The 57,671-nt window shown below is 52.7% G+C and carries 52 protein-coding genes (2 of these 52 running past the window's edge); 23 read left to right on the top strand and 29 right to left on the bottom strand.

Translation table 11 applies throughout. The features are described from left to right. Nucleotides 1-1,050, top strand: the 3' portion of a protein-coding gene (locus AC0YNV_RS19890; protein WP_210039290.1) for a nitrate/nitrite transporter. It extends 192 nt beyond the left edge of the window; 1,050 of the gene's 1,242 nt are visible here — the last part of the coding sequence; its start codon lies beyond the left edge, outside the window; it ends in the stop codon at nucleotides 1,048-1,050. A gap of 55 nt (nucleotides 1,051-1,105) precedes the next feature. On the opposite strand, the gene AC0YNV_RS19885 is transcribed toward AC0YNV_RS19890, so the two are convergent. The 4 genes from AC0YNV_RS19885 to AC0YNV_RS19870 form a co-directional block, all read right to left on the bottom strand. Continuing rightward, nucleotides 1,106-1,792 (bottom strand): class I SAM-dependent methyltransferase, encoded by a 687-nt coding sequence (locus AC0YNV_RS19885; RefSeq protein WP_475769700.1) that lies wholly within the window; start codon nucleotides 1,790-1,792, stop codon nucleotides 1,106-1,108. A 188-nt stretch (nucleotides 1,793-1,980) separates the two neighbouring features. Further along, entirely contained in the window at nucleotides 1,981-2,760 is a 780-nt protein-coding gene (mobA, locus tag AC0YNV_RS19880) for a molybdenum cofactor guanylyltransferase (RefSeq protein WP_475769583.1), read from the bottom strand. Nucleotides 2,761-2,857: 97 nt separating this feature from the next. After that, entirely contained in the window at nucleotides 2,858-3,484 is a 627-nt protein-coding gene (locus AC0YNV_RS19875; protein WP_475769582.1) for an FMN-dependent NADH-azoreductase, read from the bottom strand. 173 nt (nucleotides 3,485-3,657) lie between these two features. Further along, nucleotides 3,658-5,646 carry a glycoside hydrolase family 127 protein gene (locus AC0YNV_RS19870; protein WP_475769581.1) on the bottom strand — a complete coding sequence of 663 codons (1,989 nt, stop codon included), beginning with the start codon at nucleotides 5,644-5,646 and terminating at the stop codon, nucleotides 3,658-3,660. A 143-nt stretch (nucleotides 5,647-5,789) separates the two neighbouring features. Here AC0YNV_RS19870 and AC0YNV_RS19865 point away from each other — a divergent pair, with 143 nt between their 5' ends. The 7 genes from AC0YNV_RS19865 to AC0YNV_RS19835 all read left to right on the top strand — a co-directional run bounded on the left by AC0YNV_RS19865 (nucleotide 5,790) and on the right by AC0YNV_RS19835 (nucleotide 14,091). Further along, nucleotides 5,790-6,650 carry a helix-turn-helix domain-containing protein gene (locus tag AC0YNV_RS19865; RefSeq protein WP_475769580.1) on the top strand — a complete coding sequence of 287 codons (861 nt, stop codon included), beginning with the start codon at nucleotides 5,790-5,792 and terminating at the stop codon, nucleotides 6,648-6,650. Nucleotides 6,651-7,078: 428 nt separating this feature from the next. Beyond that, nucleotides 7,079-7,669, top strand: a complete 591-nt coding sequence (locus AC0YNV_RS19860; RefSeq protein WP_475769579.1) for a TetR/AcrR family transcriptional regulator — start codon at nucleotides 7,079-7,081, stop codon at nucleotides 7,667-7,669. 272 nt (nucleotides 7,670-7,941) lie between these two features. Then, nucleotides 7,942-8,442, top strand: coding sequence for a MarR family winged helix-turn-helix transcriptional regulator (locus AC0YNV_RS19855; RefSeq protein WP_475769578.1), 501 nt, complete (start codon nucleotides 7,942-7,944; stop codon nucleotides 8,440-8,442). Nucleotides 8,443-8,445: 3 nt separating this feature from the next. Then, nucleotides 8,446-10,170 carry an ABC transporter ATP-binding protein gene (locus tag AC0YNV_RS19850; protein ID WP_475769577.1) on the top strand — a complete coding sequence of 575 codons (1,725 nt, stop codon included), beginning with the start codon at nucleotides 8,446-8,448 and terminating at the stop codon, nucleotides 10,168-10,170. Further along, nucleotides 10,167-12,164 carry an ABC transporter ATP-binding protein gene (locus AC0YNV_RS19845; RefSeq protein ID WP_475769576.1) on the top strand — a complete coding sequence of 666 codons (1,998 nt, stop codon included), beginning with the start codon at nucleotides 10,167-10,169 and terminating at the stop codon, nucleotides 12,162-12,164. The genes AC0YNV_RS19850 and AC0YNV_RS19845 overlap by 4 nt, the downstream gene beginning before the upstream one ends. A 264-nt stretch (nucleotides 12,165-12,428) precedes the next feature. Then, nucleotides 12,429-13,337, top strand: coding sequence for a helix-turn-helix transcriptional regulator (locus AC0YNV_RS19840; RefSeq protein WP_475769575.1), 909 nt, complete (start codon nucleotides 12,429-12,431; stop codon nucleotides 13,335-13,337). 100 nt (nucleotides 13,338-13,437) lie between these two features. Then, nucleotides 13,438-14,091 carry a DedA family protein gene (locus tag AC0YNV_RS19835; RefSeq protein ID WP_475769574.1) on the top strand — a complete coding sequence of 218 codons (654 nt, stop codon included), beginning with the start codon at nucleotides 13,438-13,440 and terminating at the stop codon, nucleotides 14,089-14,091. A 683-nt stretch (nucleotides 14,092-14,774) separates the two neighbouring features. On the opposite strand, the gene aroC is transcribed toward AC0YNV_RS19835, so the two are convergent. Continuing rightward, on the bottom strand, nucleotides 14,775-15,830 hold the full coding sequence (gene aroC / locus AC0YNV_RS19830) for a chorismate synthase (RefSeq protein WP_475769573.1): 1,056 nt from the start codon (nucleotides 15,828-15,830) through the stop codon (nucleotides 14,775-14,777). Between the two features lie 102 nt (nucleotides 15,831-15,932). Here aroC and AC0YNV_RS19825 point away from each other — a divergent pair, with 102 nt between their 5' ends. Then, complete coding sequence (locus tag AC0YNV_RS19825; protein ID WP_475769572.1) at nucleotides 15,933-16,853, top strand: LysR family transcriptional regulator; 921 nt, start codon at nucleotides 15,933-15,935, stop codon at nucleotides 16,851-16,853. 18 nt (nucleotides 16,854-16,871) lie between these two features. Here the strand turns inward: AC0YNV_RS19825 and AC0YNV_RS19820 are convergent, their stop codons facing one another. The 8 genes from AC0YNV_RS19820 to AC0YNV_RS19785 all read right to left on the bottom strand — a co-directional run bounded on the left by AC0YNV_RS19820 (nucleotide 16,872) and on the right by AC0YNV_RS19785 (nucleotide 25,562). Then, a complete protein-coding gene (locus AC0YNV_RS19820; protein WP_475769571.1) occupies nucleotides 16,872-18,317 on the bottom strand; it encodes an MDR family MFS transporter in 1,446 nt (481 codons plus the stop codon). A gap of 52 nt (nucleotides 18,318-18,369) precedes the next feature. Continuing rightward, nucleotides 18,370-18,798: a MerR family transcriptional regulator gene (locus tag AC0YNV_RS19815; RefSeq protein WP_475769570.1), complete on the bottom strand. Its 429-nt coding sequence runs from the start codon at nucleotides 18,796-18,798 to the stop codon at nucleotides 18,370-18,372. A 213-nt stretch (nucleotides 18,799-19,011) separates the two neighbouring features. Beyond that, complete coding sequence (locus AC0YNV_RS19810) at nucleotides 19,012-20,025, bottom strand: alcohol dehydrogenase catalytic domain-containing protein (RefSeq protein WP_475769569.1); 1,014 nt, start codon at nucleotides 20,023-20,025, stop codon at nucleotides 19,012-19,014. A gap of 449 nt (nucleotides 20,026-20,474) precedes the next feature. Further along, a complete protein-coding gene (locus tag AC0YNV_RS19805) occupies nucleotides 20,475-21,332 on the bottom strand; it encodes a carbohydrate ABC transporter permease (RefSeq protein ID WP_475769568.1) in 858 nt (285 codons plus the stop codon). Between the two features lie 51 nt (nucleotides 21,333-21,383). Continuing rightward, a complete protein-coding gene (locus AC0YNV_RS19800; RefSeq protein WP_475769567.1) occupies nucleotides 21,384-22,304 on the bottom strand; it encodes a carbohydrate ABC transporter permease in 921 nt (306 codons plus the stop codon). A 21-nt stretch (nucleotides 22,305-22,325) separates the two neighbouring features. Continuing rightward, nucleotides 22,326-23,564: a sugar ABC transporter substrate-binding protein gene (locus AC0YNV_RS19795; protein ID WP_475769566.1), complete on the bottom strand. Its 1,239-nt coding sequence runs from the start codon at nucleotides 23,562-23,564 to the stop codon at nucleotides 22,326-22,328. 345 nt (nucleotides 23,565-23,909) lie between these two features. Further along, on the bottom strand, nucleotides 23,910-24,971 hold the full coding sequence (gene add, locus AC0YNV_RS19790; protein ID WP_475769565.1) for an adenosine deaminase: 1,062 nt from the start codon (nucleotides 24,969-24,971) through the stop codon (nucleotides 23,910-23,912). Nucleotides 24,972-25,013: 42 nt separating this feature from the next. Then, a complete protein-coding gene (locus AC0YNV_RS19785) occupies nucleotides 25,014-25,562 on the bottom strand; it encodes a glutathione peroxidase (RefSeq protein WP_475769564.1) in 549 nt (182 codons plus the stop codon). Nucleotides 25,563-25,750: 188 nt separating this feature from the next. Here AC0YNV_RS19785 and AC0YNV_RS19780 point away from each other — a divergent pair, with 188 nt between their 5' ends. The 3 genes from AC0YNV_RS19780 (at nucleotide 25,751) to AC0YNV_RS19770 (ending at nucleotide 27,619) form a co-directional block, all read left to right on the top strand. Continuing rightward, nucleotides 25,751-26,626 (top strand): DUF6597 domain-containing transcriptional factor, encoded by an 876-nt coding sequence (locus AC0YNV_RS19780; RefSeq protein ID WP_475769563.1) that lies wholly within the window; start codon nucleotides 25,751-25,753, stop codon nucleotides 26,624-26,626. Between the two features lie 41 nt (nucleotides 26,627-26,667). Continuing rightward, on the top strand, nucleotides 26,668-27,156 hold the full coding sequence (locus AC0YNV_RS19775) for a DinB family protein (protein WP_475769562.1): 489 nt from the start codon (nucleotides 26,668-26,670) through the stop codon (nucleotides 27,154-27,156). Nucleotides 27,157-27,217: 61 nt separating this feature from the next. Continuing rightward, complete coding sequence (locus AC0YNV_RS19770) at nucleotides 27,218-27,619, top strand: SRPBCC family protein (RefSeq protein WP_475769561.1); 402 nt, start codon at nucleotides 27,218-27,220, stop codon at nucleotides 27,617-27,619. Nucleotides 27,620-27,702: 83 nt separating this feature from the next. Here the strand turns inward: AC0YNV_RS19770 and AC0YNV_RS19765 are convergent, their stop codons facing one another. Further along, nucleotides 27,703-28,215 carry a CcdC family protein gene (locus AC0YNV_RS19765; protein WP_210039108.1) on the bottom strand — a complete coding sequence of 171 codons (513 nt, stop codon included), beginning with the start codon at nucleotides 28,213-28,215 and terminating at the stop codon, nucleotides 27,703-27,705. Nucleotides 28,216-28,312: 97 nt separating this feature from the next. After that, on the bottom strand, nucleotides 28,313-28,792 hold the full coding sequence (locus AC0YNV_RS19760) for a NanQ anomerase/TabA/YiaL family protein (protein WP_475769560.1): 480 nt from the start codon (nucleotides 28,790-28,792) through the stop codon (nucleotides 28,313-28,315). 189 nt (nucleotides 28,793-28,981) lie between these two features. On the opposite strand from AC0YNV_RS19760, the gene AC0YNV_RS19755 reads away from it, so the two are divergent. After that, nucleotides 28,982-29,563, top strand: coding sequence for a thioredoxin family protein (locus tag AC0YNV_RS19755; RefSeq protein ID WP_475769559.1), 582 nt, complete (start codon nucleotides 28,982-28,984; stop codon nucleotides 29,561-29,563). 60 nt (nucleotides 29,564-29,623) lie between these two features. On the opposite strand, the gene AC0YNV_RS19750 is transcribed toward AC0YNV_RS19755, so the two are convergent. Beyond that, entirely contained in the window at nucleotides 29,624-29,833 is a 210-nt protein-coding gene (locus tag AC0YNV_RS19750) for a YwbE family protein (RefSeq protein ID WP_475769558.1), read from the bottom strand. 184 nt (nucleotides 29,834-30,017) lie between these two features. Here AC0YNV_RS19750 and AC0YNV_RS19745 point away from each other — a divergent pair, with 184 nt between their 5' ends. The 3 genes from AC0YNV_RS19745 (at nucleotide 30,018) to AC0YNV_RS19735 (ending at nucleotide 32,128) form a co-directional block, all read left to right on the top strand. Continuing rightward, nucleotides 30,018-31,187 carry a WD40/YVTN/BNR-like repeat-containing protein gene (locus AC0YNV_RS19745; protein WP_475769557.1) on the top strand — a complete coding sequence of 390 codons (1,170 nt, stop codon included), beginning with the start codon at nucleotides 30,018-30,020 and terminating at the stop codon, nucleotides 31,185-31,187. Nucleotides 31,188-31,330: 143 nt separating this feature from the next. Continuing rightward, a complete protein-coding gene (locus tag AC0YNV_RS19740) occupies nucleotides 31,331-31,555 on the top strand; it encodes a DUF1450 domain-containing protein (protein WP_210039113.1) in 225 nt (74 codons plus the stop codon). Between the two features lie 69 nt (nucleotides 31,556-31,624). After that, on the top strand, nucleotides 31,625-32,128 hold the full coding sequence (locus AC0YNV_RS19735) for a ferritin (RefSeq protein ID WP_475769699.1): 504 nt from the start codon (nucleotides 31,625-31,627) through the stop codon (nucleotides 32,126-32,128). 72 nt (nucleotides 32,129-32,200) lie between these two features. Here the strand turns inward: AC0YNV_RS19735 and AC0YNV_RS19730 are convergent, their stop codons facing one another. Both AC0YNV_RS19730 and AC0YNV_RS19725 read right to left on the bottom strand, forming a co-directional pair. Then, nucleotides 32,201-33,466, bottom strand: a complete 1,266-nt coding sequence (locus AC0YNV_RS19730) for a glucose-1-phosphate adenylyltransferase (RefSeq protein WP_475769556.1) — start codon at nucleotides 33,464-33,466, stop codon at nucleotides 32,201-32,203. Between the two features lie 283 nt (nucleotides 33,467-33,749). After that, on the bottom strand, nucleotides 33,750-35,516 hold the full coding sequence (locus AC0YNV_RS19725) for an alpha-glycosidase (protein WP_475769555.1): 1,767 nt from the start codon (nucleotides 35,514-35,516) through the stop codon (nucleotides 33,750-33,752). 184 nt (nucleotides 35,517-35,700) lie between these two features. On the opposite strand from AC0YNV_RS19725, the gene AC0YNV_RS19720 reads away from it, so the two are divergent. The 4 genes from AC0YNV_RS19720 (at nucleotide 35,701) to AC0YNV_RS19705 (ending at nucleotide 42,469) form a co-directional block, all read left to right on the top strand. Then, nucleotides 35,701-36,036 carry a YflT domain-containing protein gene (locus tag AC0YNV_RS19720; protein ID WP_475769554.1) on the top strand — a complete coding sequence of 112 codons (336 nt, stop codon included), beginning with the start codon at nucleotides 35,701-35,703 and terminating at the stop codon, nucleotides 36,034-36,036. A gap of 134 nt (nucleotides 36,037-36,170) precedes the next feature. Further along, nucleotides 36,171-39,896 (top strand): response regulator, encoded by a 3,726-nt coding sequence (locus AC0YNV_RS19715; RefSeq protein ID WP_475769553.1) that lies wholly within the window; start codon nucleotides 36,171-36,173, stop codon nucleotides 39,894-39,896. Then, nucleotides 39,889-40,734, top strand: coding sequence for a CheR family methyltransferase (locus AC0YNV_RS19710; RefSeq protein ID WP_379114485.1), 846 nt, complete (start codon nucleotides 39,889-39,891; stop codon nucleotides 40,732-40,734). The genes AC0YNV_RS19715 and AC0YNV_RS19710 overlap by 8 nt, the downstream gene beginning before the upstream one ends. A gap of 73 nt (nucleotides 40,735-40,807) precedes the next feature. Next, nucleotides 40,808-42,469: a response regulator gene (locus AC0YNV_RS19705; RefSeq protein WP_475769552.1), complete on the top strand. Its 1,662-nt coding sequence runs from the start codon at nucleotides 40,808-40,810 to the stop codon at nucleotides 42,467-42,469. Nucleotides 42,470-42,493: 24 nt separating this feature from the next. Here AC0YNV_RS19705 and AC0YNV_RS19700 read toward each other — a convergent pair whose 3' ends face one another. Then, nucleotides 42,494-43,630, bottom strand: coding sequence for a GIY-YIG nuclease family protein (locus tag AC0YNV_RS19700; RefSeq protein ID WP_475769551.1), 1,137 nt, complete (start codon nucleotides 43,628-43,630; stop codon nucleotides 42,494-42,496). A 178-nt stretch (nucleotides 43,631-43,808) separates the two neighbouring features. On the opposite strand from AC0YNV_RS19700, the gene AC0YNV_RS19695 reads away from it, so the two are divergent. Beyond that, the gene (locus tag AC0YNV_RS19695) at nucleotides 43,809-44,783 is read left to right on the top strand and encodes a helix-turn-helix transcriptional regulator (RefSeq protein ID WP_475769550.1); all 975 of its coding nucleotides are present in this window, start codon (nucleotides 43,809-43,811) and stop codon (nucleotides 44,781-44,783) included. Between the two features lie 101 nt (nucleotides 44,784-44,884). Beyond that, nucleotides 44,885-45,400 (top strand): nucleotidyltransferase family protein, encoded by a 516-nt coding sequence (locus AC0YNV_RS19690; protein ID WP_475769549.1) that lies wholly within the window; start codon nucleotides 44,885-44,887, stop codon nucleotides 45,398-45,400. Nucleotides 45,401-45,430: 30 nt separating this feature from the next. Here AC0YNV_RS19690 and AC0YNV_RS19685 read toward each other — a convergent pair whose 3' ends face one another. From AC0YNV_RS19685 to AC0YNV_RS19645, 9 genes are all read right to left on the bottom strand, one after another. Next, complete coding sequence (locus AC0YNV_RS19685) at nucleotides 45,431-46,918, bottom strand: copper amine oxidase N-terminal domain-containing protein (protein WP_475769548.1); 1,488 nt, start codon at nucleotides 46,916-46,918, stop codon at nucleotides 45,431-45,433. A gap of 54 nt (nucleotides 46,919-46,972) precedes the next feature. Then, nucleotides 46,973-48,370 (bottom strand): MBOAT family O-acyltransferase, encoded by a 1,398-nt coding sequence (locus tag AC0YNV_RS19680; protein ID WP_475769547.1) that lies wholly within the window; start codon nucleotides 48,368-48,370, stop codon nucleotides 46,973-46,975. A 320-nt stretch (nucleotides 48,371-48,690) separates the two neighbouring features. Continuing rightward, nucleotides 48,691-48,867 carry an S-layer homology domain-containing protein gene (locus AC0YNV_RS19675; RefSeq protein ID WP_475769546.1) on the bottom strand — a complete coding sequence of 59 codons (177 nt, stop codon included), beginning with the start codon at nucleotides 48,865-48,867 and terminating at the stop codon, nucleotides 48,691-48,693. Between the two features lie 29 nt (nucleotides 48,868-48,896). Next, nucleotides 48,897-51,233, bottom strand: coding sequence for a helix-turn-helix domain-containing protein (locus tag AC0YNV_RS19670; protein ID WP_475769545.1), 2,337 nt, complete (start codon nucleotides 51,231-51,233; stop codon nucleotides 48,897-48,899). Nucleotides 51,234-51,386: 153 nt separating this feature from the next. Beyond that, entirely contained in the window at nucleotides 51,387-52,268 is an 882-nt protein-coding gene (locus AC0YNV_RS19665) for a carbohydrate ABC transporter permease (protein ID WP_475769544.1), read from the bottom strand. 19 nt (nucleotides 52,269-52,287) lie between these two features. Further along, complete coding sequence (locus AC0YNV_RS19660) at nucleotides 52,288-53,238, bottom strand: ABC transporter permease (protein WP_475769543.1); 951 nt, start codon at nucleotides 53,236-53,238, stop codon at nucleotides 52,288-52,290. Between the two features lie 93 nt (nucleotides 53,239-53,331). Beyond that, nucleotides 53,332-54,867 carry an extracellular solute-binding protein gene (locus tag AC0YNV_RS19655; protein WP_475769542.1) on the bottom strand — a complete coding sequence of 512 codons (1,536 nt, stop codon included), beginning with the start codon at nucleotides 54,865-54,867 and terminating at the stop codon, nucleotides 53,332-53,334. A gap of 16 nt (nucleotides 54,868-54,883) precedes the next feature. Further along, entirely contained in the window at nucleotides 54,884-55,297 is a 414-nt protein-coding gene (locus tag AC0YNV_RS19650; protein ID WP_475769541.1) for a Rieske (2Fe-2S) protein, read from the bottom strand. An 18-nt stretch (nucleotides 55,298-55,315) separates the two neighbouring features. Continuing rightward, a complete protein-coding gene (locus AC0YNV_RS19645; RefSeq protein WP_475769540.1) occupies nucleotides 55,316-56,359 on the bottom strand; it encodes an amidohydrolase family protein in 1,044 nt (347 codons plus the stop codon). A 625-nt stretch (nucleotides 56,360-56,984) separates the two neighbouring features. On the opposite strand from AC0YNV_RS19645, the gene AC0YNV_RS19640 reads away from it, so the two are divergent. After that, a complete protein-coding gene (locus tag AC0YNV_RS19640) occupies nucleotides 56,985-57,230 on the top strand; it encodes an ATP-binding protein (RefSeq protein WP_475769698.1) in 246 nt (81 codons plus the stop codon). A gap of 145 nt (nucleotides 57,231-57,375) precedes the next feature. Here the strand turns inward: AC0YNV_RS19640 and AC0YNV_RS19635 are convergent, their stop codons facing one another. Continuing rightward, nucleotides 57,376-57,671 carry the 3' end of a DEAD/DEAH box helicase gene (locus AC0YNV_RS19635; RefSeq protein WP_475769539.1) on the bottom strand. Its footprint extends 1,762 nt past the window's final position, so the window shows 296 of its 2,058 coding nt (coding positions 1,763-2,058); the start codon falls outside the window, past its right edge; the stop codon is at nucleotides 57,376-57,378.

The following is a 57,671-nucleotide window of genomic DNA, read 5'->3' as shown; positions in this document are numbered from 1 at the left end:
CGTCTCGTGCTCGGATACTTAACCGATGTTATCGGTCCCAAACGCACCGGACAAATCGGCATGCTGCTGACCATGGTTCCGCTCGTATGGGGCTGGAAGTTCGTAGATTCCCTGAATGAGCTTTATATGGTCGCTATTCTTCTGGGAATTGCCGGTGCTTCGTTCGCCGCTGCGCTGCCGCTTGCCAGCCGCTGGTATCCGCCGCAGTATCAGGGATTAGCGATGGGAATTGCCGGGGCCGGCAACAGCGGCACTGTTTTTGCGACGCTGTTCGCCAACCGGATCGCCAACTATTTTGGAGACTGGCATGTGGTATTCGGACTGGCCATCATACCTGTCTCCATCGTCTTCATTATCTTCAGTATATTTGCCAAAGACAGCCCCTCGCAGCCGGCGCCGCGAACATTATCCGAGTACGGCTCCGTTCTCAAGCAGCGCGATACCTGGATGTTCTGCATCCTGTACAGCGTCACGTTCGGCGGATTCGTCGGCATGTCCAATTACCTGACCATCTTCTTCAACACCCAATACGGGCTTAGTCCCGTCCGTGCGGCGGACTTTACTACAGTCTGCGTCATTGCCGGCAGCTTCTTCCGTCCGATCGGAGGATGGCTGGCCGACCGGATTGGCGGCATCCGCATGCTGATGGTATTGTACGGCATTGTGGCCATCATGATGGCCAGTATATCCTCGCTCCCTCCGCTCTCGCTCATTACCGTACTTCTATTCATCGGCATGATGAGCCTCGGGATGGGCAACGGCTCTGTCTTCCAGCTGGTACCGCAGCGGTTTCAGAAGGAGCTCGGCATTATAACGGGCATTGTTGGCGCGGCAGGAGGACTTGGCGGTTATTTTCTGCCCAAAATTCTCGGCAACCTAAAGCAGTCCACCGGCTCCTATACACCGGGCTTTCTTATTCTGAGCGGGGTTGCGCTCGCCTGCGTCGTGCTCATTTTCATCATTCAGGGCTCCTGGAAGAAAACCTGGATTGGCAGCGGCGGCAAAGCCCGCGAGAGCCAAAACGCAATTCAGAACACGATCGCGTCGTAAGCGGGGTTTTACGGACAAAAATCCGCACAGGCATGCTCGCACATGATTTGAGCTTTTATGCCCTTCGCCCGGTCAGCACAGCAAAATTATAATGCTTGAACAAGCAATCCACATCTGTGAAGCCAGCTCGGGCGAGCCAGCCCAGCTGTGATTCCACCGTTGCATATTTATCAAGCTTCATCCGCTCCAGAGCCAGATCAAAATTGTCCTGGGAGAGCCCGCTGCCGAGCACCGCCGCACGCCATGTCTCTTCGTAATACCGGTGAATGGCCGGCGTGCTTCCCAGTACCTGATCGGCATTAATGAACAACCCGTCATCCTCAAGAAGTGAATAAGCTTTGGCATAAATGGCCTGCTTGGCCGCATCCTCCAGATGATGAATGGAGAGCGAAGAAATGATAATATCGAATTTCCCGCTGTATTCGTAGGCCGAATAATCGGCGACGATATATTCAACCCGGGACAGATGGCTGAATCTGACCTTGGCGATATCCATCATATTGGAGGAGAGATCGATAAGGGTCAGTTCGGCATCGGGATATTTCTCCACAAAAAAGGAAGAAAATAATCCGGTTCCCGCTCCCAGATCCAGGATCCGGGGGGCTTTCCGGCTCTGCCGGGAAAATGCGACCGGGATACCATAGAAATCATCAAAGCTTGGGATCAGCATCCTTCTTTGCTGGTCGTACTTGTCTGCAATTTCATCGAATTTCACTTTTACCTGATGACTGTCCTTGTTCATACTCACGGCCAATCCCTCCTATGCATGGATCCGAATAAAGTTATCTTCTGATCCCACTGTATAGGATGTACCTGTTATTCCACAAATATATAATTACTATTGTTCTAATAGCTTCTTCCTATAGAATGATAAACAACAGAGGCAGAGAGCAAATCGCCAGCGTAGCCGCATTCCCTATCTTCAGCAGCTCACTCCGTACTATCTGAAGAAGGATTCCTTTGACCCATTATGTAATGATCATAGGACGCCGGCGTATTCAAATTGACAAAAGCCTCTTCTTCTTCCTCCGTAGTTCCGATCCGGACAGACTGGAGCCGCTCCAGCAAATGCATGACACGGAGGTCTCCCCGCTCAAGCTGCTGCTGGATGACGGATGCCGTTCGCGTGTGGTATAACGCATGAAAAGGCTGCCCGGAAGTACGGATGATATCCGGTCCCGGTTCTCCTGTATGGACCGCCAATTCAGCCAAGCGCCGGAAGAGCGGGACAGACAGGACGGGCATGTCGCAGGCCATAACAAAGACATAGCCCTCCTCCGGTACGCCGGATAATGACGCATGCAGCCCTGCAAGCGGTCCACAGTCTGGATAGCTGTCCTGCACGAAGGAAATGCAAGCTTCCGGATTGCCCGTTCCGGAGCCGGAAGGAAGCTGGCCGCTGCTATTTCGCAATCCGCCGCCGGATGTCTGAAATCCGGGTCCGCCGCCGCCCCTTGGTATGATCCGGGCAGGCCATTCATCGCCCGACTCCCCGAGAACAGCAAGGTAACGCTCCTCCTGCCCGCTGTCGCGAACCGCAAGGGCAATGCTCCTGATGCCGGCATCCAGCATCTGCCCGATAATCCGCAGAAGCAGCGGCTTGCCGCCGATGTCGAGCATGGCCTTGTCCGTTCCCATCCGCAGGCTTCGCCCTCCGGCCAGAATAATGCCCTGCCGGATCCCGGCTTTCTGTTCATTCCTGTCCCCCATGCATTCACAACCTTCATAAGCTTTATTATGCCAAGATTGTACCCGCATTACCGGACAAGAACAAGTCTGCTCCCCGCAAATGGCTTCGGATCGCAAGCTAGAATCCGGAAGCCAGCTCGATCGTTCTTGCCAGACCGGATTCAATGATAGCCTGCGCGCGGTCCTGATACTGATTATGGCCTTCGATGACAATGGATTCCGGGCTTTGGATGCCCCACAGACCTATTGCGCACTTCACGTAGTTTAGAGCCATTTCCAACGATTGCATATGCGCCACTGAATAATCCCCTCCCCGGGCACTGAGCAGCACGACCTTCTTGTCACCCGCCAAACCAACCGCACCCTCCGAAGTGAACCGGAAGGTTTTTCCGGGCTGTGTCAAATAGGCGATGTACGTAATCAGCGGAGCCGGTACCGTCAGGTTCCACAGCGGAAAAGCAAAAATTATTTTATCCGCAGCAAGAAATTGATCCAGATAACGGTTGGCCACAGCCGCTGCCACTGCTTCTTCCGGGGATGCTTCCATGCCCTGATCTATTTTATTAAGACCCGTAATCATTTTGTTCCCGTAATAGGGAAGCTCCGCTTGATACAGATCCAGCTCGGTGATGCGATCCAGGAGGTGGGTTTCCCGGTAAGTGTTCAGGAAGCTCTCATACATTCGCACACTGACGGATTGATCCGCCGGGCGATCATTTGCTTTTACGAATAACACATTTGCCATGTCAAATATCTTCCTCCTGCAGTAAATTTGGATAAGGGCCCTCTTCTCTTTCAATAATAAAGCAAATCCCCTGACAGCCTATTGTCAGGGGATTTCTTGGGATAACGGAGAAATAATCCACTCCGGGCAGCCTGTTCTATTTTATATCAGGACCGTAAAAAGGCCATTATTCATTATTCTTTCTTCCCTGCCGCTGTTCGAATCCATACCGTCATCTCGCCCTGGCCGCGGTTGCCCCACAGGTAGTAAGGCACGGCCGTTAAATGGACGCTCCTTGTCTGCCGTGTTGATGAGAGCGGCAGATAAGGAGCATCATCAGCCTCCCAGGCCGCTTCATCTTCGATCTGCCCTTCCCATTCCACGATGACCGCACCGCCCAGCAGCCCGGCCTCGTAACGCGCGCCCAGCTCGGCTTCGCGCACAATGGAAACAGCCGCAAGCGGACTGCCATTGTCTGTCTGTTCCAGACAGTACACAAGCGGACCCCGCTGGATGGCGGCTTTGCCCGCATTCACCCGGATCTCCGGTCTTGCCGCAATCAGCTGCGCCTGAAGCTCCAGCTCCCATTCCACCACGTCGCCCTCCGACCACTGCCGCTTGATCAGCGCATACCCCTGCTCAATATCGTAAGGGGCAGGCGAACCATTGACGGTCATTCCGGCCTTCCCGGCGCACCAATCGGGGATTCGCAGAGCCAGCGTGAACTCGCTGCCTGAAGCCGGAGGAGTCACCTCGAAGCGGACCTTGCCTTCCCAAGGCAGCCCAGATACCTGCTTCATCTTCACGCTGCCGACCGCAAGCTCGAAACTCGATTTGCTGCCGATGAACAAATGCGCATATACAGTATTGGTTTCAGGTGATGCCGTATAAATATAATCGTTCAAGGAGCACAAGAGCCGCGCCACATTCGGCGGGCAGCAGGAGCAGCCGAACCATTTCTGGCGGACCGCCTTCACATGACGCCTTCCCGGGTTCTTCTCCGAAGCCTCCGGCCACACCTCCAGCGGATTGACATAGAAGTAATGCTTGCCGTCCAGCGACATGCTTCCAATTACATTATTATAGAGCGCCCGCTCCAGTACGTCGGCGTATTCGCTCTTAGGCTCCAGCTGCAGCATCCGGCTGGCGAAGAACATAAGCCCGATTGAAGCGCATGTCTCGGCATATACCGTATCGTTGGGCAAATCGTAATCGAAGGAGAAGGCTTCCCCGTGATGAGTGGAGCCGATTCCGCCTGTAATGTACATCTGTCTGGCGGTGGTATTGCGCCACAGTTTCCGGCATGCTTCCAGCAGGGACTCGTCGCCGGTCAGTCTGGCCAGGTCTGCCATCGCAGCATACATATAAACCGCCCGGACCGCGTGGCCCACCGCCACTGTCTGCTCCAGCACCGGCTCATGCGCCTGGAAGTATGCCAGATCCGGCGATGCAGTCTCTTTTTGCGTCCAGTGGCTGAATCTTCCTCGTCTTTCCCATTCCTCCACGAAGAAGCTGGGCTTCTCTCCCCTTGCATCGATAAAGAACCGGCTCAAGCGGAGATACCGCTCCTCACCCGTGACGCGGTACAGCTTGACCAGCGCCAGCTCGATTTCCTGATGCCCGTCGTAACCGTGGAGCTTGCCCGGCTCCGGTCCAAAAACGGAATCGATATAGTCGGCAAATTTGCACATAACCTCCAGCAGCCTGCGCTTGCCTGTCCCTTCATAATAGGCGACCGCCGCTTCCATCATATGTCCGGCGCAGTACAGCTCGTGCGCCTCCTGCAGGTTCGTCCACTCCTTGCCCGGCTCCTTGAGCGTAAAGTAGGTGTTCAGATAACCGTCACTGCGCTGCGCCGCTGCAATGAGCTCAATCACGCCATCGGCTGTCTTCTCAAGCTCGGGATCGGGATGCCCGGCAAGGGAATAGCCAACGGCCTCCAGCCATTTGGCGACATCGCTGTCCTGAAAGACCATTCCTCCGAACTCGCCCTCCGCAAGCCCTGCCGCAATCCGGAAATTCTGAATCGCATAGCTGGGAGCGGCATCTGCAATCCGGTCATTCAGCGCATCCCACTGATACGGAATGACCGTATCCCTCACCAGCTCCATATAGCCGTCCCAAAAATCATCCCGTATGCGTACTTTAGGCTTCTCATTATCCCGTTGCGTTGAAAGATTCATGATTATCCTCCTTCAGTGTGGTCGGTCAAGAAACATCAATATTTGATTCTCATGCAAGTTCAGTTTATTCTTTAAACTAGAAATCAACTATAAATAAACTGAACCAGTTTTTATAAAATATCACACTGATGAAGGGTGAGGGCATGAATGGACACAGCAGCCTGATTCGAATGGAAACCCCGCCGATGCCTTATTTCATCACGATCGGCTTGAGCCGTTTTGCGCCGGGCGAACAGCATCCGAGCCGCCGGAACCTGGGGGTTTTTGACCTGTTATGGGTGGTAAAGGGTGTGCTGCATATCGGGGAGGAGGACCGCCAATGGGAGCTGGCCGAGGGACAGACGCTGCTGCTGCTGCCGGACCGGTATCATTATGCGGTCAAGCCCTGCGAGGAGGAAACCGTCTTCTACTGGATTCATTTCAACTTTGCCGGTGAATGGACGAACGGGGAAGAAGCCGCGGCGCCGGTTCATCCCCCGAGGCAGCCTTGGATGAGCGCGTATACGATGCAGCTTCCGCAGTCCCAGATGCTGCCGAATTTCACTCTGGCGCTGCGGCAGCTGGCGAAGCTGATGGAGCTCTCCACAGAGAACCGCTCCAGCGCTTTCTTGAAGGAGCAGCAGTCGTTCCTGGAGCTGCTGCGTCTCTTGGAGGAAGGCGGCGAAAGCAGAAGCGCCTCACCGGCAATGAAGCTTGCCGAGAGCACGGAGGCTTATATCAAACAGTATTACCAGGCGGATTTGAAGAATGAGACGCTGGCCGAAGCGCTGCATTTTCATCCCAATTATATTGTCAGATGCATGAAAGAAATCTATGACTGCACGCCGATGGCATATTTGCAGGAATACCGGCTGGAGCAGGCGAAGCTGCTGCTGATCAAGACCGAATGGTCCATCGCCCAGATTGCCGAAGAGGTCGGCTTCCGCCACACGCCCTACTTCTCCAGCTGCTTTAAACAGTACTGCGGGATGCCCCCGCTGCAGTTCCGCAGGCAATTCCTGTGAAGGGCAGGCTGCTGCAGGGCGCTTACCCGAAGGATGAGCCGCCCTTACACTTTTCTCCAGACTGCCGCATATTTCTTCCTATACTGCAATACCCTTCACAACCATTTCCCGCTGCTAACGTTCCCGCAAGTCCAACTCTCCAGATCGCCTGCAGGCTGTGCAGCAGCCCCATTCTCCCGCCTCCATAACAGCCTGTTGAGCCTGAATAATAATTCATTATTCACCATCAACTCCCCCCTTCTTCTGTTTGATCTCGGCTTCAGCATAATCCCGTTCTCAAAGGCACAGCTTGTCTGAAACGCTATGTATTTTGCCCCCTGTGGTACCAAGAAAAAATATATAAGTTGACATAGTGAGTATTCACTACATATAATATCAACATGAAAACAAATGAGAATAATTCAACGTCACCCAAGCGAGCTCCCGGCATGAATATTGAAGAAAGGAGAGCAATGATCGTAAGAGCCGCATTGCCTCTATTGGTGGAAATCGGCCCAAGCGTCACGACGCTGCAAATTGCACGGGCAGCCGGAATCAGCGAACCGACTATATTCCGCGCATTTGCCGACAAGGATGAAGTGCTGTTGGCGTGCCTGGATGAAGCAACAAAACCGGAGAATGTCCTGATTGAATTGGAGGCAATCGACAAAGAGGCCGGTTTGGAAGAACGGTTGACAAACCTGATCGATGTGATTCGGATTCAAGGAGAGAGAACCGGTGCCATCATGAATGCCGTACGATTGGCCGCTCCATCCAAACGTAGAGAACGCAGTTCATTATCTGATGAAGAAATCCGCCGGTTGAGTGAAAGTCGGACAGCCTCGCATCAAAGAATCCATTCCGCCGTTTGCAGCGTGCTTGAGCCTGATGAGGCACGATTGCGCCAACCGGTAACCGATATTGCGACAATCGTGATAGGCATTGTGATGTCGCTTGGCCGGGCAAGAAGGATGGCTGGTGATATGGGCATCACAACAAAGCAGCTCGAGGATCTCATTATGAACGGAATCGTGAAGTGATCTCAAAATTTCCTGCCATGCAATAGGCGAAAAAGGCGTATTGGCTGCTGCCAATATGCCTCATCAATCTTCCCCCTCGCTAATGTCCGGCTCACGAATCTATCATGGGCTGTTGTCACACTTGGTCTGGCATTCCTTCGCTTCAAAAATTGCGTCAAATGAATTGACAAGGATTCTTTACCTGAATACAATTAGTTTAGCTAAGTAAATTATATTCATGCTGCTGCCCCGGAACATACTATACATGCAAAAAAAGGAGAGGATACACCCAAATGCCCGATGAACTCAGCACTCCCAGCGAGTTATTCCGTGTTTTTCGTCAAATGCGGCATATCAGCTGGAGAAGCCAGCGGCCCATTGAGGGCTGTACTCAAAGCGAGGCTGTCATGTTGTTCGTTATCCGCAGGCGGGAGAAGCTTCATCCTGCAGGAATGAAGGCCTCAGAGCTCAGCCAGCTGCTCAACGTCACGTCGCCTACGGTGACCCAGTCGGTCAATGTACTGGAAGCCAGAGGTCTGCTTGAACGAAGCTCCGACCCTGAGGACCGGCGTGTTGTGCGCATCAAGCTGACCGAGGAAGGCCTGCGTCAAACGCAATTATCTGAGACGGCCATGTTCGAACGCATTCAGGGACTGATTGACCGGATGGGCGAAGAGCGCAGCAATCAGCTTATTGAGCTGCTCGATGAGGTATTTGACTATTACAATGGCGGCACTCACCTGGCTCAATGCCCCGAACGCAAACTAAATTTACCGAATGAAGGTGAAGCGTAAACGATGATGAAGCTATTGCGATTTTTGAGGCCCTACCGCATTCCTGTTGCTTTTGTGCTGAGCCTTGTCCTGCTCCAGTCGCTCTCGGATCTGTATCTGCCGACTCTTATGTCGGATATTGTAGATAAAGGCGTTGTTGCCGGCGACACGCCCTATATCTGGAAGATTGGCGGCTTCATGATGCTGATGGCCCTGCTCGGCGCGGCCTGCTCGGTTGGCGCAAGCTTCCTCTCCGCCAAGGCGGCGGGAGGCTTCGGCAAGGATCTCCGCAGCCGGGTCTTCTCCCATGTGTCGCGATTTTCACTGAATGAATTCGACAAGATCGGCACCGCTTCGCTGATCACCCGCACCACCAATGATATTACGCAGGTGCAGCAGGTGCTGACGATGATGATGCGGGTCATGGTCATGGCTCCGATGATGTGCTTCGGCGGCATCATCATGGCCATGTATAAGGATGTCACGTTGTCGCTTGTCATTATAGCCATCGTGCCAATCCTGGCCCTCTTGATTTATGCCATCGTCGGCAGAGGCATACCGTTGTTCCGGGCCATGCAGACCAAGCTCGACAAGCTCAATCTTGTCCTGCGCGAGAACCTGACCGGTATCCGCGTTATCCGCTCCTTCAACCGGATCCGCCGTGAACAGGACCGCTTCAATGAAGCCAACCGCGATCTGACCGATACGGCTGTGAGGGTCAACCGGATTATGGCCTCGCTCATGCCGATCATGATGCTGATGATGAACGTCGCCAGCGTCGCCCTTGTTTGGTTTGGGGGTTTGCGGATCAACAGCGGTCATATGGAAGTAGGCGACCTGATTGCTTTTATCCAGTATGCCTTTCAAATCATGTTTGCGCTCATGTTCGCTTCCATGATGTTTGTCATGATTCCCCGCGCCTCCGCTTCTGCTGTACGGATCAATGAAGTGCTGGGCATGCTGCCGGACATTAACGATCCGGCTTCTCCGAAGAAATCGGCAGACGCGGGCGTCGTTGAATTCGATAATGTGACCTTCCATTACCCGGGAGCGGAAATACCCGCCGTCTCCAACATCAGCTTCACCGCAAGTCCGGGGGAGATAACCGCCATTATCGGGGGCACTGGCTCCGGGAAATCAACGCTGATCAACCTCATTCCGAGATTTTATGATCTCACAGACGGAAGCATCCGCATCGGCGGCGTCGATGTACGCGAGCTTTCGCAGGAGCAGCTGCGCAACCGGATTGGACTTGTCCCGCAGAAGTCCGTGCTTTTCACCGGCACCATTGCGGAAAATATCCGTTATGGCAAAGAGGACGCCACGGATGAGGAAATCCGCCGCGCGGCCGAAATCGCGCAGGCCAGCGACTTCGTATCGGAGATGCCGGAAGGCTTCGACTCGCGGATAGCCCAGGGCGGCTCCAATGTGTCCGGCGGGCAGAAGCAGCGGCTGTCCATTGCGCGCGCCCTCGTCCGCAAGCCGTCGATCTACCTGTTCGATGACAGCTTCTCGGCCCTGGACTTCAAGACCGATGCCAGGCTGCGCGAGGCGCTGCGCCCGGCTACGACAGAGGCGACGGTCATCATTGTCGCCCAGCGGGTCAGCACGGTCATGGATGCGGACCGCATCATCGTGCTGGAGGACGGCAAAGTGGCCGGAATCGGCACGCACCGCGAGCTGCTGCAGAGCAATGCGATTTACCGCGAAATCGTCACGTCGCAGCTGTCAGAGGAGGAGATTGCATGAGTAACTCACGAGGACCGCAAGGTTCAGGACAGGCTGGCGGCGCTGCAGGTCAAAGACCTGGTGGCCAGGGGGCCGGCTTTGGCTTCGGACCCGGCCGCGGCGGCCCTGGAGCGATGGGCATGCCTGTCCAAAAAGCCAAGGACTTCAAAGGCACGCTGCGCCGGCTCGCCGGCTATTTGAAGCCCCACCGCTTCGCTCTGCTGATCGTGCTGCTGACAGCAGTACTCAGCACGGTCTTCTCCATCCTTGGCCCGAAGATTATGGGGAAGGCGACCACCGAGCTTTTTACAGGCATGGTTGGCAAGCTGAAGGGCGTTGAGGGGGCGAAAATCGATTTCACCTATATCTGGCACATCCTGCTTGTGCTGATTTGCTTATATGTTATCAGCTCGCTGTTCAGCTATATCCAGCAGTACGTCATGGCAGGCATTGCCCAGAAGACGGTTTATGATCTGCGCAAGGACGTCAACGAGAAGCTGGCCAGACTGCCGCTCAAGTTTTTCGACTCGCGGACGCACGGGGAAATTCTCAGCCGCGCCGTCAATGACGTCGATAATATCAGCAGCACGCTGCAGCAAAGCCTGACGCAGCTCATCACCTCCATCGTCACATTGATTGGCGTTATCGTGATGATGCTGACCATCAGTCCGGTTATGACTCTCATCACCATCATTACCCTGCCGCTCAGCTTCCTGGCGATCCGCATGATCGCTAAACGCTCGCAGCTCTATTTCAAAGGCCAGCAGAAATCGCTGGGAGAGCTTAACGGCCATGTTGAGGAAATGTACACCGGCCACCCGATTGTCAAGGCATTCGGCCACGAGGAGAAATCGATGCAGCATTTCACGAAAGTGAATAACGAGCTGTACGCCTCGGGCTGGCGGGCGCAGTTCATCTCCGGCATGATCATGCCGATCATGAGCTTCATCGGCAATATCGGGTACGTGCTGGTCAGCGTCGCCGGCGGTATCTTCGTCCTGCGCAATGCCATTACAATCGGGGATGTCCAGGCTTTTATCTCGTACTCCCGGCAATTCACAATGCCGATCACCCAGACAGCGCAAATCGCCAATATCATTCAATCGACGATTGCCTCGGCCGAGCGGGTGTTCGAGCTGCTTGACGAGCAGGAGGAAGTGCCAGAAGTGAAAGATGCCGTAATGGTCGCCTCCAAACAGCAGCAGAATAAGATGCGCCTTGACAAAGGAACGGTTGATCAAGGCAGGCTGGTCGCCCTCCCCAAAGGAGATGTCCGTTTCAATCATGTCAAGTTCGGCTACAAAGAGGATACTCCGCTGATCGAAGATATGAGCATAGATGTCCATTCCGGCCAAACCATCGCGATTGTCGGCCCCACCGGCGCAGGCAAGACGACGCTGATCAATCTGCTGATGCGCTTCTATGAGCTCAGCGGCGGAAGCATCACCATCGACGGTGTGGATATTACCCGATTCAAACGGGGGGATCTGCGCAGCCTGTTCGGCATGGTGCTGCAGGATACATGGCTGTTCAACGGTACCATCCGCGACAATATTGCCTACGGCCGCGAAGATGCCAGCGAGGAAGATGTCGTTCAAGCCGCCCGGGCGGCTTATGCGGATCACTTTATCCGAACGCTCCCGGAAGGTTACGAAACCGTGCTGAACGAGGAAGCTTCGAATATCTCGCAGGGTCAGAAGCAGCTGCTTACCATCGCAAGAGCCATTCTTGCCGATCCTGCTATCCTGATTCTCGACGAGGCGACAAGCAGCGTCGATACGCGGACAGAAATCCAGATCCAGCGTGCCATGAATGAGTTGATGCAGGGACGCACCAGCTTCGTCATCGCGCACCGGTTGTCGACCATTCGGGATGCCGACCTGATTCTCGTTATGAATCACGGCACTGTGATTGAGCAGGGTACGCATGAGGAGCTGCTGGAAGCCGGAGGCTTCTACGCCGACCTGTATGAAAGCCAGTTCAGCGGCCGCAAGCCGCAGCGCGAAGTGATTTAAGCTTGCAGGGTCAGCTTCCGTCTCATTGATGATCCATTCATTTGCATTCACCATTTTTTCTCAGCCAAGAGAATAAAAACAGCCCGCACAGCACCAAGTATCGGTGAGCCGTGCGGGCTGTTTTGTTCCGGCTGCCGTCGTCTCTCTGTTACAGGCTGCAGATTATAGCGTCACCTATTGCAGGGCAGAAGTTGGCACGGCTTATCTTAATATGACTTTTTTAATGTCATGTTTAAGGTGTATACTTTTATTGAGGTGATCGATATGTCGGTAAGCCGGCATTTTGAATTAGTTTATATGCTTCTGAATGAGAAGACTTTGACCGCTGCTGAACTGGCAGAGCATTTTGAGGTTTCCACACGAACCATATATAGAGATATCGATATTTTGAGCGCAGCGGGAATCCCGATTTACAGCAGCAGGGGAAAAGGCGGCGGAATATCGCTAATGGACGGCTACGTCTTCAACACCTCTTTGCTGTCCGGGCAGGAACAGGACGATATTTTAATGGCCCTTCAGAGCCTGACTGCTGCAAAATTCCCTGAAATTGAGGACGTCCTCGGCAAGCTGAGCAGATTGTTCAAGAAGGACAGGAGCAGCTGGATTGAGGTGGATTTCTCCCCGTGGGGAAGCGAAGAAAGCCAGAGAGAGCTTTTTCCGCTCTTGCGCAAAGCGATTACGGCGAACCGCATTATTACGTTTCGATATTTTAATACAGCCGGTGAACAGAGCGATCGAAGCGTTGAGCCTGCCAGCCTGCTGTTTAAAAATAAGTCCTGGTATCTGACGGGTCATTGTTTGACCAGCAATGGTCCCCGTATATTCAAGATCAGCCGGATGAAAGACATCGCTGTAACGGATGACAACTATGAGCCCAGACCGGCGGTACCGTTAACAGAGGCAGAGGACAACATTATGCGCAGCACAATTGAGGTGACTCTAAAAATTTCTGCAGAAGGTGCTTATCGGGTCTACGATGAATTTGCCGAAAAGATGATTACCCACAATGAAGACGGTTCATACGACGTTACAGCCGAATTTCCTGAGGGCAACTGGCTGGACAGTTACCTGCTTTCATTTGGGACCCTTCTTGAAGACGTTCGTCCCGAGCCTTTGCGCAAAAGAATATTATCCAATATGGATGCGATCAGAAGAAAGTTAAACCCGACTTAGGTCCAGCAAGAAACCAATCCCCAGCCCTTATCGGGTTTAAGCCGACTCCGCTATACTTTTAAGAAATACACGGAGTGAAGCTAAGGGGATAACGAACGCCATGCAGTGGATCAATCAGCTATTTGAACAATATGGTTATCTGGTTTTATTTTTCGGACTGTTCACGGAGTCCATCGCCCTGCCATTTCCCGGGGAGCTGGCCATGGCTATTTCCGGACATATCTCGGTAGTGGGCCATTTTCATTTGGGATGGATTATGCTTTGCGCCTTTCTGGGAGCGACAATTGGCACAACGGTCACGTATTTTGTCGGCAGGAAGCTCGGAATCCCTTTTTTCGAAAAGTATGGAAAATATTTTTTCCTCACCCCGCCGCGACTAACCAAAATTACAATATGGTTCGATAAATATGGGAATAAACTGCTGCTGGTCAGTTATTTCATTCCCGGTCTTCGCCATTTTACCGGTTATGTTTCCGGTGTGCTGCGCATTCCTCTGCGGACTTTTTTCCTTTTCAACCACTTCGGGGCCTTGATATGGGTCATAACCTATGTCATGATCGGCAAAATATTCGGCAATGAGCTTGAACACATCCTCCATTTGATTACCCGCTACTCGATTCGCGCCGTATTGGTCATTGCCGCTTTCCTGCCCTTGGTCATGGTTCTCAAGCGGCATAAACACATTATTGTCCCGTGGCTCTTGGCCCGGTTCAGGCTCGTTTACAAAATGCTGTTTGCCCGTTCCGGGTCATAATGTTGGCGGCTTATAGACGGATCAATATAAAAGAACCGGCTCCCGCCGTCCTCTGGCGGTGCGGCACTCCCTCCGAAATATAAGCAAAATCAGCGATCTGCAACGGAAAGCTGACCTTTCCCGCATGTTGAAAAATCCCGCTCAAGAGTGTTTAGAGCGGGATTTTATTTGTTTTTTATAGTTCTTCGCATCAATCTCAAGCACTTCCCCTCCATTTTCCAAAACAACTCCTCCGACAAAATATGACCTTGATTAGACCTAATTTCTCTCTACCTGCACATAAAGCCCTACTTTTTCTGGTCCAAAGGTAATCATTTCCTCCTCTACTGCCGATAAAAGATTTAATATTACAATTCAAGACCGACACATACTCCGTAATAGCTATAAGCCTTATGTCTTATTTTCGGAAAAAAGGGCAAAAATACTAAAGAGAGAACAGGAGGGGATGAACTTGATGATGATAAGAGGATGGAACTGGGGAATGCTGGCTGCTATCGGGTTCTCCATGTTGGTATGGACAGCCGTTATTATTCTGATCGCTAAATAATTGAACAAGCCCGCGGCAATCCACCCGTGATTGCCGCGCTGCTCTGCTCCATTTGAAGCTCTGCCGGAAGAACATCAGGACTACCTCACACGAAACTTTCGCTCCAGCCGGGAACAATATGCCGATTAAGCTTCCATCAGGCTCTCATTGCCGCCTGCCGCTTGTAATGATCCTCAAGCACCAGACATGCCATAGCTTCGACTACAGGAACGATTCGCGGACAGATGCATGGATCATGTCTGCCGTCGGTACGGATCGTCTGCTCCTCCCCGCGGATATTGACGGTTTGCTGCGGAAGCGAGATCGAGGACGTCGGCTTCACCGCAACCCGGAACACAATCTCTTCTCCCGTGCTGATCCCCCCAATGATCCCGCCCGCATGATTGCTCAGGAATCCCGAACCATACATGCCGTCATTATGCTCGCTGCCGCGCATAGCCGCTGCCGCGAATCCCTCCCCGAATTCAATCCCTTTGACAGCCCCGATGGATAACATCGCTTTGGCCAGATCCGCATCCAGTTTATCAAAGACAGGCTCGCCGATACCGGGCATAACGCCGAGTATCCGGCACTCGACAATTCCCCCGCAGCTGTCGCCGGCCGCCGCCAGGTCTTCAATCTTCGCAATCATTCGCACTGCCGCATCCGGATCACAGGCTCTGACCGCATTCAGCTCAATCTGATGCTCATCGAACGTTTCGCACCGGATCCCTCCGATATCTGTCGTATAAGCCATCACACTCACGCCCCGGTACTCCAGCAGCTTGCGGGCTACTGCTCCTGCCGCCACTCTGCCCGCCGTTTCTCTTCCCGACGCCCGTCCGCTGCCCCGATGATCCCTTATCCCATACTTCTGCAAATACGTGAAATCCGCGTGGCCCGGACGAAAAGCATGCTGAATATCGTTATAAGCCTCAGGCTTCATATCCTTGTTGAACAAAATAATAAAGAGCGGCGTTCCCGTTGTTCTGCCCTCATACATACCGGAGAGGATGCTTACCGCATCATATTCCTTGCGCGGCGTAGTTACAGAGGATTGCCCCGGCTTCCTGCGGTCCATTTGAATCTGTATGAATGCTTCATCTATCTCGATTCCCGGCGTAACGCCATCCACAATAACCCCGACTGCCTCGCCGTGCGACTCTCCGAATGTCGTAATTCTGAACTGCTCCCCAAATGAATTTCCCGCCATTGTCATGTCCCTCCCCTTCCGCTGCTTGAAGCTTTCCTTTGACTGCTGATGCCTGTTTCCATTATAGTTTTCACTAAGTGATAAATGAAATCGCCATTCTCAATGTCTGTCATAGAGGTGATCTATATCAATAAGCAGCTGAATATGGAATGGTACCGTATTTTCCTTCATACGGCAAAGGTTGAGAATCTGACCAAAGCGGCGCAGCAGCTCCATATGACTCAGCCTTCTGTCAGCTATGCCATCAAGCAGCTGGAGGACAGCCTGGATGTCAAATTATTTGACCGTCTTTCCAAAGGAGTGAAGCTTACGGCGGAGGGCGCCGCTCTGCTGGAGTATGTGGAGCCCTCCTTTGCCTTGATCGATTCGGCTGAGCGAAGGCTGCAGGCCTTGAAGGATTTCGCGGCCGGGGAGCTGCGCATTGGCGCCAGCGGCCCGATGCTCAAGCATCTGCTGCTCCCTGCTCTGGACCTGTTTAGAGCCGACTACCCCGCTGTACGCATTCATCTGTTTCAAGGCAAATCGGCTGAAATCACCAAACGGCTGAAGGACGGTCTGATTGATCTGGGTCTGGTCCATCTGCCTCTGGACGAAGATCCGGAGCTCCACGTATCCCCGCTCGCAACGATACAGGATTGTCTGGTCGTCGGGCCGCCTTACCGCCAGTTGACCGGGCAGCCCCTGTCGGCGGAGGAAATCGCAAAAATCCCGCTGCTGCTTCTGTCTCCAGAGAGCAGCACCGGGCAATTTTTCAAGCAATGGCTGAGCGATCAGGGTGTCCAGGCGGAAGCGAGCCTCGAGCTGAGCAGCCTGGAAATGCAGGTGGAATGCTGCGAACGCGGTTATGGCGCCGCATTCGTAACACGGCGTTTTGTGGAGCGGGAGCTGCAGGAGGGCAGATTGTTCGAGCTGCCTACCCTGGTTCCGATTCCTCCCCGCAGTATCGGGATCACCGCCAGGCAGAGCATCTCCCTTCCGCTGATCGCCGGTCAATTCAGGAAGATGCTCATGCACAGCCGCTAAAGAGAAACCACTGCGTTCTTAAGTCCGGCCTGGAGCAAGGAGATCCTCGCTTACTTCATGATGCTTCCTGCGCAGCAGGAAGGTGAAGGGAACGGCCAGAACAACCAGAACGGTTCCGATGATGAACACCTCCTGAACGGATTTGGCCAGAGCCAGATCGGCCCCGTTCGGGGTGTCGGCTCCGATTTCTTTGAGATGGGCAAGAGTCCTTGCAGACAGAATGCTGCTGAAAATACTGACAGAAAGCGCCGCAGTACCCTGCCGGATCCAGTTGGTGACCGCTGAGGCATGCCCGCTGAAGGTACTGGGCACGGCCGTCATCCCGGAGTTGGTGACTGGCATATTGCTCAGCGCAATGCCCACATAGCGGATTGCCAGCCATGAAGCGATGAAGAAGGTGCCTGTCGCCAGGTCCAGCCGGCTGAGCTCCCAGGTCGCCAATGCCATAATGATGACGCCGGCCATGATCAGACGGAACGGGCCTACTTTGTCATAAATTCTGCCGACCAGCAAAGAGAACATAGCCATCGCAATCGTCCCCGGCAGCATGACAAGTCCCGTATGAAGCGTCGAAGCATGCTTGATGTTCTGCATGTAGATTGGCACCAGGAAGGTAGCGGCATACAGCGAAATCGTGATGATGCAGTTGATAATCAGGCTGTAGGTGAAGCGCGGGATTTTGAATACGCGCAGATTCAGCAGCGGAGCTCTGCTGTGCAGCGTTCGAATAATAAAGTACGTCACGATGGCAGCTCCGGCGATAAACAGCATAATCGTCTTCCACGAGGTCCATCCCCAGCTGTGGCCTTCGCTGAAGGTAAGCAGCAAGGAGCTCGTGCCCAGGATTACGGCAATAAAGCCGATAACATCAAGCTTGATGCCGCGGCTTAGGCGGTAATAAGGGATGAAGCGCTGAGCGAAGATCATCGCCAGAATGCCAATCGGCAGATTCATCACGAATAATGATTTCCAGCTGAAATATTCGGTCAGCCACCCCCCAATGGTAGGCCCGAATGCGGGTGCCAGCATGGCCGATACGCTCCAAAGTCCAATAGCAAGCGCCTGCTTTTCTTTGCGGATGACCTGATAAATAATCGTCATCGTGGTTGGCATAATAATACCGCTGAACAGCCCCTGCAGAATGCGGAAAACGATCAGCGATTGCATGCTCCAGGCAAGCGTGCACAGACCGGAGGTGATTGTAAAGCCCAGCAGCGCAAATACATACAGCCGTTTATAGCTGAGCTTGTCGCCCATATATCCGATGATCGGCGCAATGACGCCGGTTGCCAGCATAAATCCCGATATCATCCACTGCACCGTGGTCAGCTCCGCGTGAAAATCCGTCATAAACACGGGCAGGGCCACATTGATGGTGGTCGTGCTCAGAACAGCCATGAAATTGCCGAAAAATACGGCAGCAATAATACTCCAGAATGGTGATTTTTCTTCCCCGTTCGTCATGAATTCCGTTCCCTCCAGCTTTGGCCTCCGCTATAAGCTTTGATCCGTTATTTTAATCCTCTTCATACTTGCCGATCGCTTCCCGTACACGCTGGCTCAAGGCAAGAAGCTCTTCCTTGAACGTATCCATCCGCTTCATCTTGATCTCAATCATTTCGATCTCCCTCTGGAGCACTTCGGAGATTTCCAGAAGCTTGAGCCTGCGCTCAGTCCGGTCCTCCAATGACCTGACCGTATGCCGGTGCTGGTCGATCGTTTCATTCATCTTGATGAACTGCTGCAGCTCCTGCAGTGAGAAGCCCAGCACTTCCTTGGCAAGCACGATCTTGTTCAGTCTTTCAATATCCTCCTCCGAATAAAGGCGCATGCCGCCCTCTGTCCGGTCCAGCGTCTCGATCAGACCGAGCTCTTCGTAGTAACGGATCGTCCGCTTCGTAAGTCCCGTCTTTGCCGCTGCATCTTCGATTTTATAAGTTTTCATATTTAGCCTCCCGCCCTATGCCGACTGATTATGGAAAAGCATACTGCAATATAACATTAACGTCAACGTAAACTTCAGATTGGAAATGGTGAACGGCAAAGAGAAACCCGCACCGCGTCAGGTTCCTCTTTGCTGCCATGGATAGATTTATTCTTCCAATACAGCCGGGAAGCCATTCATATAAGGATGTTCCGCACCGCCCAAAGGATGGTGTCAGCCGGTTTCTGCCTGCCGCCAATCCAGGACAACGCCAAGGAAGAATTCCTGCTTGTCCTGAATCATCCGCCATGCTTTCACCGCCTGATGGGCCGGCAGCATATGGGTGATGAGCGGGACCGTCTGCAGCCGTCCGTCCGTGATGGCGGCAAGCGTCGCAGCCATGCGGTCCGGCTGCCAGCCCGAAGGGCTGTGCAGGGTAATTTCCCGCGGCCGCAGCTCCTGAATATCGATATGGCCGTCGTGACCATAAAATCCCGCCGACACCAGATGACTGTTCCTTTTCATCCCGGGCAGCATGGAACGGAATACAGGCAGCGCCCCGACCGTATCGACTACCACCTGGATATCCGTGATATCTTCTACAGCTTCGTGAACGCCCGGCTTACGCAAATTCACCCGCCCGGCAGCGGCAGGCAGCAGCCCGAGCCGCCCGTCATTCCGGCCCAGCACGGTCACGTCCGCCCCTCTTGCGAGCAGTGTCTGTGCCGACCACTGGCCCACGAGACCGTCCCCGATAACCACAGCCCTGTCGCCCGGGGCGACGGCCGGCCTCATGCCGCAGTTGTACCCGACCTGCGCCAGCACAAGCGGCGCATATGCAAGCGCATCCGGCCCGTCCGCCGCATCCGGCAGCTTCCATACCTGGCTGACATGCGTCACCGCCGGATTGATATGCCCGCCGGTCGGAAAAGCCATGCCTTCCACACGGCTGACGGAAGCAAACACGCGGTCCCCTGGTTTCACAGAAGAGGTTACGCCGCTTCCCACCTCACGCACAATTCCAACCTTCTGATACCCTGCTACCTGCGGGAATGGCAGGACATCGCCTGCTCTGGTCACCTGTTCGCCGCTGATCCGCTCCCCCCGCAGGTAGGATTGCTCGGTGCCGACGCTGATCCAGGAATGCTCCACATCCACAACAACGTCATCGGGTCCGGGATCCGGCGCTTCCACATCCAAATAGGCAACCTCATTAACCCCGGTAAATACCACTGCTTTTGCTTTCATGACAAGCCCCCCTTTTACATTTTGAATTACAGATCCGTTTCCGGATAGGCATAGATCTGACGGCGTACTGCGATCTGGGCTGCTTGGCATTCCCTTCATACCGGATCTAAGGCATATGACGAGTCCAGTCTGCAGACATTCCGTGTTCAGCCCTTTACGGACAAGCAGGTCAAGCAGCAGCGCCTGGCGCAGCCGATTATGACTCTACTGTAAGTGTACATGAAATGCAGTTCAGCCGTCTTTGCACAGAATCCATCATTTCATGTGAAGGCGTCTGCTTATTTTCCAGCCATGCGAGAGTTTGCACGTAATCAAAAGGAAGCCGTAACGTAATCCCCCGCGTCATTATGCAAGAAGAGGCCTCCCCGGGATTACTCCTCGGGCAGACCTCTTCAATTTGTAGAGACAGCAAAACACATGAGCCAGTCTTAAAGCCGCCAACCGGCGTTCTACTTTATTCCGGAGATAGAATAATTATCGATGATATGCCGCTGGAAGAAGACGAAGATGGCGATGATCGGCACAACCATAACGGCTGCGCCCGCCATCTGCAGCGCATAATCGCCGCCGTACTGCCCTTTAAGCAGGGCAAGTCCTACCGACAAGGTGTACAGACTCTCATCATTGGCGATGATAAGCGGCCACAGAAAGCTGTTCCAGCCGGCGATGAAGGTCAGAATCGCCTGCACGGCGAGTATCGAGGCCGACATGGGCAGCACGACACGCACGAACAGCTTGAATTCGCCGGCTCCATCCATGCGTGTCGCCTCCAGCAGTTCATCGGGGATGGCGGTCATGAACTGCCGGAACAGGAAGATTCCGAACGCGCCCACCAGCCCCGGAAGGACGACGCCCGGCATCGTGTTGGTCAGACGCATTTGGTTGAGAATCAGGTAGATGGGAATCATCGTCACCTGACCCGGAATCATCATCGTCGCAAGGACGATGTAGAACAATTTGTCCTTCAATTTGAACTTGTACTTGGCGAAGCCGAAGCCCGCCATGGCGTTGAGGAACAAGCCCACAAAAGAGAAGAAGACAATGATCAGAGTATTGCGCAGGTAATAGCCGAAGCGCATATTTTGAAACAGATTCTGAAAATTTTCCAGCGTAAATTGATGCGGCAGCAGCGTTGGCGGAATTTGCGTCACCTCGCTCTCCGGCTTGAAGGCGGACAAGATCATCCAGACCAGCGGAACCAGCATCGCGGCTCCCAGCACAGCGAGAATAATGCCCGCAATCCATTGCTGGACGGCGCCGCTTCCTTTGCCCCGGGCTGGAGAATCGGCGGCAGCAGCTGTTTTCATAGCATTCACCTCACCTTTATCCAAAACGTTGGAGCGCAGCCGAAGCTGCCTTTAGGCTCCCGCTTCGTCATTTTTATTTTGCAGCCTGAACTGGATCAGCGTAATGGCGATAATCGCAAAGAACAGAATGAACGACCCTGCAGCCGCGTAACCGAAATGGCTGAGCTGAAAGCCATTGCGGTAGATGAACAGCGCAACCGAGGTTGTGCCGTCCAGGGGACCGCCCTTGGTCATGATGAACGGCTCCTCGAAGAACTGCAGCCAGCCGATCATCGTCGTAACCGATACGAAGAAGATGGCATAGCTGAGCAGCGGGATCGTGATGGAGAACATCTGTCTCCAGGCTCCCGCCCCATCCAACTGGGCAGCTTCATAGTACGTTTTGGGAATCCCCTTGATGGCGGCGATAAAAATAATCATGTTCAGTCCGATAGCCCGCCAGAGCGCGAGCAGAATCAGTGAAAGCTTGGCCGTCACAGGCTCCGTGAGCCAGGGAACAGAGGACAGGCCCAATTGATTCAGGATGTAATTGAACAAGCCCAGGCTGGGATTGTACAAATAGGTCCAGACAACGGCAATGGCGACCACATTCGTCACCGAGGGCATATAGAAGATGGCCCGGAATGCCTTGAACAGACGCGCCCGGCCGTAATTGATCAGCAGCGCAACCGCCAGGGAGATGGCAATTACAAGCGGAACGCCGATGACCACATAGAACAGCGTATTGCCGATCGCTTGCAGGAAGATCGGATCCACGACAACATCGACATAGTTTTTGAAGCCGACGAATCGAACGGTGGAGAAGTCCGCGAGACCAGCCAGATTCATATCGGTAAAGCTGATGACCAGCGCCACCAGAATAGGCAGCAGCGAGAATACGGCGAGCAGAATCAGCGTGGGGCCAATGAACAAATACGGCGCCCTTCGAGTGCCTCTCATAATGATGCACACTTCCTTTCTGTAAACGTCCATCCCGCACAAGACCTCCGGCGGTTAGCGGTTCAAGATGCGCGTCGCATTGGCGTTGTAGTCATCGAACACCTGCTGGACATTATCGCCCCTGCGGTATATTTTCTCAAAGGCCTTCAAGTAGCCTTGCGAAATCTCCTCCCAGGCTGTAATCTGCGGCATCGGCGCCGCATTCTCCGCCTGTCTGCCGATCACCTGGAAGTTGGGATCGCTCTTCAGCTTATCATCCTCCCATGCCGCCTTGACCGAAGGGAATGACTGGGTCAGCTCCATCCATTTCAGCTGCGTTTCGGTGCGGGACATGAAAGCCAGAAACTTCAGCGCCTCTTCCTTATGCTTGGAATATTGAAAGATCGACAGATCCGCGCCGCCAAGCAGCGACTCATTGTTCTCTTTCTTCGGCAGCTCGGCCGTCGCCCACTTGCCCTCCAGATCCGGAGCCTGATCTTGGATCAGCTTGATCATCCAGGGGCCGCTGATAAACATCGGGATCACCCCATCGCCTGCAAAAGCCTGGATGGCATCCAATCCCAGATCCTTGGGCGCAAGGCCTTCTCTGAAAAAGCTGTCGAGATATTCGATCGCCTCCACATAAGGGGCCTGATTAAACAGGGTTGTGTTTCCTTCAATAAGCCTGGAACCGTTCTGGCGGGCGAACATGAAGCCCAGTGTCTGCTCGGCGGTATCCAGACTGATGCCGTATTTGCCGTCGCCGCGGCCGGCCAGTCTCCGCGCTGCATCCTTCAGCTCATCCCAGGTCCCGGGAGGCTCGTCATACCCGGCCTGCTTAAGCAGATCCGTCCGGTAGTACAGCACCCGGGTGTCGATATACCAGGGAACGCCGACGAAAGCATCCCCATACCTGGTCGTCTGGACCGCGCCTTCATAGAAATTGTCCGGATTAAGCTCCGGATACTGGCCGATGTATGGGGTCAAATCCAGCAGCGATTTGGCCGATGCAATCTCGGGTATCCACGTGGTTCCCATCTGGATAATATCAGGGCCGCGGCGGGAGGCGACAGCGGTCAGCAGCTTGTCGTGCGCGTTATCCCACGGCAGCGCCTGCACCTTGATCCGGATGCCGGGATTCTCGGCCTCGAACACTTTGGCCAGCTCCGGGAGCGATTTCGCTTCCTCTCCCATCCCCCAGATATTCAAGGTGACCGTACCCCCTTCTTCCGAATTGCCCGGGGAGCAGCTTCCCAGAATGCAGCCCATCAGGATAAGAATAATCGCCGTGAGGCTTAGCTTTATTGCAGTCATGCTTGTCCCTCCTATATGTGCCATGACTTCATTGGATAAGAATAAATCTTATAAATGTTATAAGGTTAATAAAGCGAGTTTACATCTTATGAAACGTTTCTGATAAAATTAACAATTTATTACAGCCAATTCTACCTGGTGAAAATGGTCTGGATGCGCAAGCGGGAATTGTCTTCCAATCGTTGCAACCGGTGAATATGTGGTTGACCGCCGTCATGCAGCGCCACACCGCTCGCTGGGAGCTAACGCGTGGAAAAAATCGCTCTGAAACGCCAAAAAGACGGCGAATGGGATTCGCCGTCCTTCTCAAAAGCTATAAAATTTTATAACACCTTGTTCAGAGATTCAGCCTGACGCAAGCCCCAGCTCTGCGCAGGCATTGTCGAACTGCCGCAGCAGCCGCTGCTTGACGGCATCCTCCACGAAGGCCGCGTTCAAGCCATTGCGGATAAACCCGGCAATATCGCCTGCCGTCACGCCACAATGCTCCATCAGCTTCCGGTATTCCATCGTAAGCGACGTTCCCGATACGGTTCTGTTATCCGTATTTACGGTGACAATCAGCCCTTCTTCCGCATATTTGCGCAGCGGGTACGAAGACCAATCCGCTACCGCTTTTGTTTGAAGATTGCTGACCGGACACATTTCAAGCGGAACTTGTCTCGCCTTCACCAGCCCGAATACTTCAAGGTCCTCGTCCAGCCTTACCCCGTGTCCGATCCGGCTCGCCCCATGATGAACGATGGCTTCGCGGATATTAGCGGGTCCGGCAGCTTCGCCGGCATGAATGGTGATCGGCAGCCCGAGCCGGCGGGCCTCCCCGAAGAGCTCCCGAAACAGCTCAGCCGGATAACCGGCTTCGTCGCCGGCAAGATCAACGGCGACCACACCGCGGCCATGCCAATGCGCCGCGGCATCCAGAACGGCGCGGTTGATCTCCATACCATGATGCCTCATACAGATCACAATCGTCCTTGCTGTAATGCCGAACGTATCCTCACCGCGTTTCAAGCCGCGGACGACATGCCCGATAATATCCTCGAGAGTCAATCCATGCTCCGTATGCAGCTGCGGGGCGAACCTCACCTCCATATAAAGACAGTTCTCCCCGGCAGCCTGCGCGGCAAGCTCGTAAGCGGCCCGCTCCAGTGCCACCCCATCCTGAAGAAAGGCAAGGACAAAGGAAAAGGTGCTCAAATAATCCTGCAGATTATCGCAATCTTCCGCCACCTGCATATAGGCGAGCAGCCCCTCCACATGGTCGGCAGGCAGTGCAATGCCGCTTGCCTCTGCCAGCTCCAGAATCGTCTCCGGTCTGACGCTGCCGTCCAGATGAACATGGAGATCCACCTTCGGCAGCGCCGCCAGAAGCTTCTCCTGCTGAGCACGCTGTGATACTTCGGACATCTTTCCAACTCCTTTAGCTTCTCCCTGACAACTTCAGAACAATTACAGCAGCGCTTCGATATCCGATTTCATATCCAGCGGTTCTACTGTGGATTCAAAACGCTTGACGACATGGCCTTCACGATCAACAAGAAACTTCGTGAAGTTCCATTTGATCGAATCATCCTGCAGCCAATGCGGCATTTTCTCGCTCAGGAATGAGTTTAACATTTTGCCGCTGGGCTGTGTGGTGTCAAATCCTTCAAACGGAGCCGCCTCCGTCAAATAACGGAATACAGGATTTGCCGTTTCATCCCGGACATCGGATTTGGCAAACAGGGGGAAATTAACACCGTAATTGATTTGGCAAAATTCCTGCACATCGGAATTGGTACCCGGCTCCTGCTCCCCAAACTGGTTCGACGGGAAGCCGAGAATTTCAAGCCCTTGGTCCTTATATTCATCATACAGCTTTTGCAGGTCGCTGTATTGGGGTGTGAAGCCGCATTTGCTGGCCGTATTGACAACAATCAGCACCTTGCCCTTGTAATCGGATAATGCCTTGTTTTCACCTTTGATGGTTTCTGCTTGCAGATCGTAGAGCGTTGTCATGATCAAACTCCTCCTCTTTCCAATAAAAGTATTTGATAAAATTAAATTGTGCACAATATATATCTGTAGTTTAGCAATCAAGCATCCTCTTGTCAAATGAATACATCCCCTGCATGAATGACATATGTACAATCTGTTACTATACAAATACAAGTATTCCGCTCTTCATAAGCAGAGGAGGTGTTTCCATGAAGCTGCACCAGCTGTTTCAACCCCGGCAAGCAAGCGGAAGAGTCCCTTCCCATTGCTATATCGAAATTCCGCCTTCAGAGCTGCTCCGCCCCTTCGTATCCACTTATTGGGCATCCGAGCCGTTATCTGCTCACGAGCAGGAAATGAATACGGACAATGGAGCGGTCGACCGCGTTCTTCCGGATGGGTGTACCGATATTTTGTTCGAGCAAGACTTGAAGGATAACCGCTGCCAAATCCGTTACATCGGTCTGTTCGATCATCCATTCGCTATCGCTTACGATGAACAGCACCCGACCCGCAAATTCGGCGTGCGCTTCTTCCCCGGCGGGGCTTATCCTTTCGTACGGACCCCGCTGTCCGAATTTACCAACCAGCAGCTTTCTTTGGATGCTCTATGGCCGCGGCTTGCTGAAGGAATCAGCGAACGGCTGTTTGAAGCTTCCTCGCTGGATGCGCGAATACAGGTGATTGAATCGTATCTGATCACCCTCCTGCACCGGAGCAAGGCTGTAGATGACAGCCGGATGGCGAACCTGCTTGAACGGATTTTTGCAACAAAAGGAACCACCGGCATCGAGGCGTTAGCCCAAGCTGAGATTATCAGCGCCCGGCAGATGAACCGCATGTTCGAGAAATGGATCGGCATCACTCCCAAAAAGTTCTCCGAAATAGTCCGGTTCCAGTCCGTTATCAGCCAGCTGGAGCTAAGCCGGGATCCCGTGGACTGGTCCATGCTCGCCTTGAATCACGGATTCTTCGATCAAGCTCATCTGATTCATGATTTCAGGAGGTTCTACGGCGATTCGCCCATTACAGCCGCCAGAGAATACGGCAAGATGTCCGATTTTTACAATCCGATCCGCACTTGAAGGGATATACTTCTCCTATAAATGACGAAAGGAATGATCTTATGAGTGGAGTCATCGCTATTCGCGATCAACTATTGGACGAGCTGGAGCTTGCGGTACGGACCAGCGAAGCGCTTATAACACGTATCCAGCCTGAGCAGTGGGACTATCGCCCGGCGGAAAATATGCGTACGCTGCTGCAGCTGGTTCATCATCTTGTGTCAATTCCGGCGTCGGATCTGGCGATTATGCAGGAGAAGACGCAGGAAGAGGTCCAAAAGGCCGAGACGGCAGTCAGCGGCCTGACAGATCCTGGGCAATTGGCCGCCCGGTTCCGGCTTCATTATGAAACGCTGCATGCCTGCATGATCTCGCTCAGCGAGGATGAGCTGCTGCACAAATCCACCAAAGCTTTCTATCTGGAGCATGGCATGGTTCAGAGCAAATGGCTGATTGAAATCGTAACGCATACCTTTCACCACCGCTCGCAGCTCTATAACTACTTGAAGCAGCTTGGGCATGACCTTAATTTTCTCATGCTTTATGGATGAACCGCCCCTTCGCGGGCTGTGCCGTTCAAAGGCCGAATTCTTTTATAAGGAGCTGTTTGAATTGACAAAATTGATGCATTCCCAAACGCTGCAGGTTCGCATTGAAAACTCGCCGCAAACCGTATACGAATACGCCGTGAATCCGGAAAATTTCCCGGAATGGACAACCTCGTTCAGCCTCACGGTCCGTCAATCCGGCGAAGAGTGGCTCGTCGAAACACCGGATGGGCCGATGGGCATCGCCTTCGCGGCCAGGAATGAATGGGGCGTATTGGATCACCATGTGCGTCCCGCCTCCGGTCCCGAGCTGTATAATCCAATGCGGGTCATTCCCAATGGGGAGGGCTGCGAGGTTCACTTTACCTTGTTCCAGCACTCCGGCATGTCCGACGGGAAATTCGCTGAGGATGCGGGCATGGTGCAGCGCGATCTGGAGACGTTGAAACGCAGGATGGAGAAGTAGCGCATGCACGAAAAAGCAGGGACTCCTTAAGAATAGGAATCCCTGCTTTTTGGGTTTGCGTATGGCCGCCCGGCCCTTATCCATCAGTTGGAAAGCCCGGTGTCCTGCAAATCGATTTCCCTCTTCAGCTTGATATACGCTCTAAGCATGGCAATGCGCCATACCAGAATCATCCCGAAAGCGAGAATAAAGAACAATCCGCCGGTCTGGGGAATGGTGATGCTCTGTTCCACTACGTCATGCAGCAGCAGCCTTACGACGAGCAGTCCAAGCAGGATAAAGATAAAGGTCTTGGAGCGTCTGAGCACAATGGTCTCCCCGCTGCGCTCCAGCGCCGAGGTCCGGATAAGCGGATAAGCAAACAGCAGTCCCCCTGCCGCAAAAGCGATCAGTGCCCAGCTCCACGGAATGCGCGTAACGGGAACGACGAACATCAGGAAGCCCGTTGACATGCCGATAGGCGGAATAATGATTTTGCGCATGGTTGTCGGGCGGTTCGATGCCCGGAGGCGCAGGAACAAAACCGCGATACCCGAGATTAACGTAAGAATGATGGAAGCGCTGTGTGCAGGAAATGAGTCCGGAAGAAAGCCCACGAGGACATTAGCCCCTTTTTGTAAGTGAATGTGTACTTCCCTATCCTACTCTATTTGGAAATCCGGTTGCAAATTTCCCCGTGCAAGTCCTGCTCATTTATTGCTGATCAAACAGATCCCGGTGAATCTTGACAACGACTTTACGCAGGGGCACATCCTCCGCTATCGAGCAGTTGGGCCTGTGAATATCCGAAGGAAACAGCACGACAAAACCGCCGGGAGCCAAATGGACATCGATTTCGCCCTGAACCTCATCGTAAAAAGCGATATCCTCTTTATCATACCGCTCATCCGTAATGATCTGCTCCGGAGAGGCTTTGGCCACCCCCATGCACTCCCTGCCGCTGAGCAGCAGCTGCACATCGATATGCTCCCTGTGCGATTCCGGCTTAATCGCCTTCTTCTCCCTCGTTGTCAACTCATTCAGCAGCAGAAACATCCCCGTTTCTCCGAGCTCATGCTTTCCTGGAGGAAGCGCTGCCAAATCCATCTGCTGAAGCCGGTCAACCGCCCTTCTTACCGGGGCCGGGAACGTATGCTTCTCCGTCTCCCAGTTCGTCAAATCACTATAGATCATCCTTGTATCTCCTCTCTTTTCCGCGGGGAGTGCATCCTTTACGGTTCACCCTGCGCGGGAACTGTCCCTATCTTCTCAAAAAATCGCCTGGAAGGGAAGACGCTTCCATCCCTCTGGTTGTATCGGCTGGAAAGGACCGCTATAATCAGGGGGAGTGACCATTTTTTTTGAGATGAGGAGGAAACGGTAATGGCTTTCACACTGCAATTGGGGGCTGAAGCTCCAAGCTTCTCGCTGCCGGCAACGAACGGTCAAACTTACTCCCTGGATGATTTCTCAGACGCACCGGCGCTTGTTGTGTTCTTCACCTGCAATCATTGTCCCTTTGTACTTGGCTCTAACGGGGTAACCCGTGCCACGGCGCTCAAATTCGCCGAGCATGGCGTTCGTTTCGTCGCCATTAATGCCAACAGCGAGGTGACGCATCCCGATGATTCCTTCGCGCATATGGTGGAGGTGATGGAGAAGGAACGCTTCCCCTGGGTCTATCTGCATGACAAATCCCAGGATGTCGCACGCGCTTATGGCGCCCTTCGCACTCCGCATTTCTATGTATTCGATGCCGACCGCAAGCTTATTTACACGGGACGCGGCGTTGACCAGCCCCGTGAGATCGGCAAAATGACCGTCAACGATCTGGACCAGGCCCTCACGGAGCATCTGGCAGGCAAGCCCGTATCAACGCCCCTGACCAATCCCATCGGCTGCAATGTCAAATGGGACGGACAGGATGCCCACTGGATGCCGGAGGAAGCCTGCGACCTGGTGTAAAACTATATATGATCAAAAAAAGGCGCTGCAGAGGCGATTACCCTCCCGAGCGCCTTTTTGTTATGAATTGCTGTCCACAATCGTCTTGACCCGTCCCACATCTCCGCTCTGCAACCTTACCTTGATTCCATGCGGATGATTGGCCGAGTTGGTTAAAATATCTTTCACGACCCCGCGCGTCGTCTGACCCGAGGCCTGATCCTTTTTCAATACGATATCCACAAGCAAGCCCGGACGAATCGACGCCCGCTGCTGTCCATTTGCGCTCATATACGTTTACCTCCTTCAATTTCATTGATGCTTTCCAAGCCATGTTCTTTATCATAATCCAGACGATTGCTCAAGTAAAGAAACCCATCTCTCCCGCTCCTGCAACTATTCCGTCCGAAAAGCCGTCTGGAAGATGAGAGAAAAAGAAGCTTTTGGGGTAATACAATAACGAGGTGATACGAACATGAGAAGAAACAGACTTGGAGCATTAGGTATTCTTACTCTTTCCGCAGCATTATTCACAGGAATCGCCGCCGAACCGCCTCCCGCTTCCGGGGCAGGAGCAGCACTGGCGCAGTCTTCAGGCGGCTGCCGCGCAGACGGTAACAGCTTGACGCTCAAGACGGTGCCGGACACCGGTGATCAGGCTCATTTTGAATCCATCCAGTTCCTCAGCCCGAAGATCGGACGGGCAGCCGGGAACGGCTTTATGATCGGCACGTCGGATGGCGGCTGCAGCTGGCAGGCCATTAACAATGAAGGAAAATACGATTTTCAGGATATGCAGTTTCAAACCAACTCGACAGGTTATGTGATGGCCAAGACCAAAGCCGGCGGGCCGAATCTACTCTTTAAAACGACGGATGGCGGCACTACGCTGACGCAGGTTCATACCGGCGCTTACGCGTTTGACCGTGTTCAGTTCCTCTCTGAGGATGTCGGTTACGGCTTCAGTCACACCCTGACGTTCAAGACCACCAACGGGGGGCAAACCTGGGAGAAAGTGACGACCCCGCCCAACACCCGCTACGTCCACTTCATTAACCAGAATGAAGGCTGGGTGGTCACACTTGTTCCCGGAACAGGCTACGAAATCAAACGCACCGTTAACGGCGGGAAGACATGGGCTAACACGCTGAGCGTCAAGTCGGCCACCGTTGTCGGCGGACAGATCTACGGCACTGAAGAATCCAACGTATGGGTTGTGCTCTACGGAGATTCGGGCATGTCGCAAACGTCCTACTCCCTGTTTCATACAAGCGACGCAGGCGCACATTGGAAGCAGCTTGTCTCCAATTCAACGGCTGGCGGCGGCCCGGCGCCCGGACCTGAGGTTGCCGGTCTGAACGGTCCGACAGGCTCTCCTGAGAACATGCAAGTCATCGGTCATGAAGCCGCTTATCTGGCCGCTTCATCCGGCGCTTACGAGAAAGTGTCGATCTGCAGATCATTGGATAACGGCAAAACCTTCAAGACGATTACCGGCATTCCCGGTTATGCGGGCAAACTGTCCTTTACTTCCGCCAAAGACGGCTTTATTGCGATAACGAGTCTATCGTACTCGGCTATCTATGGAACCACGGACAGCGGCACGACCTGGACGAAAAAGTTTTCCCTGCCTACAGTCAATTAATTCATGAATCCCCCGGCTCAAGCTGATCATCGCGAGCCGGGGGATTTTATCTTTTCTCAGGTGTTGACATTGAGAATGAGAATTACTATCATTATTTGCAGATGGATTTTAAATCCAAGTCCGAAAGAGGTCGGTATAATCGGATGAAGAAAATCAAATACTGCTGCAGAAACTTCAAAAACGGCTCCAAGTCGGTTTATACATCGCTTAAGCATGAGTTTCCGGATTTAAAACAGAAGAAGAAAGACTGCCTCGGCAATTGCAAGCTGTGCTCCAGGCAGTGTCTGGTTATGATCGGCAAATCGGAGATCGTCGTAGCTCCGACGGCTGAAGTTTTGTACCGCAAGCTGAAAGATCGAATAGGCTAACCGCCCTTGATTATGGTACGATAGCGAAGAGCAATTTACCATTTTACAGTAAGGGAGTGCGGCCCGATGATGAATGAAACCTTAAGTCATGCTTTGAACGAACAGTTAAACTTCGAGTTGTATTCCGCTCATGTCTATTTGGCCATTGGCGCATACTGCTCAGGCGAAAGTCTGGACGGCTTCGCTAATTTCTTTATTGTTCAAGCGGAAGAGGAACGGTTCCACGCGATGAAGATTTACAAATACCTGAATGACCGCGGCAGCCGCGTCACTTTAACCGGTATGGAAACTCCAAACAATGAATATAGCTCCATTCTTGATGCCTTCGAGCAGGCTTATCAGCATGAGCGGGAAGTGACCAAACGGATCTATCATCTCTCCGATCTGGCATTGAATGACCGCGAGCATGCGACAATCCAGTTTTTGAAATGGTTTATTGATGAGCAGGTTGAAGAAGAATCGATGTTCGATACCATCATCCAGAAGCTCAAACGGATCGATACGGACAGCAACGCTTTCTTCATGCTGGAGAATGAATTCGCACAGCGCAAATTTACGCCTCCTGCCGTATAGATCCCTGCGCAAACAGAATCAAGCCCGGAGCGGTTGGTTCCGGGCTTGATTTATTTTATTGATCCTACATGCTTACGCGTTGTCGCTCAGCACTTTACTTTCCCTGGAAACAAACGGCATATACACATCCCGCTCCTCGAAGAAGTTGTGCGGAAGGCGGGACGGTGTAACCATGAACCGCGGATGAACGGCTACGCGGTCATTAGCGACGATCACCGTAATTTCCCCATTCATATTCCCGATCACCGCTCCATCCTCAATGACAGCCCCTTCGCCTACGATGGCGCGGTACAGCCATACATTGCGTCCAATGCGGGCCCCCGGCATGACCACACTTTCGCGGACATCGGACCCTTCGCCAATGGCGACATCACCGAAAACAACGGAGCGGTCAACATCCCCTTCAATCGAGCTGCCGGGATGTACAATCGAGTTCTGCACGTCGACAGCCGGACTCATGTAGGAAGACAGCGTATAAAGCTTTTCCTTCGACAGGATCGGCCAGGCATCGGCATCGACTTTGCCCGCAGCCGCCGCGCCTGCAGCAATTTGTCCGTCAATCAAATCCATATGCGCTTCCCACAAGCTGTCGATTGTGCCTACATCACGCCAGTATCCGTCAAATGAATGAGCCTGCAGATGCATCCTGGAGCGCAGCATTTGCGGGATGATATCCTTGCCGAAATCATGGCTGGAAGCGGCGTTGTCGGCATCCTCGATCAGCAGGCTGCGCAGATCGGCCCAGCGGAACATATAGATTCCCATGGAGGCCAGATTGCTGACAGGCTCGGCCGGTTTCTCGGCGAAATCCACGATGCGCTCCGATTCATCCGTATTCATAATCCCGAAGCGGCTTGCGTCCTTCCACGGAACGCGTTTGACGGCAATCGTCGCAGCAGCGCCGCTTTTGATATGCTTCTCCATCAGTGCGCCATAATCCATTTTATAAATATGATCGCCCGATAAAATCAATACATGCTCGGGATTCTGCTGATCCACATAATCGATATTCTGATAAATCGCATCCGCGGTTCCGGCATAACCGCTTTCGCCGATTCTGCTGGATGGAAGAAGGGCGATATCTGTCCTTCTCCCGCTTTTTCTGTTGCGCCAGGCTCTGCCATCGCCAATGTGTTTATGTAGCGATTCGGCCTGATACTGGGTGAGTACGCCGATCGTTTCTATGTGGGAATGGACACAGTTGCTTAACGTGAAATCAATAATTCGGCTGTGGCCGCCGAAAGGCACCGCCGGTTTGGCGAGCTTCGCTGTGAGAGGTCCCAATCTGCGGCCCTCACCTCCGGCAAGCAGCATAGCAAGACAAGAATTGGCATTCATTTCCTCATTACCTCCCGGTGATGCAACAAGTTCCGGCAAGAAGAACCGGCTTCGCCGTCCATTGGCGGCAAAGGTAAGTTTCTTCCCTTTAGAACATATAGAAATTTATCGATGTGCAGCGTTATAAATTCTATAAGTTCAAGAAAACCGGCTTGTTTGCTGTGTGTTTCTTTAATACCACGCAGCACAGGTTTATGAAACGCATCAAAAAATTTCATGCTTTGGACGCAAACAAGCAGCTTCAAGATCATATTTTTCGGGTATGGAGCAGGTCGCTGTTATGTTATTTCTTAACTAGTATGTCCTGCAGGCTGCGGGACAATATCCGGTATCCGAATGGCTCCAGTTCCACCTTCTGCATGCCACCGATCATAGGGACCTCCTCCCCGGACAGCGCATCAACCCAGTCTCCGCCCGGAATGTGATGCTCCAGAACGGTACGTTCATCCGTGTTGTTCATCCAGATGGTAAAATGTTCGCCGGCATCCATTCGTTCATAGATGATCCTCTGGTCGCCAGAGTCCGCCTTCAGGAAGCGAAAGCGTCCGCTCCGCAAAGCCGTATGGGCTTTGCGAAGGTCAATCAGCAGCTTATAAAAGTCAAACAGCTCCCGGTCCTGCTCCTGCCTGCCCCATAACATGCAGCGGCGGTTGTCCGGATCCTCTCCGCCCTTGAGGCCAATTTCATCGCCATAAAAGATACAAGGGGTTCCGATGTAGGTCATCAGGAACACGACCGCAAGCTTCAGCCGCTCCTTGTTCTCCCCGACCCGGGTCAATACGCGAGCGGTATCATGGCTGGACAGCAGATTGAAAATCACCTCGCTGGTCTGCTGGGGATAGCGGATCAAGAGCGCATTTATACGCTCCGCGAACGTAAGTCCGTCCACATTTTCCTCCGCAATGAAGTCCATAACGGTATCTGCGAAGGGATAGTTCATCACCGAATCAAACTGATCGCCAAGCAGCCACATCATGGAATCGCTCCAAACCTCGCCAATCAGATAGGCATCCGGCTTGACCGCTTTTACCCGCTGCCTGAATTCACGCCAAAAATGATGATCCACCTCATTGGCGACATCAAGGCGCCAGCCGTCAATATCCGTCTCCCTGATCCAATATTCCGCCACGTCCAGCAAATAACGCTTCACATCTCTATTCGCGGTATTGAGCTTGGGCATATGTTCAAAAAAACCGAATGTCTCATAGGTGGCCCTGCCATCCTTCACCTGCAGCGGAAAAGACCGGATATGGAACCAATCCTTGTAGCGGGATTGTTCCCCCTTCTCCACCACGTCGCGGAACGGTGGAAAATGCTCGCTGGCATGATTGAACACCGCATCCAGCACAACACGGATTCCCCGTTCATGACAAGCCTCCACAAGCTGCTTCAAATCCTGAATATCTCCAAAATAAGGATCGATCCTGCGATAATCGATGATGTCGTATTTATGATTGGAGGGCGATTCGAAGATCGGCGTCAAATAAACAGCAGTAATCCCAAGCTCGCTCAAATGGTCGAGACGGCCGAGAATTCCCTGCAAATCACCGCCGAAAAAATTTTCTTTGGTCGGCTCAGAACCCCAATCCGCCAGTCTCTCCCGCCTGCTTCCGCTTTTGCCTTTCTCAAACCGGTCCGGCATGATTTGATAAAACACCGCATCCTTGGCCCACTGCGGGGCGGAGAATAGATCCACCTCATGAATGTACGGATACTCGTAATAACCCCGTGTGGGCGCCGGCGGCTCGGAAGAAACACCCGCTTCCGTTAGATAAGCAAGCTCATCGCCGCTTCTCATGCGAAATCCATAGGAGAAACGTTTGAATGCAGGCTTGACCGCCGCCATCCAGTAATCGAAGAAGCGATCGGCTGCCACCTTCTCCATCGGGATATCCTCCTGCAAATGTTCCCAATCGTATTTGTCGCCGGTCATGGCAGCGACCTCGTCCACATCGTCCTTCTTCGTCTGGACGAGCAGATGAATCGTCTCTTTGTCATAGGCATAAGCCCAATTGCTCCGCGGTTTGTGATAAAAGCATTCCCTGAACATCCTGATCCCTCCCCCTTATGTCACACACGCTTGTCAGGCGGTATTTACTACTTGTTTAAACGAGAAATTTCCGCTATGAACCGCCTTATCCTATCCGGAGTATTGTTTCAACTGGATACACACCGGGGTAAGTCTGACTTAGGCTAACCTGGCCAAGACCAAATTGAATTATGGAGGGATTTCTATGTATGAAACTAAACCGACCGTTCAAATTGTGACGACAGCCATGGATGCTCTGCACACCGTGCGGGAGCTGAACCGACAGGGTTATAAACAGGATAATATTTTCGTACTCGCCCATGACAGCGATCAGACCAAATCGCTGGCTGATGCTACGGACACGAATTCCATCGGCATGGCGGAAGAAGGCGTCTTTACGACGATGGCCAATGTATTCCGCTCACGGGGTGATGAAATACGTGCCAAGCTGCAGTCTATCGGCTTTACCGACAGTGAATCCGAGCGTTATGAAGAGGAGCTCGACCGTGGTCGTGTACTTGTTATCAGCAACATTCACTAAAGGGCTTGAACAATCGCATAAGCAACTGGATAAATTAGGTCGCAGCCGTTTAGGCTTGCGGCCTAATCGTTCGTATATTTACGAATGCAAGTCAATAAGAAAGAGAAAAAAAACAAAAATGGGAGTCAGCTTACATGAAAATCAAGGCTAAACTAATGATCAGTTTTTTCGTCATGATTGGTTTATTGCTTATCATATCCCTGGCGGGGCTGAATAATTTCACCAAGATGAACGGCAAACTGGATGAGGTCTATTCCAACCGGTATCAGAAGCTCATGGTTGCTTACGATCTGCGCGGCTATGTCAATAATACGGCCAAGGGACTCGTCAATGTCCTGACGGTGCCGTCGGAAGAAACCCTGCAGAAGAACGAAGCTCTTCTCAAGGAGTCGCCTGTGCAAGCTGAACAGTCCCTCGAAAGCCTGAAGAAAATCGCATCCTCGGACACGGAGAACAGCATCCTGCGCGAGCTTGAACGAAACCTGGATCAGTATAATGTCTATACCACCCGGGTTATTCAGCTGGTGCAGCAGGGCAAGGGCACGGAGGCGATTGCGCTCCGTGAGAAGGAAGGGCTGGGGTACCAGGAAGCAGCCGTTAATCTGATTGACGATTTAAGCAGCTTTCACCGACAGGCTATGGATCAGGCGGTAGCCGAAGCCAAGAGCATGAATCAGACCACGCAGATCATCATGATCTCGACTACCATACTCGGCTTATTGCTCGGTCTTGGCATTATGCTGTGGAACCTGACCAGCATGAACCGCGGTCTGAATAGTCTTTCTTCCTTAATCGGCGCTTATGCCCGGGGTATGCTCGATCCCCGCTCCCGAAAATATACGGAAACCCAGGATGAATTTGGCGAAGTGGCCAAGGCATTCTACTCCCTGGCGGATGATCTGGGACGGAAAACTACAATAGAGCAGGCCTACAACAAGCAGATGGAAGATGAGACCTGGGTAAAAACGAATCTGGCCGCCGTCGCCGTTGTGCTGCAAAGCGAGCAGGAAATTGCCATGGTTGGCCAACTCTTCATCGAGCAGCTTGTGCCGCTTGTCGGGGCTTCTTATGGCGGAATGTATGTAAGGGAAGAATTAGGCTCTGCGAGCCGGCTGAAGCTAGAAGGCTCTTATGCCCTTCACGAAGAAGCGCTGTTCGGCCAATCCTTTGCCTTCGGCGAGGGGCTTGTGGGGCAATGTGCGCGCAGTCAAGAGGAGCTCGAGCTGAGCGAGCTGCCCGAATCCTATATCAAGCTCAAATCCGGGATCGGCGAGACCGTCCCCCGTACGCTGCTGCTCGTTCCGGTTACCTATCAGAAGCAGCTGCTTGCCGTTATTGAGCTTGCCAGCCTGCAAGCCTTCGATGAAAGGCAGCGCAAGCTGGTTCATGAATTGGCAGAAAACTGCGGCATTGCCCTGAACAATCTGTTCGGACGCATCCGCGTACAGGAGCTGCTTCATGAGTCGCAGACCATGGCCGAAGAGCTGCAGGTCCAATCTGAGGAGCTCATGTCGCAGCAGGAAGAACTCCGCAGATCCAATGAGAACCTGGAGGAACAAACCGAGGCGCTCAAGAGGTCGGAGGAACAGCTGCAGAGTCAGCAGGAGCAGCTCGAGCACAATAATGATGAACTGGTGAAGAAAACCCATGAGCTGGAGCAGCAGATGCGCCAGACTGAGCAGAAGAACGAGCAAATCGAGAAAACGAAGACGGCTCTGGAGAAGCAAACCGTGCAGCTTGCGCTTTCTTCCAAATATAAATCCGAATTCTTGGCCAATATGTCGCATGAGCTGCGCACGCCGCTTAACAGCCTGCTCATCCTGTCCCAGATGCTCACGGATAATAAAGAAGGCAATTTAACCGCCAAACAGGTTGAATTTGCCACGACCATCCATTCCTCGGGCGGAGATTTGCTTAAATTGATTGATGAAATCCTGGACTTGTCCAAAATCGGGGCAGGCAAAATGAATATTGTCACCGAGGAGGTGCCGATCCGGGACTTGACAGAAATGGTGCGGAGCAGCTTCAAGCCCGTCAGCCAGCAGAAGAACATCAATCTCCAGATCCGCATCGAGCCCGGAACCCCGGCCAGCTTGTATACAGACAACCAGCGGATCAAGCAAATACTCAAGAACCTCTTGTCCAACGCTTTCAAATTTACGCAGGAGGGTTCGGTCAGTTTAAGCATCCGCTCCTCCCAGCCGGATGACCTTGAATTTGCCGAGGGGAAGGGATCGGTCCTGGCCTTCGAGGTGCGCGATACCGGTATCGGCATTCCTCTTGAGAAGCAGCAGATAATATTCGAGGCCTTCCAGCAGGCGGACGGCACGACAAGCCGCACCTATGGCGGGACCGGCCTCGGCCTTGCCATCAGCCGGGATCTGGCCAAGCTGCTCGGCGGAGAAATTACGCTGCACAGCGAAGAAGGCCGTGGCAGCACCTTCACCTTGTACCTGCCGGAATTCCATGTGGCGGCAAGCGTGGAGAGTCCGGCCGGGGCGGAAGAAGATTCCTGGCTTGCGGGTCACCCGGAGCACAGCCTGGACCAGGAAAGCATGGCTTTTCCGTCGGCTGATCAGACAGCCTCCGCTTTCGCCTCGGGCGAAGCGGCGCTTGCCGCCTCCACAGCCCAGGTTATGCCGGCCAATCTGACGGTGGAGGACGACCGTGACGAGATCGCGCCCCAAGACCGGGTTGTCCTTATCATTGAGGACGATATTCACTTTGCCCGGGTACTGCTCGATATCGCAAGGTCGCGCGGATTTAAAGGCATCGTAGCGCTGCAGGGAGATATCGGCCTCGCATGCGCCAAAAATTATAGCCCGGATGCCATTCTGCTGGACATCATGCTGCCGGTCATGGATGGCTGGTCGGTGCTGCATCATCTCAAGCATGACGCCGATACCCGCCATATACCGGTTCACGTCATCTCTGTCATGGATGATATCCAGCAGGGATTGTCGATGGGAGCCATCGCCTATCTGACCAAGCCGGCCAAGAAGGAGCGGCTGGAGAGCCTGTTCCTGCAGATCGAATCCTTCCTGGAGCGGGATCTGAAGCATCTGCTCGTTGTCGAGGATGATGCTGCGCAGCGTATCAGCATTGTGGAGCTGATCGGACATGACGATGTCGTTATCAAAGCGGTATCCACAGGCAGGGAAGCGATAGAGGAATTAGCCGCGCAGCATTACGATTGCATGGTGCTGGACCTGGGATTGCCTGATATTAACGGGTTCGATTTGTTGGATAATATCCGCAAGGATGATATTCTTAGAGAAATGCCGATCATTATTTACACGGGACGCGAGCTGGACAAGAAGGAAGAAATACAGCTCAAGAAATATGCGGAGACTATCATTATCAAGGATGTCAAGTCGCCGGAGAGGCTGCTTGACGAAACGACGTTGTTCCTGCATCGGGTCGTGGCTGATTTGCCGGAGGATAAGCGCAGCGTTCTGCACAGGCTGCACAGTGTGGAGACTATCTTCGAGGACAAGCCGATTCTGATTGTGGACGATGATATTCGCAATGTGTTTGCCTTATCCAGCGCGCTGGAGAGCTATAATATGGATATCCATTTCGCCGAGAATGGCCGTGAAGCACTGGAGATGCTGGATAAGCATCAGGATATCAAGCTGATCCTCATGGACATGATGATGCCGGAGATGGACGGCTACGAAACAATGCGGCATATCCGGCTTATGCCGGAATACGAGCAGCTGCCCATTATCGCCATTACGGCCAAGGCGATGAAGGAGGACCGCGATAAATGCATCGAGGCGGGCGCTTCCGACTACATCGCCAAACCGGTAAATATTGATCAGCTGCTGTCATTAATGAGGGTGTGGTTGTATAAATAACGAGAAGATTGTCAACGAAGCGTCTGAGCGGGAGCGGATCGAAATCGAGCTTCTGCTTGAAGGACTGTATCAATTGTACGGCTATGATTTTCGCAATTATTCCTTCTCCTCCGTCCGCCGGAGAATCTGGCATCGGGTGAATTCGGAACGGCTTGCCACCATAACCGCACTCACGAACAAGATGCTGCATGACAGGGAAGTCATGACCCGTCTCTTATCCGACCTGACGATCCATGTGACGGAGATGTTCCGCGACCCTGCTGTATTCCGCTCATTCCGCGAGCATGTCGTACCGATGCTGCGCACCTATCCGTTCATCCGGATCTGGCATGCGGGCTGCTCGACGGGCGAGGAGGTCTATTCCATGGCCATCTTGTTGAAAGAGGAAGGGCTGTATGAGAAGTCGCGAATCTATGCCACGGATATGAGCGAGCGTGTGCTCGACTCGGCCAAACAGGGTGTTTTCTCCATTGACCGCATGCAGAGCTTTACCCGCAATTATATGGATGCCGGCGGCAAGGAAGCCTTCAGCAAATATTACACGGCCAAATATGATTCCGTGCTGTTTCATTCCGAGCTGAAGTCCAATATTGTGTTTGCGCAGCATAATCTGGTTACGGACCGGTCCTTCAATGAGTTCAATGTCATATTCTGCCGCAATGTGATGATTTATTTTAACAAAGAGCTGCAAAATCATGTGCACGGCCTGCTGTACGACAGCCTGAGCACATTTGGCATATTGGCGCTCGGCACCAAGGAATCGATTAATTTCACGCTCCATGCGGACGCCTATGAGGAGATGGATCCCCAGACCCGTTTGTACCGCAAAACAAAATAAGAAGCGTCCGCCTATCTCCTTCGGGTACCGATGTTTATCTTGAAATAAAGTATGGGCAGGTGAACTCTATCGCATGATTGCTTATGAAGGACCGATTAATATTTTGCTTGTGGATGATCATCCCGACAATCTGCTGGCGCTTGAAGCCGTTCTCGGGAATGACCGCTATAATCTTGTCAAATGCTTGTCGGGCGAGGAAGCGCTGCGCTGCCTGCTCAAGGATGAGTTTGCCGTTATTCTGCTGGATGTGCAGATGCCGGAGATGGACGGTTTTGAAACCGCCAAGCTGATCAAATCGCGTAAAAAAACGCAAGAGGTGCCCATCATCTTCATCTCCGCCACCAGCAAGGAGAGCGAGCATTTCTTCAGCGGCTACGAAGCCGGCGCGATCGATTATATGCTGAAGCCGTTCGTGCCCCAAATTTTGCGGACGAAGATCGAGGGCTTTGTCCGCATGTATCTCAATCATAAGACCCTGCAGCTGCAGAGCGAGCTGCTGCATGAGAAGACCCGGCAGCTGGAGCAAATGAACCGGGAGCTCATCGAGGCCAAGGAGACGGCGGAAATCGCCGCCAAGGCCAAGACGAACTTTCTGGCCATGGTCAGCCATGAGATCCGCACGCCCATGAACGGCGTGCTTGGCATGACCGGGCTGCTGCTGGACACGGAGCTTGATGCCGAGCAGCGGGAATACGCCGAAATTATTCACCGCAGCGGCGATGCGCTGCTGCTGATTATCAATGATATTCTGGACTATGCCAAGATTGAATCAGGCAAACTGGAGCTGGAGGAAGCCCCTTTCCGCCTGGACCTGATCATCGCCGAAACCTTCGAGCTGTTTACGGCCAAGTCCAAGCAGTTCAATCTGGAGCTGGCCGCAAGCATCGATCCCAATCTGCCTTCCCAGGTGGTCGGCGACGGCTCCAAGCTGCGTCAGATCCTGATTAACCTGGTAGGAAACGCCGTCAAGTTTACGCCCCAAGGGTCCATCCTCATTACAGTCAAGCTGCTTCGCGAACGGGAGCGATCGATCGATATCGAATTTTCCGTTCAAGACACCGGCGTGGGCATCCCCGAGAATAAACAGCCCCTGCTGTTCCAGCCCTTCTCTCAGGTAGATACCTCGCTGACCAGGCAGTACAGCGGGACGGGATTGGGACTTGCCATATGCAAGAATCTGGTGGAGCTCATGGGCGGCTCGATCCGTGTGGAATCTGTCGTGGATGTCGGTTCTGTCTTCCGCTTCACGGTTACATTGAGGCTCGAGGCCGACCGTCACTCGGAGCTTGCGCATCCTTTCTCCTCCGGGAACGAGACCGCGGCAGCCCGGGAAAGTCTGGAGCCTGCCAGCGTACTGGTCGCGGATGATAACGAGATCAATCAGAAGCTGACGTTGAGGCTGCTGGATAAAATGGGAATTGACGCCGACGTGGTCAGCAACGGCCGGGAGGCCGTTAGCCGGGCAGCGCAGAAGCGGTACGATTTGATCCTGATGGATCTGCGCATGCCCGTCATGGACGGTCTGGAGGCAACGGAGCTGCTGCTGGCCGATTCCGGAGAGGATCATTTTCCAGTGGTCATCGCCATGACAGCCAATGGCCAAAGCAGCGACAGGGAACGCTGTCTGAATGCGGGAATGGCCGATTTTCTGACCAAGCCTATTCAAGCTGGCGCTGTCCGGGAAATCCTCAAACGATACGGATTTGACACGCAAACCAAACAGTCGGCCCCATGAAGGGACCGGCTTCTTTGCGTGCCGTCATTCCTGCATTGGACCGCTGCCTGCAGCCGCCTCTTCCATCCCTATCCGGTATTCATAGTTCTGCTCGCAAAGCTTCAGCAAATCGTACTTCAGTCCCCTCTTGGGGAGCGTAATGCGAAGCGGGCTGTTTCCCCCTGACCGCAGCTGGGTCTGAACTGTCTTCAGATCACTGATCCGGTTCACAATCAGCTCATGCGGGCGCTCCTCCCGGTAATGCCGCAGCAGAAACAAATCGCAAGCCTGATCCCCGAAGCCCTGCTTGAGATCCAGCATGCGGAAATCCCGCAGCATCCCCTCCTGCACCTTGGCGATCAGTACGCGGCTCCTCCCGAAGTAGATGACATCCTGATCGGCCGCTCCTTCCCTGTCGACAATCTGCTTCTCGGGCAGCTTCTCCAGAATACGGATATGCCGGAGCATATTATCCGCCTTCTCGAACGCAAGCGCTTCGGCATACTGCTCCATTCTCCCGTACATCGCCGCAATCAGCTTCTCTCCTCCGCTTTCCAGCAGCTCTGCCGCCTGATCTGCGCTTTGCCGGTAATCCTCTTCTGTGATAAAACCTTCGCAGACGCCGCTGCACCTGTGAATATGAAACAGCAGGCAGGCACGCCTGGGCATTGGATCACAGGTACGCAGCTTGAAGTGATCCGTCACGAATTCAAGCACCGCATTGCGAAAACGGCTGCTGTAATAAGGGCCGAACCGGCGGCTGCCCGCTTCCTTATCTGGTACAGACTGCGGATTGGCGGCCGCGCGGACCGATTTCGGGCGCCTGTCGCGGTAGAAGACATCCAGCCGGGGCAGTCTTTCCTCCGTCAGCTGCAGATAGGCATATCCGCTGTTGTCCTTCTTTAAAGCGCGGTTATAGGGCGGCTTATGAATTTTGATCAGATTATTCTCGAGTATGAGGCTTTCGGATTCATTATTGACCAGAATGACCTCGATCGCAGCGATGCTTCCGACAAGCTGAACCAGCCGTTTATGGGAAGGCTTTCCCTGAAAATACGACCGTAGCCGGCTCCGCAGGCTTTTGGATTTGCCGACATAGAGAATATTCCCATCGCTGTCCTTCATCAGATAGCAGCCTGGACGCTCCGGGTAATCATGCGCCTGAAAGTTAAAAGAATTCAATCCTACCCTCCTCACAAACAAAGCGGTAGTATATAGATAGAGAGGAACGCCCGTTCGCCGTTTATTTTAACCTGTTTCACTGTAATTTTCCAGAGGGGGCTGCAATCTGCTCCTTAATCGGGCAAAGCCGCATGTGCTACAATTGCAGGGAAGAATGAATAAAGGAGTACAAACACGCATGTCCAAATCCGATAATTTGCTGGCCGTCCTATGGCTATTAACCTCGCGCAAAAGAATGACCGCCGCCCAGCTGGCGGAGGAGCTTGAATGCAGCGTCCGCACCGTCTACCGCTACATAGACGCCCTATGCGCAACTGGCGTGCCCGTTGTAGCCGAGCCCGGACATGAAGGCGGCTACAGCCTGCTCAAACCCTTCATGGATGCTCCTCTGTTCTTCGATGAGGATGAGCGCAAATCCATGGTTCATGCCGCCCTGTTCGCCGAGCACGCGGGGTATCCCCATAAGGAGGCGCTTGAGCGCGCGCTATCGAAGATCAAATTGTACACCAATAAAGATCAGCTGGATGCGCTTGAGCGCCATACAAGGGGCTTTGATGTGCTTCCTGCGTTTGGCGGCCCGCCCGCCGCAGATGAGCCGCTTCTTCGCGAGCTGGAGGTCGCCGTCGCGCAGAGCACGACCGTCCTGATTGATTACCGGAAGGAGAACGGAAGCTCGACCCCGGGTCGCCCGATTGACCCTTATGGCCTTGTCCACTGGACCGGCAAATGGTATATCGTCGCCCACTGCCGGCTCCGCGGCGATATCCGCAGCTTCCGCGTTGACCGCATTCTCGTTATGAAGGTCACGGAGGAGATTTTCGAGCGTCCCCATCCGTTCTCGGCGGGCGATTATTTTGCCAGACAGCTGATGCCGCGTGTCCCTGTGGACAATCTGACGCCGGTTCGGGTGGAAGGAACGCCCGATGCCATCAGACAATTATGCGGCAATGGGAATATGCAGGTCTTCCTCGCGGAGCAAACGCCAGACCAGGCTATGTTTAAAATGGATCTTGAGGCGGCCTTGATTTATTTGCCCGGCATTCTGTTCTCCTATGGAACATCCATCAAAGTATTGGAGCCGCCCGCATTGAAGGAGAAGCTGGCTGCCCGCGCTGCCGAGCTTGCCCATTATTATCAAAGCCAGCTTTCCTGACAGAGGCTGTTCATGTCCGGATGATCTGGAACAAGGAGTGAGCGTCTATTTCTACCTTAAAAGAAGAAGATATCCTTCGTCTGGTTCGGGAGGATGATTGGATGACGGGCATTCTGAGAACGGTTCAGACGCTGAACCTGCCGGACTGGTGGGTATGCGCCGGGTTTGTCCGGGCCAAGATCTGGGACATCCGGCATGGCTACGGGGAGAGAACGGCTTTGCCGGATGTCGATGTGATTTATTTTGATCCCGGCGATGACAGCGAGGGAAGGGAAAAAGAACTGGAGGGCCTATTAACAGGACTCCATTCCGGAGTCCCCTGGTCCGTCAAAAACCAGGTCCGGATGCACCATATCAACCATAATCCCCCGTATACTTCGGCTCGGGATGCCATGTCCAAATTCCCGGAGACCGCCACCGCCCTGGGCCTCACCCTGTCAGATGAGAACGGGCTTGTGCTTTATGCCCCTTGGGGGGTTGAAGATGCCGTGAACGGTGTGATCAGGCCTACCCCATATTTCCGGGAGGATCCGGATAGACTGCGCATATACAGAAACCGTCTCCTAAAGAAGAACTGGAAGCAGCACTGGGAGCGGTTAACCATCCTTGATCGCTAGACTCCCTCTATCCAATTAAGCGTATTCGAGTCACTTTTTCTCATCAAGCTCTATGGCGATGGTCCAGCTGCTCGGCTGATTAATCTGATCCGTCCAGCCAAGATGACGGGCTATGGAGCGGATGGGCACCATCGCTGTGCCGTTGATGATTTGCGGTGCGGCTGTCAAAGTTGCATCCGCTCCATCGGCAGTCGCTTTTACGGATCCGACAGCGGCCTCCAGCCTGTGCTTCTGCCTGGATAGCACCATCGACTTCGTTGTCTGATCCCAGGCTATCGCAGCGCCTAGAGCAGCCGCGGCTTCCTTGGCCGGTATGAGCATATCCCCCGTTTCACCGCCGGACCAGCTCCGTTGGTCGAATGCCGCCTGCTTGCCTCCAATCTTCACCTCGATGTTGCGGACAAGACCATTGCCAAGCAGCACAGCCTCATTGCTATCCGCTTCAAGCTGACGGTTCAGCTTCTCCACATTGTCCGCCGTAACCAGATAGCGGGCGTCATTGCTTCCTATCGATTGAGCGATCAGAGAGTTAATCTGCGGGCTGTGATGCGAGAGATCCTTGTACTGATCCAGATCGTAGGTCCAATGCCTTTCTGATTGAAAATCATACAGCTTCACGTTCGGGAGCTTGCTGAACTGCTCAAAAATCCATTTTCTCATCAGCAGCTGATTCTGGAACCGCCCGGGATTCAGGTTCAGCCAGGCAACCTGACGCAGCACGCTGTACGGAGGGTAGAAGAAATAAAAATCCACGTCCGGATTGTCTGCAACCAGAGACAGCACATGGGTATTAAAGCTTTGCTTGATCTCCTCTACGCTGTCCTCGCCCAAACCAAAATAAACCTCTTCCGACTGCGCATCCTTATAGGCCTGGACAACCAGCTGCCGGTCGAACTCTGCCCGACGTCCCCAATTGTTCTGATATTCCAAATCATCGGAGGCTGTTCCCTTCAAGTTTGCCTTCATGCTGGTGATAAATTGCTGGTATGCGGAATAGCTGAACCAGTACGGGTAATCATTCCACAGATGATTATCGTACATATAACCGGGGAACAGGCTTGCCGACTCTTCCGTATTCTGCTTGAGCGAGAAATAATCGAGTCCCCAGAGCACTTTTTGGACCTGGCCGGTCTGCAAGGCCAGACTCGCCATCTTATGATGCTCATCTGCCGTTGAGCCTTCAAGCGAGAGCTTGAGCGCCTTGCCCTTGAGCTCCCGGCCCACTTCGGAGGGCAGGAAGTTCTCCGTCATCGAGGTTCCGATGATAATCGTATCGTAGGTGTAATTTTTAGCCAGCCCCGGATTCTGGTAACGCTCCTCATGGTACAGCACCGGTGTGTACCCAATCGCCTGATGATAAAACTGCAGGGGATCGATCAAGACAGTCAGCGCGGACAATAAAGCCGCTCCCAGCACCGCGAAGACGGCAAACGCCGCAAGCATCCGTTTTGATTTCATACGGGCTGAATATCCGCCTGACCGCCCCGGAACCCGGCCTGCCGTTGTTTTCACCGCCACATTGCCATCCTTCTTTCGTTAGAAATACAAATACCCATATGTCCGCGGTAGTCCTTAAAAGTTAAAGTATAAGAATTCGCTGACATGGTTCATATACACCATAGAAATAATGAAACCGATTGCCAGCCATAACGCGGTTTTCCAATTGGGGCGAAAAGACTGCATCCGCTCGGATGAATTGGGAGCAAACAGCACAATCGGCATGGCAATCAGGATGAGCACAAGGGGTACAAACGAGCTTTGCCATATGGTGATGCCGGTCCCGTAGAGGCCGGTCATGCCTTTCAGAATACGCACGGCCTGCTGCCAGTTCTCCGCCCGGAAGAACACCCAGGTTATCGTGATAAAAACAAATGTCACTGTCCATGCCAGCCACTTGGGCAGGGAACGTCCGGATTTCGACCAGAGGCGATGCACGGCTTGTCCCGCACCATGGAGAAACCCCCAGGCGATGAAGGTCCATCCCGCGCCATGCCATAAGCCGCCGAGCAGGAAGGTGATCATCACGTTGCGGATGGTCATGTACTCTCCACTGCGGCTGCCCCCCAGCGGAATATAGATATAATCACGCAGGAAACGGCTCAGCGTCATATGCCATCTTCGCCAGAAATCCTGAATGCTGAGCGCCTTGTAGGGAGAGTTGAAGTTTTGCGGCAGCTTGATATTGAATAATAGAGCAGCTCCGATCGCCATATCCGTATATCCGCTGAAATCGAAATACAGCTGGAGCGTATAAGAAAGTGCGGCGACCCAGGATTGGAGAAAACGATCGGCGTGCTCGAAGCCGTTGTTGGCATAGATGGCAAACGTATCGGCAATGACCACTTTCTTGAATAGACCGATGCAGAAGATGTACACGCCCCTGGAGGCATTGGGCCAGCTCCACAGCTTGCTGCGGAGACGGTCAAATTGAGGCATCATCTCGCTGTGATGCAGAATGGGACCGGCAATCAGATGGGGATAAAAGGTGACGAACAGCATATAGCTGAGGATATTATATTCTTTTGCTTTTCTCCGGTAGGCATCGACAAGATACGCAATTTGCGTAAAGGTAAAAAAGCTGATGCCCAGCGGCAAAATAATCGCAAGCGGCGCAATCCCATGTCCTGTAAGAGCATTCATGTTGGCGAGGAAGAAATCCGCATATTTGTAATAGCCGAGCAGCAGCAAATCAGCGGCTATTCCCCCGATAAGGACCGTCCGGCGGGACAGCCGTAATTTGTGTCTGACGGAGGAGGTTTCAGAAAGCAGCCTGCCTATCGCATAGTTGAATCCAATCGAAGCGAGAATAAGGGGAATGTATTTGATGTTCCACCAGCCGTAGAAAAACAGGGAGGAAGCGGTCAGCCAGAGCTTGGCGGAAGTAATCATCCGGAAGCGGTTCAGCGTAAAATAAACGAGGAGGGTCAGAGGCAAAAACAAATAAATAAAAAAATAGGTATTAAAAAGCATGCTGATTTTAACCCCCGGACGAAAAATAAGCTTCAAATAAATGGATGCAGGCGTTCATTGCATATAATATTCAACTTTTATCTATATATATTACATTCCATTTATTGTCAAGGATATCATTCCCATTAGGTCTGTCGGTAACTTGTACGGAGAAGGTCGGTACGGTAATCTTATTGTCACCCGACAGCACCTTTCTTTTGCGCAATATGTGAAACAAAACAGCTGCCCAATTACGGACAGCCGTTTTAGTTTTTTAAATTTAATTATCCTTCTGCATGAACTATGAACAGCACTCCACATATGTGGAAATGGCTTTACTCTCACAGTTGCGCCAGCATTCTCAGCAGAACCGTTAGAGCTTCAGCTCTTATCGTCAGCCCATTAGGATCAAATCCGTTCGTGCCTTTACCTTCTATAAGACCAAGATTCTTTATTACTGCTGCACCCTTCGCCCATGACGGGATGTCCTTAGGCTTTATTCTATATGACGTCTTCACCTATCAAATCATCAATTCCTATCAACCACTTAAGAGCCGCTGCCGCTAACTTTGACGAGTCTGTATTGATTCGGAGTCATATGGACGTATTTTTGGAAAATGCGGATCAAGCTCCGCTCCGAATAACCGATCTGCCCGGCAATTTCCAGTGTGCTCAGGCTCGTGCTGACCAGCAGCTCCTGGGCGTGCTTCAGCTTGCGGTCCAGCATGTAGTCCAGAAAATTCATACCGGTTTCTTTCTTGAACAATTTACTGAGATGGGACGGACTGATGCCGGCCAGGCCGGCACATTGCGACAGCGAAATATCTTCGTGCACATGTTCATTAATAAACTGGCAAACCTTTTTGACTGGCAGATTGTCGCTGCCGTTCTGCTCCAGAACCCGTTTGTACAAGGGAAATATGGCTTGAATGACCCAATCGTAAACCTCGGAGGGCGTTTTTCTTTGCTGGAAGCTTTCGGAAAGACGATGCTCGAATATTTGAGTGTAACCCAGCTTCGCAAGCGATTTGATCATGGATGCCAGGAGCACAGAATAACATTGGGAAACAATCTGATGCGACCCCGACGATAAAATCGCTTTAATATATTCACTCAGAGCACTCTCCGCTTCCGGAAAACGGCGGTTTTCCAAATGCCCGATCAGCGCCTCCTCAATCGTAGCCGGATAATAAAACGATTCCCGCTTCCTGTCGTTTTCCAGCTCTTCAATATACAGAATCGCGCTGTGGTTCGAATGAATCCGGTAATTAAGAGCTTCCATTGCTTCGTGGTAGGACGTGTATACATCGTCGATATGCTGGTAAAGTCTGCCCATGCCGACGCAAATCTTCAATTTCAAAAAGTGCTGGAACGCTTGAATCAGTTCCTCCGCAAACCTCTTAACCTCCTCGATCATGGCGGACTCGGACAGCTCGGAACGGCACGATATCAGCCCGATTCCCCGGCCGTTGCGGTCGGTTGCCGCTTCCCCGATCAGTTGCTCCTGCTTAAACAGCAATTCGTTCAATACATTTTTAATAATAAACGAAACGATAGACCCATCCCTGTGGCTGAACCGCGTTTCCTTGTACAAATCTTCCACTTCAATAACCAGCACGGCAAAATAATGCTCTTCCTTGATCAAGGAGGCTACCCCCGACCGCACATCGGTCAAATTCCAATTGAAAGAGCCTTGCTCCAGCAATTGCAGCAGAAAGCTCTCTTTGACGGCCGGCTCCCATTTTTGCACATATCGGTTGATTTTTTGCGACTCCTCATTCAAGTAAATCCAGCATTGCTGAAAAAACGAAATATCGCCAGCGAATTGAGGTTCCGGGCCTGAACCCTGCCTGCCAAGCTTCTTGCCCAGGTCGACCAGCTGCTTGATCGGATTGTAAACCTTCAGGCTCGTAATAATCGTCAATAGAAAGCCGATATTGATGAACAGCAGAATCGTGGATACGATCACCCAGCGAATCCAGCTCACATGCTTCGCAATATCGGCATCCGATGATTTGGATATATAGATTCGTCCCAGCTCGCTTTTTCGATAGGAATAAAAATAACGATTGCCGTCGTCGTCGTTGACATAAAATCGGCCTTCATTCAGCTTGGAATCAATAATCGACTGGATGGACGGATCGTCCTGAAACGTTCTCTTGCTGAAATATTCGCCTACTTTGGCCAAAGCCTGCCCGGACGCGTCCAGCACCAGCATGGATAGCTTGGCATTATAGACGGCGGGACCTTCCAAATAGGTTTGAATCATCTTATTGTCTATTTTGACGATCAGCAGTCCCTTAGCTTGCGTTGTGCCCGCAGGGGAAAGAAAGCGGATACAGGACAAAAAAACATCGTTTCCCTCCAGCGGCATGCTCGTGCACCGGTCTTTTTGCTCCATCTGCATCATCTGGTCAAGCACATTTTCATAGACGGACATATTTTTCAGTACAAAGCCCTGCCGATAATTGAGAATATCCTCGGAGGCGTCATTGTATACAATAATATCGTCAATAAAATCGTTGGTCGTTTTGGCTACTTGAAGCAATTTTAAAATATCCAGGTGAACCAGTATCTTCTCCTTCGAGTCGCCGTCCAAAAAAGAATTGCGAATCAAGGGATCGGTAGCAAGCTGCAAGGAAGAAAGCTCGATGCCTTGGAAAATCCGTTCCAGCCTTTTCTGGGACAGAACCAGCGAAGACTCGGACACATTCTCCAATTCGTTAATCGCCGAGCTCCGGGAAAACTGGTAATACACTCCGCCGATCAGAATAACCGGAATACAGACGGAAATACAGCCGAACCATACAAGTTGGTATAAATAATGCTTCTTGAATTGACTGAAGGTTATGAGACGCAGTATTTGACGAAAACGTTTAATCATTTGTTTATCGCCCCCTTACCGGCAAAGCAATTCGGAGAATCGTCATTCTCCTTCAGTTGCTCCGCCAGCCGTTCGACCGCCGCCCGCATATTCTCTTCTCTTTTTAGAGTTCGAGACCGTTTTCTTTTCTCCTGTTTTCCGGGAAGCTCCGGATTAACCTTTTATCGAGCCGAGCATGACCCCTTTGGCAAAATGCTTTTGCAAAAACGGATAGACGACCAAGATTGGAAGCATGGCCAGCACGACGGAGGCGAGCCGCACCGTTTCCTGGGGAAGCACCTGGTCGCCGCTGAAAGCGGACATGCTGCCCGTCATATTGGAAGAGGCGTCCAGTACCATCGTCTTGACCAGCACCTGTAAGGTCCACTTGCTTGTATCCGTCAAATACAAGACTGCCGTAAAATATTCGTTCCAGTGGGAGATCGCAAAAAACAACGTGAATGCGGCAAGAGCCGGCTTCGACAGCGGCAATATTATGCGGAAAAAGACGCCCAAATCGGTACATCCATCGATTTTCGCAGATTCTCTTAATTCGCCGGGAATGGAATCCAGGAAGCTCTTGACGACAATCAGGCTCCAGGCATTTGTGGCAACCGGCCAAAGCAGCGCCCAGAAGGAGTTTAGCAGCCCCAAATCCTTGATCAGCAGGTAGTTCGGAATGATGCCGGGACTAAACACTAGAGTAAACACGATCACGGCCATGATCACTTTCCTGAACGGCATTTGCTTTTCCGTTATGCCGTATGCCATCGTGAAGGTAACGACAATATTGATCACAGTGCCGACCAAGGTGATAAACACCGTATTTTTGAGAGCGGATATAAAGCTCTGCGTCGACAATATGTACGTGTACGCCTCCAGCGACCATTGCTTCGGCCATATGCGGTAACTGAACGGCACATACACATCCTTATCCGTGAATGAGACCAGCACAATGTATAGAACAGGAAACAAGCACGCAATTGAAATGACCGCCAAGAGAATATAGTTGGTATAATCGAACACCGTCAGCCGCTTACGATGGACAATGCTCATGCATTAAGCCTCCCTTCTGTTAATAGATTCCCTCGTGTCCCAGCTTCTTCACGATATAATTAGAGGCGACCACCAGCAGCAGTCCCACCACGCTTTTGAACATACCGACGGCAACCCCGAGGCTCATTTGTCCGCTCAGAATGCCCTGTTTATACGCATAGGTGTCAAACACTTCGCCTACGGACAGCACCAGCGGATTCAGCATCAGAAGAATTTGCTCGAAGCTGACGTCCACAATGCTGCCCAGCCTGAGGATGAGCAGAATAACGATCGTCGGACGGATGGCGGGCAGCGTAATATGCCAGATTTGTCTCATTCTCCCCGCGCCATCGATAACGGCGGCTTCGTACCACGACGGATTGACGCCGGCGATTGCCGCCAAAAATATGATCGTTCCCCAGCCGGCGTCCTTCCATATGTTTTGGAGGGTCAGCAGCCCCCAGAAATAGTGGGGCTCGTTCAAGAAGGCGACCGCATCGCGACCCATGCCGCGGATCGCCTTATTGATGATCCCCACATCGGTCGAGAACATGAAGTAGGTCAGACTAGAGATGATGACCCAGGATAAAAAATGCGGGATATATAAAATGGATTGATTGATTCTTTTAAATACCTCATGCCGCACCTCGTTCAACATGATGGCCAGCAGGATCGGCAGCGGGAACAGAAACACCAGACTGAAAATATTGATCAACAGCGTATTGCGGAGCAGATCGTAGAACTGCTCGTATTTAAACATCTCGGTAAAATGCTTGAATCCTACCCAGTGGCTTCCTGATATGCCCAGAACGGGGGAGTAATCCTGAAAGGCGATCAGCAGCCCCCATATGGGAACGATTTTGAACAGAACAAAATAGACTAGCCCGGCCGAAACCAGCAAATACATATACCGGTATTTTACGATCACAGCCCATCTCGCGGATCTCTTGCCGCTGGCAGCCGGACCTGTAACGACGCCTGCTTCGTTCATTGCCGCACCCCGTTTCTCAACAAACTATTGTTGTTATAACCGTACCCGGACTGCCGCCGGACAGTCCGGGCCCTTCGCATTGTTTCCGGACGATTACCCGAACAACGATTTATAGCTTTCCGCGAACTCCTTATAGGCTTGGGTAAATTCGCTTTTTGCTTTCAACTCTTCAATGTGGGCTTTATACTGCTCCATCGTGATTTTGCCGATAATGGCCTCTGTACGAACGGTTGTAAATTCCCCTTCAAATTTGGGCCACTGGGTGACCCAGGACGACGAATTGATGACGCTGAAGGGATCAACCTTGCCCGCCTCGAGCTCGGGCTTTACCATCTCTCGATTTTGCAAATTGACCTCGTGAGGCGCAATAGGGCTGTCCGTTTTGGACCAGGGGTCGAACTTTAACACAAAAGGCTCGATCGTCGTATTGTTAATCTCCTTCTTGCCTTGGTCTGTCATTTGAATGACACCGTTTTCATCGACCGAATGATGAACGCCTTCTTCCCCGTACGTGATATATTTCGTAATCTCGTCGCTGGCGATCGTATTATAGAACTGCAGAATTTGCTCGACCTTATCCTTTGGCACACTCTTCGGGATGTATAGCGCCCCGTAGAAGCCGGGAGAGAGGATGGCTGTATTGCCTTTCGGTCCAGTCAAATAAGGAATAATTTCCACCTTCGCCTCAGGCTGCACCTTCTTGGCCGACTGCTCCAGATCGTATTGGTGCCAGGGGTTTTTCCGGTAGAACGCAGCCAGCCCGGCTCCGAACATATCCGAATACTGCAAGTCCTTCATAATGGCGAACTCCTGGGACATCAACCCGTCCGCATACGCCTTCCGGTACCATTCCACCATACTGGTGTAGGCATCGGTCAATTCTTTGGGATACATCCCCTCGCCGTCCGGCGTATATTGGGGCTCCATACCGCCGAAGGCTGTCCGGTACGATTCGTCGAACATGGTGCCGATCGTATCTTTTTTGCCGTTGTGATCCGGATCGCTGTCCACGATTTTCTTCAATGTGACGAGCAATTCGTCCATCGTTTTCGGCACGGGCAGCCCCAGCTTGTCGAGCCAGTCTTTGCGTATATGCTCCGACCCGGTAATCTGCGGTCTGGTGCGCGGCAGGCCGTATGTTTTGCCATTATAACGGAGCAGCTTCCAGGCGCTTTCCGGCACATTATTTTTCAAATTCGGATATTTGCTGAAATCGCCGAGAAATTCACCAAGGTCCCAGAAGGTGCCTTTGTTGATCGCATCCACAAGCGTGGATAAATTGGTTTCAGTTACCGTCAGCACCTCGGGAATGTTGCCGGAGGCGAGCACCAGATTCACCTTGTTTGTGTAGTCGTTGATCGGAACCCAATCGATGTTCAGATGGACGTTCGTCCGTTTCTCCAGCCCCGTCCAAAAGGCGCTGTTCATATCAGGCGGCTCGGTTTGCAGCGAGGACATGATCGAAATGGTCAGCTTCTTCTGTCCGGCATCCGCTCCCTCCGCAGCCTTCTCGCTGCCGCTCCCTCCATTGCCTCCACCGTTGTTGCCGCCGCATGCGGATAATACGAGCGCTGCCGTTAACATGACAGTCATCATTAACACGAATCTACTGGAAAATGGTTTGTACACCGGCTAACCCTCCTCGTCATATATACACGATTACTTTTTCCTCTTCCACCGCTACCGTATAGGTTTCAGCCGAAGGGGATGCTTCCTCCTGGGCGGGCTCAGTCTCCACGCCCGTTTCATACGTCTTCACAAGACAGCGGTGCGGATCGTAGATCGATTGGCCGGTCGTAATGTCGAACTCCCAGCCGTGCCAGGGACAGCGCACAATTTGGCCTTGTTTTCCATACAAGTATTCGCCCGGCATGGATGGCAGGGTCATGCCGGTTACCGTACCCGCGCAGAGCGGCGCGGCCTGGTGGGGGCAGCTGTTTTTAAGCGCATAGTAAGTCCCGCTCACATTGAATATTCCCACCGAACGGCCTTCGAGCCGCACGATTTTTCTGGTGCCTACCGGAAATTCCTTTACACTGCTGATGATATGCCGGGCCATTAAAGTACCACTCCCATTCTATAGTCGATAAAATGCCTTGGCGTTCTCGTAATAGATTCGATTGCCCAACTCGTCGGGAAGCCGGGGAAACGCAAGCTTCGGCGAATCGAAGTCCCAATGCGGGTAATCGCTGGAAAACATCAGAATGTGCTCGGCGTCCATCATTTCCAGCATGTTCAGCAAATGCTTGTCGTTGTCCGGTCTCTCCAGAGGCTGCGAGGTTAGCCGCACATGGTCGCGCAAATATTCGCTCGGTCTTCTCTTCACCCACGGCACTTCATAGCGCAGCGCCTTGTATTCCGCGTCCAGCCTCCAGATCAGTGCGGGCAACCACGATACGCCGCCCTCCACCAGAACGACCTTGAAATTGGGGAATTTCTCGAAAACGCCTTCCGTTAAAAAGCTGACCAAATGAGCCTGGAAGCCAAGTGATAGGCAGGTGTGCCATTCGATATAATGGGTCGGGTAGCCCGGAGTCGGCTGAACGTTAATGCCCATACCGTCCGTTCCCGGATGAATGGCCAGCGGCAGCCCATATTTGTTGCACGCTTCATAGATCGGATAATATTGGCGCTGCCCGTAAGGAGCCCGCGCGCCCGAATCGGTCATTACCTGCACGAAGTGCGGATGGCCCGCCCAGCGTTCGATTTCTTTTGCAGCGGCAGCCGGGTCTTGATGAGCTATCGTAATTGAGCCTTTAAACACGCCGTCCGGGTTGTACTTGCCAAGCCATGTATCGGCTAGCCAATCATTGTAGGCGGCAGCAACGGCCGTGGCAAAATCCGGATCGGGCAGCAGATTGCAGAATGCCCTCGGCAGCAGGACGGCGTGCTGCTCCCCGTATTCGTCGATAAGCTGCTCGCGCAAAAATTGCGGGTCCGAGCCTGACGGTCCTCCCTTGGGCGGTGTGGCATCCAGACGCGCTCCGTGAACCGGATTTCCAAAAAAGCCGCGGCTTGCTCCCGAAAACCGGTCCTTCCACGGCTCCTTCAAATAAGAGCGGATTTCATCCGTATTGAGCGGATAGGGATGCACATCGCAATCAATGATTTTCCTGCTCATACTGAAACATTCTCCCCTTTCTTCCCTTTCAACTTGCTCGCGGCATATCGCCGTCTGCTAATTGCTATCGTAAAGGAGAGAACAAGCAAGCTCCAGTGATAATCAATGTGCAGCACAAAACTTGTCAGTCCTGAGCCATAAGATCAGCGCATTTCGGGTGCTTATGAAATAAATGTCATGGAAAAAGTATTTGCAGAAGCAGCCATGCGTATGGCTCTCTTTTATTTGAGCCTTGTTCTCCTCTCACGCGTACGCAGCGCTTCCGCTTCCGACAAGGCAAGCGTGTGGACGGTGACTCGGGGATATCAAAATCCTGTTAATGAAGGTCAGCCATTATAAGCAGCCATAGAGAAGCACACCTGCTGCTCGATTTAAGCAAGACAAATACCTTTCGATGGCATGAAGGATTTATAGGTGCAGGACCGGAACGAGCTTCAGACAGAAAATCATTCTGAAGCGATCCCGCTCGGACCGACTTGTCGATTTATTGCAGAAAATTGTAGCCGACTACCTGATGTTATTGGATAGGCAAAGCTTCACAGTTGAAGTGGACATACCCGATGAAGAGTTGGAGGCGTTAATCGATGCGATCTCTCAAAGATAGCAATTTGGTGGTCAACGCTATCTGTTACAGGAGCGAGGGCCACTTTCCGGGAATCGGCTCGTTGAAGAAAAAGGGGAAGAGTGTATAACCGTCAAAGACAGGGGCAAAGGAGTCGATCCAGAGGATCATGAGCGAATCTTCGAACGGCTCTATCGCGCTGGAGGAGGAAGAAAAGATGACAAGCCTGGCATCGGACTTTCGATCGTCAGGGAAATCGTTGAAATACATCAAGGCCAAACCATATATCTTCTTATCCTTTTCGGCTAACTTTCGTTTTGGACAAGAACATATATAAAACAAAAAACCGTGGTTTAAGCGGATCCGATCAGATATATATTCTTGTCCTCCGACATTAAGAGTGCACAAACGGAAACAAGGCAGCGGAAATTCCGCTGCCTTGTTCCATGTATCATTATCTTGACTTGTTGCGGTTCGGCTTTCCTGAGCCAGGTGCATTGGCATTGCCGCTTCGGCGATTGCCTCCGGGCGGCGAGGATTTTCCGCCGCGGCCGGAAGGTCCACCCGCTTTGGACCGGCCCCTTGAATCGCTTCGCTGCGCGGCCTCCGGCTGCTGCCGCAGGCGCGGAAACTGGGGAGCCCCAGCGCGCGGAGCAAACTCGCTGCTGCGTGCGGCTTCAGCCCCGCCCGCTTCGCGGCCTTCGCCGCTGCGGTGACCACTGCCCGCCCGCGTTTCGCTACCGCGCACTG

The organism is Paenibacillus sp. JT31N11 (assembly GCF_056269285.1).
This window is presented reverse-complemented; position numbering and strand designations above follow the sequence as displayed.

Excerpts from the sequence above, each read along its gene's own strand:
- AC0YNV_RS19730 (WP_475769556.1), bottom strand. The coding sequence starts at position 33,466 with ATGAATGCCAATTCTTGTCTTGCTATGCTGCTTGCCGGAGGTGAGGGC.
- AC0YNV_RS19665 (WP_475769544.1), bottom strand. The coding sequence starts at position 52,268 with ATGAGCATTGTCCATCGTAAGCGGCTGACGGTGTTCGATTATACCAAC.
- AC0YNV_RS19825 (WP_475769572.1), top strand. The coding sequence starts at position 15,933 with ATGTCTGTCATAGAGGTGATCTATATCAATAAGCAGCTGAATATGGAA.
- AC0YNV_RS19760 (WP_475769560.1), bottom strand. The coding sequence starts at position 28,792 with ATGATCTATAGTGATTTGACGAACTGGGAGACGGAGAAGCATACGTTC.
- AC0YNV_RS19740 (WP_210039113.1), top strand. The coding sequence starts at position 31,331 with ATGAAGAAAATCAAATACTGCTGCAGAAACTTCAAAAACGGCTCCAAG.
- AC0YNV_RS19810 (WP_475769569.1), bottom strand. The coding sequence starts at position 20,025 with ATGAAAGCAAAAGCAGTGGTATTTACCGGGGTTAATGAGGTTGCCTAT.
- AC0YNV_RS19750 (WP_475769558.1), bottom strand. The coding sequence starts at position 29,833 with ATGAGCGCAAATGGACAGCAGCGGGCGTCGATTCGTCCGGGCTTGCTT.
- AC0YNV_RS19650 (WP_475769541.1), bottom strand. The coding sequence starts at position 55,297 with ATGGCCCGGCATATCATCAGCAGTGTAAAGGAATTTCCGGTAGGCACC.
- AC0YNV_RS19805 (WP_475769568.1), bottom strand. The coding sequence starts at position 21,332 with ATGAAAACAGCTGCTGCCGCCGATTCTCCAGCCCGGGGCAAAGGAAGC.
- AC0YNV_RS19815 (WP_475769570.1), bottom strand. The coding sequence starts at position 18,798 with ATGAAAACTTATAAAATCGAAGATGCAGCGGCAAAGACGGGACTTACG.
- AC0YNV_RS19835 (WP_475769574.1), top strand. The coding sequence starts at position 13,438 with ATGCAGTGGATCAATCAGCTATTTGAACAATATGGTTATCTGGTTTTA.
- AC0YNV_RS19715 (WP_475769553.1), top strand. The coding sequence starts at position 36,171 with ATGAAAATCAAGGCTAAACTAATGATCAGTTTTTTCGTCATGATTGGT.
- add (WP_475769565.1), bottom strand. The coding sequence starts at position 24,971 with ATGTCCGAAGTATCACAGCGTGCTCAGCAGGAGAAGCTTCTGGCGGCG.
- AC0YNV_RS19705 (WP_475769552.1), top strand. The coding sequence starts at position 40,808 with ATGATTGCTTATGAAGGACCGATTAATATTTTGCTTGTGGATGATCAT.
- AC0YNV_RS19780 (WP_475769563.1), top strand. The coding sequence starts at position 25,751 with ATGAAGCTGCACCAGCTGTTTCAACCCCGGCAAGCAAGCGGAAGAGTC.
- AC0YNV_RS19755 (WP_475769559.1), top strand. The coding sequence starts at position 28,982 with ATGGCTTTCACACTGCAATTGGGGGCTGAAGCTCCAAGCTTCTCGCTG.
- mobA (WP_475769583.1), bottom strand. The coding sequence starts at position 2,760 with ATGGGGGACAGGAATGAACAGAAAGCCGGGATCCGGCAGGGCATTATT.
- AC0YNV_RS19855 (WP_475769578.1), top strand. The coding sequence starts at position 7,942 with ATGCCCGATGAACTCAGCACTCCCAGCGAGTTATTCCGTGTTTTTCGT.
- AC0YNV_RS19795 (WP_475769566.1), bottom strand. The coding sequence starts at position 23,564 with ATGACTGCAATAAAGCTAAGCCTCACGGCGATTATTCTTATCCTGATG.
- AC0YNV_RS19870 (WP_475769581.1), bottom strand. The coding sequence starts at position 5,646 with ATGAATCTTTCAACGCAACGGGATAATGAGAAGCCTAAAGTACGCATA.
- AC0YNV_RS19820 (WP_475769571.1), bottom strand. The coding sequence starts at position 18,317 with ATGACGAACGGGGAAGAAAAATCACCATTCTGGAGTATTATTGCTGCC.
- AC0YNV_RS19860 (WP_475769579.1), top strand. The coding sequence starts at position 7,079 with ATGAATATTGAAGAAAGGAGAGCAATGATCGTAAGAGCCGCATTGCCT.
- AC0YNV_RS19745 (WP_475769557.1), top strand. The coding sequence starts at position 30,018 with ATGAGAAGAAACAGACTTGGAGCATTAGGTATTCTTACTCTTTCCGCA.
- AC0YNV_RS19695 (WP_475769550.1), top strand. The coding sequence starts at position 43,809 with ATGTCCAAATCCGATAATTTGCTGGCCGTCCTATGGCTATTAACCTCG.
- AC0YNV_RS19885 (WP_475769700.1), bottom strand. The coding sequence starts at position 1,792 with ATGAACAAGGACAGTCATCAGGTAAAAGTGAAATTCGATGAAATTGCA.
- AC0YNV_RS19645 (WP_475769540.1), bottom strand. The coding sequence starts at position 56,359 with ATGAGCAGGAAAATCATTGATTGCGATGTGCATCCCTATCCGCTCAAT.
- AC0YNV_RS19785 (WP_475769564.1), bottom strand. The coding sequence starts at position 25,562 with ATGACAACGCTCTACGATCTGCAAGCAGAAACCATCAAAGGTGAAAAC.
- AC0YNV_RS19865 (WP_475769580.1), top strand. The coding sequence starts at position 5,790 with ATGAATGGACACAGCAGCCTGATTCGAATGGAAACCCCGCCGATGCCT.
- AC0YNV_RS19800 (WP_475769567.1), bottom strand. The coding sequence starts at position 22,304 with ATGGACGTTTACAGAAAGGAAGTGTGCATCATTATGAGAGGCACTCGA.
- AC0YNV_RS19680 (WP_475769547.1), bottom strand. The coding sequence starts at position 48,370 with ATGCTTTTTAATACCTATTTTTTTATTTATTTGTTTTTGCCTCTGACC.
- AC0YNV_RS19725 (WP_475769555.1), bottom strand. The coding sequence starts at position 35,516 with ATGTTCAGGGAATGCTTTTATCACAAACCGCGGAGCAATTGGGCTTAT.
- AC0YNV_RS19845 (WP_475769576.1), top strand. The coding sequence starts at position 10,167 with ATGAGTAACTCACGAGGACCGCAAGGTTCAGGACAGGCTGGCGGCGCT.
- AC0YNV_RS19875 (WP_475769582.1), bottom strand. The coding sequence starts at position 3,484 with ATGGCAAATGTGTTATTCGTAAAAGCAAATGATCGCCCGGCGGATCAA.
- AC0YNV_RS19775 (WP_475769562.1), top strand. The coding sequence starts at position 26,668 with ATGAGTGGAGTCATCGCTATTCGCGATCAACTATTGGACGAGCTGGAG.
- AC0YNV_RS19850 (WP_475769577.1), top strand. The coding sequence starts at position 8,446 with ATGATGAAGCTATTGCGATTTTTGAGGCCCTACCGCATTCCTGTTGCT.
- AC0YNV_RS19690 (WP_475769549.1), top strand. The coding sequence starts at position 44,885 with ATGACGGGCATTCTGAGAACGGTTCAGACGCTGAACCTGCCGGACTGG.
- AC0YNV_RS19720 (WP_475769554.1), top strand. The coding sequence starts at position 35,701 with ATGTATGAAACTAAACCGACCGTTCAAATTGTGACGACAGCCATGGAT.
- AC0YNV_RS19670 (WP_475769545.1), bottom strand. The coding sequence starts at position 51,233 with ATGATTAAACGTTTTCGTCAAATACTGCGTCTCATAACCTTCAGTCAA.
- AC0YNV_RS19735 (WP_475769699.1), top strand. The coding sequence starts at position 31,625 with ATGAATGAAACCTTAAGTCATGCTTTGAACGAACAGTTAAACTTCGAG.
- aroC (WP_475769573.1), bottom strand. The coding sequence starts at position 15,830 with ATGGCGGGAAATTCATTTGGGGAGCAGTTCAGAATTACGACATTCGGA.
- AC0YNV_RS19840 (WP_475769575.1), top strand. The coding sequence starts at position 12,429 with ATGTCGGTAAGCCGGCATTTTGAATTAGTTTATATGCTTCTGAATGAG.
- AC0YNV_RS19660 (WP_475769543.1), bottom strand. The coding sequence starts at position 53,238 with ATGAACGAAGCAGGCGTCGTTACAGGTCCGGCTGCCAGCGGCAAGAGA.